Source organism: Hydrogenophaga sp., from assembly GCF_026125785.1.
GTDB lineage: Bacteria > Pseudomonadota > Gammaproteobacteria > Burkholderiales > Burkholderiaceae_C > Hydrogenophaga.
Genome location: NZ_JAHCKL010000002.1, coordinates 113,120 through 169,269, shown reverse-complemented (window position 1 = coordinate 169,269; position 56,150 = coordinate 113,120). Strand labels below are relative to the sequence as shown.

Here is a 56,150-nt window from a genome sequence, read left to right as displayed (position 1 = left end):
GAGCACCGTACCGAAGTCCAGGCCCTTGTCGCGCATTTCGGACAGGATGAAGTTCGTGGTGCCGTTGATGATCCCCGCGATCCACTGGATGCGGTTGGCGGTGAGTCCCTCACGCAGGGCCTTGATGATCGGAATGCCGCCAGCGACCGCCGCCTCGAACGCCACCATGACGCCCTTGGCGGACGCCGCCGCAAAGATCTCGGTACCGTGCACCGCCAGCAGCGCCTTGTTGGCGGTCACCACGTGCTTGCCGGCCGCGATCGCCTCCATCACCAGCGTACGGGCGATACCGTAACCGCCAATGAGCTCGATCACGATGTCGATATCCGGATTCGCAATGACCTCACGGGCGTCCTTCACCACCTTGACGCCGGCACCCACCACGGACTGGGCGCGCGCGGTGTCGAGGTCGGCCACCATGGTGATCTCGATGCCACGGCCGGCGCGGCGGCGAATCTCTTCCTGGTTGCGTTTGAGCACGTTGAACGTGCCGCTGCCCACGGTGCCAATGCCCAGCAGGCCTACTTGGATCGGTTTCATGTCGGTCTTGGTTGGAAAACGGAAACTTCGTCAGCCTGCGGCCCCATGGCGCTTGCGCCAGCTCTCGAGGAACTTGGCCACGCGGCCAATGGCCTCGCGCAGATCGTCCTCGTGCGGCAGGAACACGATGCGGAAATGCTGGTTGTCGGGGTAATTGAAGCCCGAACCCTGCACCAGCATCACCCGCGTCTCCTGCAGCAGCTCCAGGAACATCTGCTGGTCGTCCTCGACGGGGTACATCTTCGGGTCCAGGCGGGGAAACATGTACAGCGCCGCAGCCGGCTTGTTGCAGGTCACGCCAGGAATCGCGGTGATGAGCTCATAGGCCAGGTCACGCTGGCGGCGCAGACGCCCACCCTCGCACACCAGGTCGTTGATGCTCTGGTACCCCCCGAGCGCGGTCTGGATCGCCCATTGGCCAGGCACGTTGGCGCACAGCCGCATGTTCGAGAGCATGTTCAGGCCCTCGATATAGTCACGGGCAGGCTTCTTGTCACCCGAGACGACCAGCCAGCCGGCGCGGTAACCGCAGGACCGGTAACTCTTGGACAGGGAATTGAACGTCAGCGTGAGCACATCCTCCGACAGGCTGGCGATCGCGGTGTGCTTCGCGTCGTCGTACACCACCTTGTCGTACACCTCGTCGGCCAGGATCACGAGCCCATGCTCGCGGGCGATCTGCACGATGGCCTGCAGCAGTTCGGTGGAATAGAGTGCGCCGGTGGGGTTGTTCGGATTGATGACCACGATGCCTTTGGTGGCCGGTGTGATCTTGCGGCGGATGTCGTCCAGATCCGGCATCCAGCCGTTGGACTCGTCGCACATGTAGTGCACCGGCGTACCGCCCGAAAGGCTCACCGCCGCGGTCCACAGCGGATAGTCGGGCGCCGGCAGCAGCAGCTCGTCGCCGTCGTCCAGCAGGGCATTGGTCGCCATGACGATGAGCTCGCTCGCGCCATTGCCCAGGTAGATGTCGTCCAGCGTCACGCCCTTGACACCCTGCTTCTGCGTTTCGTGCATCACCGCCTTGCGCGCGGCAAAGATGCCCTTGCTGTCCGAGTAACCTGCCGAATTCGGCAGGTTGCGGATCATGTCCTGCTGAATCTCTTCCGGGGCGTCGAAGCCGAACACCGCCAGATTGCCAATGTTGAGCTTGATGATCTTGTGACCCTCTTCCTCCATCTGGCGCGCCGCATCCATGATGGGTCCACGGATGTCGTAGCAGACGTTGGCTAGCTTGGCGGATTTCTTGATGGTCTTCACAGTCCCTCCCGGAGGGGGTCAAAGGGTCATGGGGCGGCCAGAGCCGCGGTCACTGGCGACGAGGGGTATATTTCCCGCCTGCGTCAGGGAAAACCTGCCATTTGACCACAGTTCCAAGGCCTATCAGCCCGGCTGCTGCCCCATGAAACTTCACGCTGACAAGCCAGACAGCCAGACCATCACCGCCTACGGCCCAGGCTGGGTGGCCGTCAATGGCCAGCGGCATGCCAACAGCCTGCTGCTCAGCAGCGGCGGCCCCCTGCTGGCCTGGGACTGCGACCGCTTCGAGGCCTTGACCGCCGCCCACTTCGAGAAACTGGCCACGCTGGGAGACGAAACGCCGGAGCTGGTGGTCTTTGGCAGCGGGCAACGTCTGCGCTTCGTGCGCCCGGCGTTGCTGCAGAGCCTGATGGCTCGGCGTATCGGCGTGGAAACCATGGACACGGCCGCCGCCTGCCGCACATTCAACATCCTGGCCGGCGAAGGCCGACGGGTGGTAGCGGCGCTGCTGATTGAGTCCTGAGACGCCCGGGACAGGGCCCCGGACGGGCCATACCGTTCAGGGTAAAATAGACCCTTGTTTCCCTCTCCCACGTCCTGCATCCTGCCACAGGGTGCCCCGCGGGACGACCGGGAAGCCAACGCATCACCACCAACTTACGTCAGGGGTCCACGCAGTTATGGCCGTCGTTGTCAACAAACCCATTCCCGAATTCGAATCCCTGGCCACCGGCGGCGTCAAGGTCAGCAACCAGTCGCACCTGGGCCAGACGGTCGTGCTGTACTTCTACCCCAAGGACAACACCCCCGGCTGCACCACCGAGGCCATGCAGTTCCGCGACAAGTACCGGGACTTCGTCAAGGCTGGCGCCCAGGTCTTCGGCGTTTCTCGCGACAACATGAAGTCGCACGAGGACTTCAAGACCAAGCTGGAACTGCCGTTCGAGCTCATTGCCGACACGGAAGAAAAGATGTGCCACATGTTCGGCGTCGTGAAGAACAAGATCATGTACGGCAAGAAGGTCAAGGGCATCGAGCGCAGCACCTTCCTCATTGGCCCGGACGGCGTGCTGAAGCAGGAGTGGCGTGGCCTGAAGGTGCCAGGCCACGTGGAAGAAGTGCTCAAGGCGGTCAAGGCCCTCAAGAAGGCCGCCTGAGCGCCTTTGTCAACCGCCGGTGTCACGACCTCGGTGCGCCAGCGTGCAATGTCACCTGAGTCATGCATAATGAATTCATGACGATGACGGCAAGCCACTGCGCTCCGCCCCTTTCTGCCCGACGTTCCCGCAGCCCTCGAAGCCGCCCGGTCTCCCTGGCGGCTTTTTGCTTTTCGGCCCTTCGCTGATCCAGCCCTCATGCCCCTGCCGCCCGCCCCCACCAAACGCGCCGCCCTCCTCGCTCCCGACGCCTACACCCTCAAAGCCGCCGAAGAGTCGCTCGACTTCGCCGCTGCCCTGGAACCCGCACCCAGGCCTGTCGACGCGGCGCCCCCCGCCCGGCAATCGCCCCCGGCACGCCAACCTGCACGGGGACGCAAGACCGAGGCCACAACCGCTCCGCCACCAGTGGCCTTGGCTCCGGCGCCTCCGACACGCGAGGAGCCCACGGTCGCGAAGGCCCCCAACCGCAAGCCGGCGGAATCCACGCCCTCCGCGGCACCTGCTCAAGCGACCCCGGTGGCGAGTGTGCGCCGGCGCGGCACAGGTCGGTCCGCCGCCACGGGGCCAACGCGCCTGTTCGTGCTCGACACCAACGTGTTGCTGCACGACCCGACCAGCCTGTTCCGCTTCGAGGAACACGACATCTTCCTGCCGATGATCGTGCTGGAGGAACTGGACGGCCACAAGAAAGGCATGACCGAGGTTGCGCGCAATGGCCGCCAGACCAGCCGCACGCTGGACGCCCTCGTGGCCCAGCAAGGGGGCGACATGGCCAGGGGCCTCAAGCTCTCGGCCACCGGCCACCAGTCGGCGCGCGGCCTGCTGTTCTTCCAAACCGAACCGTTGAGCGACAACCTGCCCTCCAGCCTGCCGCAGGGCAAGGCGGACAACCAGATCCTTGGCGTGGTACATGCGCTGCGCGAACGGCATCCGCAGCGCGAGGTGATCCTGGTTTCCAAGGACATCAACATGCGCGTCAAGGCCCGCGCGCTGGGTCTGGCGGCCGAGGACTACCAGAACGACAAGACGCTGGACGACGGTGAGCTGCTCTACTCGGGGGCGCTCGCTCTGCCACAGGATTTCTGGACCCGCCAGAGCAAGACCATCGAAAGCTGGCAAAGCGGCAGCCACACCTTCTACCGCGTGAGCGGGCCGACGGTGGGCCAGTTCCACATCAACCAGTTTGTCTACTTCGAGGCTCCGGGTGAGCCCTCGCTGTATGCACGGGTGACCGAGATCCGTGACAAGACGGCGGTGCTCAAGACACTCAAGGACTACACGCACCTCAAGAACGCAGTCTGGGGTGTGACCAGCCGCAACCGCGAGCAGAACTTCGCGCTCAACCTCCTGATGGACCCGGAGGTGGACTTCGTCACGCTGGCCGGCACTGCCGGCACCGGCAAGACGCTGATGGCGTTGGCCAGTGGCCTCACCCAAGTCCTCGATGACCGCCGCTACACCGAGATCATCATGACCCGCGCCACCGTGAGCGTGGGCGAGGACATCGGCTTCCTGCCCGGCACCGAGGAAGAGAAGATGGGCCCCTGGATGGGTGCGCTGGACGACAACCTGGAGTTCCTGGCCAAGGGCGACGGAGGCAATGCGGGCGAATGGGGCCGTGCCGCCACCAACGAGCTCATCCGCAGCCGCATCAAGGTCAAGAGCATGAACTTCATGCGGGGGCGCACGTTCATGAACCGTTACGTGATCATCGACGAAGCGCAGAACCTCACCCCCAAGCAGATGAAGACCCTGATCACCCGTGCCGGCCCCGGCACCAAGATCATCTGCATGGGCAATCTGGCGCAGATCGACACGCCCTACCTCACCGAGGGCTCCTCGGGATTGACGTATGCGGTGGACCGTTTCAAAGGCTGGCCACATGGTGGCCACATCACGCTGGCACGCGGCGAGCGCTCTCGCCTGGCCGATTTCGCCAGCGAGGTGTTGTAGGGTCGAGCGTCCAGCGTGCGGTGTGGAGCGAGAAGAAGCGCTCAGTACCGCACACCGGCGCTTTCAGAAATCACCGCCGCCCGCCAGGCTTTCGAATCGGGTGAGCATGTTCAGGAAGGCCAGCTTGACCGTGCCGGTGGGGCCGTTACGCTGTTTGCCGATGATGATCTCCGCAACACCCGGCTCCTTGCAGGCGTCCTTGGTGTAGTACTCATCGCGGTAGATGAACATGATGATGTCCGCATCCTGCTCGATGGCGCCGGACTCGCGCAGATCGCTCATCATGGGACGCTTGTCGGTGCGGGTCTCCACGCTGCGGTTGAGCTGCGACAGCGCGATCACGGGGCACTGCAACTCCTTGGCCAACATCTTCAGGCCCCGCGAGATCTCTCCCAGTTCGGAAGCGCGGTTCTCGCCATCGCTGCTGCTGCCGCTCATGAGCTGCAGGTAATCCACCACGATCAACCCCAGCTTGCCACACTGGCGAGAAAGGCGCCGCGCATTGGCCCGCAGCACGCTGGGTGTAAGACCTGGCGTCTCATCGATGTGCAGAGAAACGTTGCGCAGCTTCTCGATCGCCTCGGTCAGCCGCGGCCATTCGTCGTCGGTGAGCTTGCCGTTGCGCAGGTGAGATTGGTTGATGCGGCCAATCGAGCCGACGATACGCACCGCCAGCTGAGAGGCCCCCATTTCCATGGAGAACACGGCCACGGGCAGGCCTTCATTGAGGGCCACATGTTCTGCAATATTGATCGCAAAGGCGGTCTTGCCCATGGATGGGCGCGCGGCCAGCACGATCAGGTCTCCGCCCTGCAGGCCTGAGGTCATGCGGTCAAGGTCGACGAAACCCGTGGGTACGCCGGTGATGTCATTCGGGTTGTCGGCCATCTCCTGCACGCGGTCAAGCAGGTCGACCACCAACTTGTCCATGCCCTGGAAGCCTTCCTTCATGCGGGAGCCCTCTTCCCCGATGTTGAAAATCTTCTGCTCGGCCTCGTCCAGGATCTTGTCGACCGCACGCCCTTGAGGGTTGAACGCCGAGGTGGCGATCTCATCGCTGGCCGCGACCAGCTTGCGCAGGATGGCACGCTCGCGCACGATCTCCGCATAACGGCGGATGTTGGCTGCACTGGGCACGTACTGCGCCAGGGAGTTCAAGTAGGCCAGTCCCCCCGCTTCGTCGGCCTTGCCCAGGCTCTGGAGATGCTCGAACACCGTCACCACGTCCGCCGGTTTGCTGGCATTGACCAGTGCCGCAATGGCGGAGTACGTCAGGCGGTGCTCGTAGCGGTAGAAATCGGAGTCGTTGACCAAGTCGGCGACGCGGTCCCAGGCACCGTTGTCGAGCAGCAGCCCACCCAGCACGCTGGATTCCGCTTCGATGGAGTGCGGTGGTACGCGCAACTGGGCCAGTTGCGGATCCGCGATCGCGCCGGCCTCATCGAATCCGGGGTCGAAGGACGAAAAGGAGGTGGGAAAAGAAGCAGACATGGGCGAAGCAGCGGTGGCGTTCTATCGTACCCCCAGGGGTCCGACAAGTCATGGGATAAGCCTGTGGACAAGCGGTGGACGTCCCGTGCACATCGGAGGACAAGTCCGCCCCGGTTGCACGCAGAAAGAAAAAAGCCGCTGCCTGAAGGCAGCGGCTTTGGGCCGCGGACGGCTTGCCGGGTTCAGGCGGTTTCGCCGAGCACCGAAACAGCGAGGTCCACCGTCACGTCGGTATGCAGGTGCACGCTGACCGTGTAGTCGCCCACGTTCTTGAGCGGACCATTGGGCATGCGCACTTGCGCCTTGGCGACCTTGAAGCCTTGCTTGTTCAGCTCATCGGCCACGTCGTGGTTGGTGACGGAGCCGAACAGGCGGCCGTCCACGCCGGCCTTCTGCGTCAGCTTGATGGACGCGGCGCCCAGCTTCTCGCCCAGGGCCTGGGCTTCGGCGTGCTTGGCCGCGGCGACCTTTTCCAGTTCGGCACGGCGGGCCTCGAACTCGGCGATGGCGCTCTGGGTGGCGCGACGGGCACGGCCGGTGGGAATCAGGAAGTTGCGGGCGTAGCCGTCCTTGACCTTGACCACGTCGCCCAGGGCGCCGAGGTTGATCACTTTGTCGAGCAGGATGATTTGCATGTCAGGCTCTCTTTCAGACGCGGTGCTGGTCGCTGTACGGCAGCATGGCCAGGAAGCGGGCGCGCTTGATCGCGGTGTTGACCTGGCGCTGGTAGAACGCGCGGGTACCGGTCAGGCGGGCGGGAATGATCTTGCCGTTCTCGGCGACGAAGTCACGCAGGACGTCGATGTCCTTGTAGTCCACTTCTTCGACGTTGGCGACGGTGAAACGGCAGAAGCGCTTGCGCTTGAAGAGCAGCGACTGGGTATTGCGCTTGGGGCGCTTGTCTTTGTTGAAACGCTTGGGTGCAGCCATGATGGGCCTTCCTATGTCTTGCTGAAATCCTGGATGTGGAACACCACGCCCTTGCCGTTGCGCGCATTCGTCAGAAAGCCGTGAAACTCACAGACCGCTTCAAGTCCCTGGCGGGACAGGATCTCAGCCTGCGCACCGAAGGCAATGGCCCTCAGTTGCACTTTCACTTGCCGCGGGGTATCCATTTCGACGATCTGTGACTCGTGTTCAAGCACGAGGTTGACGGCCGGGATGCCTGCCGGTGTGTACCGCAGGCTCTGGACCTGCACCACGACGGCCGACAACTGGAACTGGTTCACCCGCTGACGATGGGCGCCGCGAACTTAGGCGGCCTGTTCCTGCGAAGCGTGCTGGGCGGGCTGCTGGAGCTTGCGGGCTTCCTCGCGCTCGACCGAACGCATCATGGCCGACGGTGCGGTGTCGGCCTTCTTGCGCTGCACGGTGAGATGACGCAGAACGGCGTCGTTGAACTTGAAGGCATGCTCCAGTTCACCCATCACGGCCTGGTCGGCCTCGATGTTGACGCACAGGTAGTGGGCCTTGGACAGCTTGTTGATCTGGTAAGCCAGCTGACGACGGCCCCAGTCTTCAACACGGTGGATCTTGCCGCCGCCGGCGGTGATCATGCCCTTGTAGCGCTCCAGCATGGCTGGAACCTGTTCGCTTTGATCCGGATGGATCAGCAAAACGATCTCATAGTGACGCATGGACTCTCCTTGTGGATGACCGGCCGGGGCAAAAATAGCCCTGGCCAGGGATGAAAGCTGCCCCTGGCGTCAACACAGGGTGCAGCAAGGCAAGCCCGCGATTCTAGCAAAAAACCCGGCCAGTCAGCAAACTGGCCGGGTTCCGGCTGGGAAGTCAGGGGGCACAGCCCCCGGGCATCAAGCCATCTTCAGGTTGGGGTAACGCACGTGCTCCACCAGGTCCTGGATCTTCTTGCTGGGGGCCGGCGTGACCAGGCTCACCAGGATGATCACGGCAAAACCCACCGGCACGCCGAAGACGCCCGCCGAGATGGGCTGGATGCCCCACCAGAGCTCGATCGGCGAAGTCACGCCAAAGATGCCGCGCAGCCAGGGCTGGGTGGTCACCATGTAGTAGAACGTCACGCCGAGGCCAGCGATCATGCCCAGCGAGGCGGCGATGCCGGTTGCACGCTTCCAGAAGATGCCGAGCACCAGCGCCGGGAAGAACGCCGCCGCCGCGAACGAGAACGCCGCAGACACCAGGAACAGGATGTCCGCCGGTTTCTGCGCCGCCACGTAGGCCGCGGCCAGCGCCACCACCAGCAGCAGGACCTTGGAAATGGTCACGCGGCGGGCGGTCGAGGCGTTGGGATCGATCATCTTGTAGTACAGGTCGTGCGACAGCGCGTTGGCGATGGTCAGCAGCAGACCGTCGGCGGTGGACAGCGCGGCGGCCAGGCCACCGGCAGCAACCAGGCCGGAGACCACGTACGGGAGACCACCGATTTCCGGGGTTGCCAGCACGATGATGTCGCCACCGATGGTCATCTCGTTGAGCTGCAGGAGGCCATCTTTGTTGATGTCGGTGATGGACAGCAGACTCGGATCCACCTTGTTCCACGACGCCACCCAGGCCGGCATCTGGTCGAACGGCGTGCCCACCAGAACGTGGAACACCTCGTACTTGACCAGTACCGCCAGGGCAGGCGCCGTGAAGTACAACAAAAAGATGAAGAACAGCGACCAGGTCACCGACTGCCGCGCCTCCCTCACGCTGGGCACGGTGTAGTACCGCATCAGGATGTGCGGCAGCGCGGCGGTACCCACCATCAGACAGAAGATCAGCGCCAGGAAGTTGCGGCGCGAGGTGTCGTAGGTCTCCACGGCCTTGGCATCGCCCTTGGGATCACCGGCGTACTGTTGCGCGTGCGGCGGCATGCCGTTGAGCGGCCGGGCCTTGGCGTCTGCCCCGGCCTTGGCACGGGTCCAGGCGGCGGTGGCGGCGGCAGCGTCCTTGGGCAGGTCGGCGACAGCCTTCTCGGCCGCGGCAATTTCTGCCGTGGGCGCGTTGGCAGAGCGGAGCTGGGCCAGCTTGCCTTCGGCTGCCGCCTTGTCGGCGGCCAGCGCAGCAGCCGGGTCCTTCAGCTTCTCGGCCAGTGCGGCAGAGCGCTGCTTGAAGATCTCACGGACCTCAAGTTCCTTGGGGTCGTTGGCCAGGAGTTTTTCCTTGGCCGTGACCTTCTCGAGCTGCACGCCGTAGATGGCCTGCGGCACGGGCACGCTGGTCTGCTTCACCGACAGCCACACCACCGGGATCATGTAGGCCACGATTAGGATGATGTACTGCGCCACCTGCGTCCAGGTGACGGCGCGCATGCCGCCCAGGAACGAGCAGACCAGGATGCCGCCCAGACCCAGGAAAATCCCGAGCTCGAAGGCCACGCCGGTCAGACGCGAGGTGATCAGGCCCACGCCATAGATCTGCGCCACCACGTAGGTGAAGGAGCAGAGAATGGCCGCGCAGATGCCCAGGAAGCGCGGCAGGTTGCCGCCGTAGCGCTCGCCCAGGAAGTCGGGAATGGTGAACTGCCCGAACTTGCGAAGGTAAGGTGCGAGGAACAGCGCCACCAGGCAGTAGCCCCCGGTCCAGCCCATGATGAAAGCCAGACCGCTGTAGCCGGTCAGGTACAGCGTACCGGCCATGCCGATGAAGGACGCGGCCGACATCCAGTCCGCGCCCGTGGCCATGCCGTTATAGACCGCCGGCACACGCCGACCCGCCACGTAGTACTCGGCGGCGTCGGTGGTGCGGCTCATGATGCCGATGCCGGCGTACAGCCCGATGGTGGCGAGCAGGAAGATGAAGCCGATCCACTCGCGCGACAGGCCCAACTGCTCCAGGATGGCCAGCGCCACCACGAAGATGAAGAAGCCGCCTGTGTACCAGGTGTAGACCTTGTTGAGCTGGGCCTTGAAGGCCCGGTTGGCTTCGCCGGAGCTGACACCGGCCTTGGTTTCGAATATGCCTGCCATGGTGTCAGTCCTCGTTCTCTTCGACACCGTGTTCGATGTCGAGCTTGTTCATGTACCAGGCGTAGTACCCGATGATCAGGCAGTACACCACCAGGGCGCCCTGGGCTCCCACCCAGAAGCTGAACGGCCAGCCAAAGAAGTTGAAGCTCAGCTCGCGGGCGTAGTAGCCCACGACGAACGTCACCACGAACCAGATCACGAGCAATATGGCCGTGATGTTGAGGTTCTTGCGCCAGTATCGGCGGTGCTTGTCAGTCAGTTCCATGCGATCGACCTCCATCAACAAAACCCTCTCGGGCACGTCACGGACACTGCCCTGTCCCCCAGGCAGCCTGCAACCGGTCCGCGTTTTTCGGTGAAGGGCTGGCGCCCATCACCCCTTTTCTTGCTGCACGGCGGCAGCGCGCCACTCAGGCCTGGGCTTGCCCCAGGCCGGTCTCGCGCTCCAGCTGTGCAGCCACTTTGGGCTCGAACCTGCGCAGGTGGCGAATGATCTTCGCCGCCTCCTCGGGCTCTTGCCGGTCGACATGAACCCTGGCCAGCTGGTACCAGCCGTAGGGGCTCATGGGTTGCAGTTCGGTGTTCTTGCGCAGGGCGACGACGGCGTCGTCGAACCGATGCTGGCGGATCAGGCTCAGGGCCAGTCCGTACCAGGCGCGGTCCAGCTTGGGATCGATGTCGGTGGCGCGCCGGAAGGCGGCTTCGGCCTGACTGAGTTCGCCCATTTCCTCGCAGAGAAAACCCAGGTTGAACCAGGCGGCAGCCTGGTCGGGCGTGAGCGTCACCAGATGCTGCAGGGTCTTCAGCGCGCCGGCCTTGTCACCCTGCTCGGCCAGCAGATGCGCGCGCGTGGCCCATGCGTACAGGTCGGTGGTGTCGCGAGCCAGATGCCCTTCTATGCGGGCCAGCGCCTGCGCGCGCTGCCCCAGCAGCAGCATGGCCCGAACTTGCCAGCGCAGGTACCACCGGTTCAGGGAAGTCTTCATTTGCACAACTCCATGCCAATCTGCAGACAGTGACTCACCTTCCAGGCCGTCACGGCGAACCACGCAAGCGCCAGCAGCAGGAAGGCCACCAGCGGCAGGTGCCGCTCCAGCACCACCTTGCGCGGCGTCACCAGGCGCGCGACCTGCACGAAAGGCCGGCCGATCATCTGAAGCACCTGGTAGAAGACGTTCTGGTCCCGGCGCTGTCCCGCCAGCAAACCCAGCACCCACTGACCCAGCAAGGCCAGCAGAGCGATTTCGGCGATGAGCTTGAGAGCAGAAATGAACAGCAACATGGGAGGTGGTCCAGGGTCTGCGGCCATTCTTGGTCCGGAACTTACCGACTTCTTACAAACGGACGCATGCAGGTCTTGAGGCAGGTCAAACCCTGTGAGGGAAAACCCGGAAAACCAGCCTGCGCGCCCGTGTAGGATGACCAAAGTACTCGTTCGCATAGACGATGTGTTCGTCATCCGCTCATGGACGCCCATTCCCCAGACGCCCCCGGAGCCTTGCCGCCCACCACCGCCAGCGATCCCGCGCTGGGGCTGATGAACACGCCCATACATGCCTTGTTGCGGCGCGATCCGGTGACCCTGCCACCTCAGGCCAGCATCCGGGAGGCCGCGCAGCGCATGCGGGAGCAGCGCGTCTCCTCGGTCATCATCGTTGAACAGGGCCTGCTGTTTGGCCTGGTGACGGACCGCGATCTGCGCAACCGCGTACTGGCAGCGGGGCTGGATCCGGAGCGGCCCATCGCCGACATTGCCACCCTGGCCCCCTTCTCTGTGGACATGCACAGCCCGGCCCTCGAGGCCATGCTGCTCATGACGCGTCACAACATCCATCACGTCCCTGTACTGGATGGGCAACGCATCGCGGGCATGGTCACCGCCAACGACCTGAACGAGCCGAACAACACGTCCGCGATCTACCTGGCGGGCAACATCCATCGCCAGACCAGCGTGGAAGGCCTGCGCCAGGCCAGCGGCCCCGTACGGAGGCTGCTGCAGAGCCTGGTGGACGCAGACGCTTCGGCTCTGGCCACCGGCCACATCGTCACCACGATCACCGACGCCCTCACCATCCGCCTCCTGCAACTGGGCGAGGCCAGGCTGGGGCCCGCGCCGGTGGCATACGCCTGGGTGGCCGCGGGTTCACAGGCGCGTTGCGAGCAGACCGCCAAGACCGACCAGGACAACTGCATGGTGCTGGACGACGCCTACGACGAAGCACGGCACGGCGACTACTTCCGGCAACTGGCGGCTTTTGTGTGCGATGGCCTGAACGCCTGCGGCTACGTCTATTGCCCCGGCGACATGATGGCGAGCAACCCGGCGTGGCGGCTGCCGCTGGCGCAGTGGGCGGCACTCTTCGCCAGTTGGACCAACGAACCCGAGCCCACGGCCCTCATGTTGACCTGCGTCTTCTTCGACATGCGGTGCGTACACGGGCAGGCCACGCTGCTGCAGCGGTTGCGCACGCAAGTGCTGGCCCGCTCGCGTGGCAACACCCTGCTGCTGGCGCATCTCGTGGCCAATGCATTGGGGCGGCGCCCGCCGCTGGGCTGGTTTGGCCGGCTGCAGACGGCGCGCACCGGCGAGCACAAAGGCACCATCGACCTCAAGCTCCATGGCATTGCGCCCATCGTCGATATCGCGCGCATCCATGCCCTGGCCATCGGCGATGCCGCCATAGGCAGCCATGAGCGGCTGCAGGCCACAGGCGAGGGGGCGGTGCTGAGCGAGCAGGACACGCGCGACCTGCGCGACGCACTCGAGTTCCTGGCCACGCTGCGCATACGCCATCAGGCGCGGCTCATGGCCGAGGGCCAGGCTCCCGACAACCACCTGGACCCGCGCGCGCACTCCAACTTCGAGCGCACCCAGCTGCGTGATGCCTTGCGCGTGGTCCGCGACGTTCAGGACCTGCTGGAGCAGCGCTTCGGTGGCGGACGGCTGTGAGCTTGCGCCTCAGTACCTGAGGCGCGCGTAGTAGCTCTGCTGCGCCGCTTCGCGCGCCTGGCCAAGCGTGACGATGCCGCGCTCGGCCAGCAGGGGAACCAGCTTGATGAAGATCTCCGCGGTCACCATGGCGTCGCCCATCGCCGTGTGGCGGCCAATGACCGGCACGTCGAAGCGTTCGGCAATGGCTTCGAGGCGGTGGGATGCCTGGTTGGGATGGATCACGGCGGAGAGCAACAGCGTGTCCAGCACCGGTTGTTCAAACACCACGCCGGTCGCCTTCTCCTTGAGCTGCAGGAAGCGCATGTCGAAGGCGGCGTTGTGCGCCACCAGCACGGTGTCCTGGGCGAAGGCGTGAAAGGCCGGCAACACCTTTTCGATGCTGGGTTGCCCCATCACCATGTCCTGGGTGATGCCATGAATGGGAATGGAGGCGGCCGAGATCGCCCGCTGCGGATCGACCAGTTGCTCGAAACACTCCTGGTGCAGCAGCTTGCCATTGACGATGCGCGTGGCGCCGATCTGGATGATCTCGTCCCCTTGCGCCGGGTCCAGCCCCGTGGTCTCGGTGTCGAACACGGTATAGACCAGGTCGGACAGCCGACGTTCGTCCAGCGAGCGGGTCTGTTCGGTCGTCCTGAAGAGGTCAAAGTCGTAGTACTCGGGCCGGCTCTCCCCCCGGACCAGACTGGGAGCGGGCAGGCGCTCGCGCGGTTCGGCCATGGGCAGCAACAGCCGGAAGAAGGCCTGGTGCCGCGTGCGCTCGCGCTCGAACCAGAAGGCCCCGCCATGACGTTCGATCACATCACGTACCGTCAGCGGCGTGGCTTCGCCCCCCACGCGCATGGCGTCCATTTCCCAGCTCATCACGGTCTCGGTGCTCATGGCCTGCCCCGACCAGACCAGATCCAGGTGCGCCTTGCCCGGACTGCCGCTCGCGGGCGCGAGGCGAAGCTGAACGAAGCGCACCTCGAACTCGTCGGCCAGGCGGCCCGACAGGTAGACCAGGGCCTGCAGCAGCGAGAAGCTCTCCACCCGCAGCCACAGCGCGGCATCAACCTCCAGCGTGCTCGCCTGCAGGCGGGTCACGGTCTCTATGCGGCGCATGGCGGCAGCAACCAGGTCCACGCCCAGCATGTCTTCCAGCGGCCAGCGCGTCATGAAGGCGCGCGCCGCGTCCGCCTCCAGCGAAGCCACGCGCTGCGCCAGCGCGCGGGTTTCCTCGCGGATGACCCGTTGGAAGCGCTCCCGTGCGGCCGCATCGAGGTCCGGGTACTCCAGAACATCCAAGGCAGCCTGCATGTTGCCCAGCGCGGCACGGCTGCCTTCGGTCAGCGCATGCATCACCTGGTCCCGGGCCGACTCGGCTTCGAACGCGCGGGTGATGTTGTCCAGCATCAGGACGAACCCGCTCAGATCGGCACGGTCTGCCACCATGTCAACGGTGCTGGGCAAGCTCATGGCCTGCACCGTGCGCACCGGTGCCATCTGTACACGCAGCAACTGGCCGGCAGCAGTGGTGGTGACGAACTGTGCGGAAGGCTCCTCGACGCCGCGCAACATGCGCTGCTGGATGTTTTCCAGCGCGTGCGTGACCAGCTTGCGGTCAAACACCGTGTAAATGGAGCGGCCCAGTCCGATCAACTCCGCGCCACCGGCCACCGAAGGCGCCAGGGACAGCGCACGGAACTGCGCCCTTGCGCGCTGGTTGTAGAGCAGGATGCGTCCATCCAGGTTGCAGACCACGACACTCTGCGTGAGCTCCGCCATGAGAGCGGCCAGGCGGATGCGCTCCTGCTCGATGCTGCGGCTGCTCTCCAGCACCCGGGCGTCCATCTCGGTCTTAAGGCGCGAGCGCTGGGTCACGAGCTGGTTGATCACGTCGGCGAGCGCACGGATCTCAGATGGCCCTTGCGCGCCCAGCGGGCGCTCCACCTCAGACGCCGCCAGCACACGCGCCTCCTCGGCCAGGCGAGCCGCGGGCTCAGCGAAGTGGCGCAACAGCGCCCGCACGGCCATGGCCACCAACACCACGCCGGCCACCGTCACCACCGCCATCACCACCGCGGACTCCCGCCAGGCCTCCGCCAACAAGGGCGCGAGGCGCTGCCGCTGCACCTCCCGCAAGGCGGACCAGGCCATGAACAGCAGGAAGCCCAGCCAGGCCGCCACGCCCAGCACCGCGGCCGTCGTACCCAGCCAGAGCCGGCGCTCCTTCATGCCGAGGGCTCCAGCATCTCCCTGACCTTCTGCACCAGGTCGCGGGTCGAAAAAGGCTTGGTCATGTAGGCGTCGGCCCCCAGGGCCAGACCCTTGGCGACATCGGTATCTCTGCCCTTGGCCGTGAGCATCAGAATGCGCGTCGCCTGCAGGGCCTCGTTGTTGCGGACCTCGTGGCAGACATCGAACCCGGTCTTCACCGGCATCATCACATCCAGCAGCACCAGCGCAGGGCGCTCGCGCAGGATGGTGTCGATGGCCTCCTGGCCATCCCGCGCGAGCAGCACCTCGTAGCCCTCCCTCTTCATCAGGAACTCAAGCGAGATCAGGATGTTGGGCTCGTCATCGGCGATCAGGATCTTGGTGCTCACACGCGGTCTCCTCGTTCTTGTGCATCGTCCACCGGCCGGTGCGGCAGGAAAAACCCGAACGTGGCACCGGCTCCCGGGGTGGAGCGCAGCCACATGCGACCGCCGAAATGCGCCACGATCTGCCGACTGATCGGCAGGCCCAGGCCAGTGCCGCCAGGGCGGTAATGGGCGTCGCCCTGCACCTGCCGGAACTTTTCGAACACCATGGCCTGCTGATCCTGGGCAATGCCGGGACCATTGTCCTGCACTTCCACCGACACCCCCTGCCCGTCCTCTCTCAGGCTGAGCACCACCCTCCCGGTGCCACGCGGCGCGTACTTCGCTGCGTTGGACAGCAGGTTGAGCACCACCTGGGTGAGGCGGTCGGCATCGGCGCGGATGGGCCGCACCCGTTCCGGCAGGTCCAGGACCAGCGTCACGCCGGCTTCGCGGCAAGTTTCCACCATGGTGCGCGCCGCCTGTTCCAGCAGTTCTCGCAGGTCCAGCGTGGTGTTGTGCCACTCCGCGTGACCGGACTCGATCTTGGCCATGTCCAGCACCTGGTTCACCAGCCGGCTCAGGCGTTCTGTTTCGGCCACGATGATGCCAACGAATTGCTGACGCTGCACGGTCTCCATGTTCTCATCGTCGCGCATGAGTTCCGCCAGCGCCCTGATCGACGTCAAAGGTGTGCGCAATTCGTGGGTGACGGAAGACATGAAGTCGTCCTTGAGCCGGTCCAGGCTCTTGAGCTGTTCATTGGCTTCCCGCAACTCCTCCGTGGCGCGCTCCAGCGAACGCGATTTGTCTTCCAGGGCATGCGAGTAGGCACGCAACTGCGAGGCCTCGTCCAGTATGCGCATGACGTCGTCCAGATCCAGCGTCTCCTCTTCCACCACCGAGGCCACCATCACGCGCGCCGAGGCGCTGCCGATGGCGCCGGCCAGCTGGGTTTCCACGAAGTGCACCAGGCGCGCATCCGCCGGGATCTGGTCGATGTGGCCGGCGCCCACGCGCCGGGCATAGCCCGCGAACAGGCGCTGCGCCGCATCCGGCCCGAGGAAGCGCCCCACCAGCGGCAACAGGGCCGAGACCTGGGCCTTGCCCTGCCAGAACACCGGCCGGGCCTCCGGCGCACGGTGAAACACATCGACAAACAGCAGCGCCTGGCTGGTCTCGCGTGCGCTCGGCGGACGCCACAGCGAGACGCCCACGTAGCCCACCAGGTTGGCCAGCAGGCTCCAGAACAGCGAGTGGGTGATGTTGTCCAACCCGGTCAACCCCAGAAACGCCTCGGGCCGGAGCCAGGCCTGGCCCCAAGGGCCCTGGTACAGAAAGGCGTCCGGCAGCCAGCCCGACTTGGCCAGGGACGGCAGCATCAGCGTGTACGTCCAGAAGGCAAAGCCCAGCAACAGTCCTGTGAATGCGCCACCCTGCGTGCCGCCCTTCCAGTACATGCCGCCCAGCGTGGCCGGCGCGAACTGCGCCACCGCGGCAAAACTGATCAGGCCGATGCTCACCAGCGCATAGGCCTCGCCCGCGAGGTAGAAGTACAGATAGCCAAGCAGCAGGATGCCCAGGATGGACAGGCGGCGGATGGTCAGCAAGAGGGAGGTGAGGTCGCTGCTGGCCCGCACGCCGAAACGCCGCATGCGCAGAAGCAGCGGCATCACCAGATCGTTGCAGACCATGGTCGATACGGCGATCGCCTCCACGATGACCATGCCGGTCGCCGCGGACAGCCCGCCCACGAAGGCGAACAACGCCAGGGCGTGCTGCCCCTGGGACAGCGGCAGCGACAGCACGAAGGTCTCGGGATTCATCGCACCGGAACCGAAATGCAGCAGGCCGCCCAAGGCAATGGGCAGCACGAAGAGGTTGATGAGCAAGAGGTAGAGCGGAAAGGCCCAGACCGCGCGCCGCAGATGCCGCTCGTCCACGTTCTCCACCACCATCATCTGGAACTGGCGCGGCAGAAACACCACCGACAGCATGGCCAGCAGGGTATGGCCAAACCACTGCGCGTACACATGGGGCTGGCCATCGCCAAACTGCATCAGGGGACGCAGCTCCGCCACCGTCTGCGCCTGGGCGAACAACGCCGCGGGACTGGCAAACAGACCGAATGCCACGAACAGGCCTACGGCCAGGAAAGCCACCAGCTTGATCACCGATTCGAAGGCGATGGCAGCCACCATGCCTTCATGGCGCTCCGTACTGTCCAGGTGCCGTGCGCCAAAGACAATGGTGAAGCCGGCCAACGCCAGCGCAACGTAGAAAGTGCCGTCGTTCCACCAATGCACTTCCTGCGACAGGAGTTGCCCTGGCGGCGAAGTCAGCACGGCGTAGCCACTAGCGATGGCCTTGAGCTGCAGGGCGATGTAGGGCACGATGCCCACCACCGTGATCAGCGTCACCATGCCTGCCAGCAGTGGGCTCTTGCCGTAGCGGCTGGCGATGAAGTCGGCGATGGAAGTGATGCGCCACGTCTTGGCGATGTGAACCATCTTGCGCACCACCATCCAGGCCAGCAGCATGGCCAGCGTGGGACCCAGGTAGGTGGGCAGAAACCAGACACCCGAGGTGGCGGCCCGGCCCACACTGCCGAAGTAGGTCCATGCGGTGCAATACACCGCCAGCGACAGCGCGTAGATCCAGGGACTGGCAATGACCGAGCGGCCCTGGGTGGCGCGCGTGTCGGCCCAATGCGCTACCGCGAACAGCAGCAGCAGGTAGGCGAACGAAACGCCAACGACCAGGGGCGCAGGAAGCATGGCGTGGCCTCAATCGACAGCGTCGGCGTCTGTATCGCGCTCCACCACCCAGGCCAGCGCCGCGATCAACAGACCCCAGATCACGAACAGGGCCAAAGGAAAGAGCGGCAGCCCCCAGACCTGCACATCGTGGTCCCACAGCGCAAGCAGCGGAAAGCTGAGCAAGGCCCAGCCAGCGAAAAACAGAGCCACCAGGCGCTGGGCGGCAAGACCTTGGAACATGCGGGTCTCCTCTTGCGGCGAGGTCGGCGCAGCCGCCTGCCTGCGGCCGATTGTGCACGACCTCGCCCCGCGAACCGCCGAAAAAAAACGGCGGGGCTGGGCCCCGCCGTCCATCAGGCCTTCACAGGCCGTAGCTTCAACCGCCCGTGGAAGCCAGCAGTTGCCAAGTGTCCACCACCGAGTCCGGGTTGAGCGAGATGGAGCTGATGCCTTCGTCACGCAGCCACTGGGCGAAGTCCGGGTGGTCGCTCGGCCCCTGGCCGCAAATGCCAACGTACTTGCCCTCGGCCTTGCAGGCACCGATGGCCATGGACAGCATGGCCTTGACCGCCGGGTCGCGCTCATCGAAGTCGTGCGCCAGCAGTTCGAGTCCGGAATCCCGGTCCAGGCCCAGCGTGAGCTGCGTCAGGTCGTTGGAGCCGATGGAGAAGCCGTCAAAGAACTTCAGGAACTCGCGCGCCAGCACGGCATTGCTGGGAATCTCGCACATCATGATGACCTTGAGGTCGTTCTCGCCACGGCGCAGTCCTCGATCGGCCAGCAACTGCGTGACCCGCTCGGCCTGGGCCAGCGTGCGCACGAAAGGCACCATCACCTGCACGTTGGTCAACCCCATGTCCTCGCGCACGCGTTTGAGCGCCTCGCATTCCATGGCGAACGCCTCGCGGAAATCCTCGCTCACGTACCGCGCGGCCCCGCGGAAACCCAGCATCGGATTCTCTTCCTCCGGTTCGTAGCGGCTGCCGCCGACGAGCTTGCGGTATTCGTTGCTCTTGAAGTCCGACAGACGCACGATGACGGGCTTGGGCCAGAAAGCCGCGGCGATGGTAGCCACGCCCTCGGCAACCTTGTCCACGTAGAACGCACGGGGCGACGCATGGCCACGCGCCACGGACTCCACAGCCTTCTTCAGATCGGCATCGACGCTGGGGTAATCCAGGATCGCTTTGGGATGCACGCCGATGTTGTTGTTGATGATGAACTCCAGGCGCGCCAGACCCACGCCGCCGTTGGGCACCTGGGCAAAGTCGAAAGCCAGTTGCGGGTTGCCCACGTTCATCATGATCTTCACGTCGATCGCGGGCATCTCGCCGCGCTGCACCTCGGTGATCTCGGTCTCCAGCAGGCCGTCGTAGATGTTGCCGGTGTCGCCCTCGGCGCAGCTCACGGTGACCAGCGTCCCGTCCTTGAGGCTCTCGGTCGCGTCGCCGCAGCCCACCACTGCCGGAATGCCGAGCTCGCGCGCAATGATCGCCGCGTGGCAGGTGCGGCCGCCGCGGTTGGTGACGATGGCACTGGCACGCTTCATCACCGGCTCCCAGTTGGGGTCGGTCATGTCGGTCACCAACACGTCGCCCGGCTGCACCTTGTCCATCTCGCCGATGCTGTGCACCAGGCGCACCGGCCCCGTGCCCACTTTCTGGCCGATGGCGCGGCCGCTGGCCAACACCGCGCCCTTGCCCTTGAGCTTGTACCGCACCTCGGTCTTGCCTGCACTCTGGCTCTTCACCGTCTCCGGCCGCGCCTGCAGGATGTAGAGCTGGCCGTCGGCGCCGTCCTTGCCCCACTCGATGTCCATGGGCCGGCCATAGTGCTGCTCGATCACCAGGGCGTACTTCGCCAGTTGCTCCACATCGGCCTCGGTCAGGCTGTAGCGGTTGCGCTGCTCCACGGGCACGTCCACCGTCTTGACCAGCTTGCCGGTCTCGGCTTTTTCCTGCGGGGAACTGAACACCATCTGGATCAGCTTGGACCCCAGGTTGCGGCGGATCACGGCCCGCTTGCCGGCCTTGAGCATGGGCTTGTGGACATAGAACTCGTCCGGATTCACGGCGCCCTGCACCACCGTTTCACCCAGGCCATAGCTGGAGGTGATGAAAACCACATCTTCGAAACCGCTCTCGGTGTCGATGGTGAACATCACACCGGCGGCCCCCAGGTCGGAGCGCACCATGCGCTGCACACCGGCAGACAGCGCCACATCGGCATGGGCGAAGCCCTTGTGCACGCGGTAGCTGATGGCGCGGTCGTTGTACAGGGAGGCAAACACCTCCTTCATCTTGTGCAGCACATCCTCGATGCCGACCACGTTGAGAAAGGTCTCCTGCTGCCCCGCAAAAGACGCGTCGGGCAGGTCCTCGGCAGTGGCCGAAGAACGCACGGCAAAGGACGCCTTGTCGTTACCCGCGCTGAGCGTGACAAAAGCCTCACGAATGGCTTTTTCGAGATCGGCGGGGAACGGCTGGGCCTCGACCCAGCCCCGGATCTCGGCACCGGCTGCGGCCAGGGCGCGGACATCCTCGGTGTCCAGCGCGGACAGACGCGCGTTGATGCGCTCGGTCAACCCGCCGTGCCGCAGGAATTCGCGGAAGGCATGGGCCGTGGTGGCAAAGCCGGTGGGCACTTTCACGCCCGAGGGCAACTGCGAAATCATCTCGCCGAGGCTGGCGTTCTTGCCGCCGACCGCCTCGACATCGCTCATTCTCAGTTTCTCGAACGGAACGACCAGATCGGTCGCGCCAAACAGGTTGGACATGGGAAGCTCCTAAGGTTGAAAAACCGGGGGAGTCCCTGCCAATCGCAAGACCTGTGGTTCTGTTGTGGGTCAGGCACCGGGCAGGAACGCAGAAACAGGTGTCTCGGCGCTTGAATCCATAATGCCCCGAAACACGACACTCAGTATTGTAAGGACGCGCCCTTCATGCCCAACAGAACGGTCTTCTTCATCTCAGACGGCACCGGCATCACCGCCGAAACCTTCGGCAACGCCCTTCTGGCCCAGTTCGAGATCACGGTGCGACGCGTGCGCCTGCCCTTCCTGGACAGCGTGGACAAGGCCCATCAGGCGGTGCGGCAGATCAACCACACGGCCGAGCTGGAAGGTCGGCGCCCTCTGGTCTTCACCACGGTGGTGAACATGGACGTGCTGGACGTCTTCAAGTCGCATTGCAAAGGCATGATGCTGGACATGTTCGGCACCTTCGTGGAACCCATGGAGAACGAACTCGGCATCAAGTCGAACCACCGCGTCGGGCGTTTCTCGGACGCCTCCAAGAGCCAGGCCTACCACGACCGCATCGAGGCCATCAATTTTTCGCTGGCTCACGACGATGGGCAAAGCCACAAGGACCTGGAGGGCTCGGACGTCATCCTGGTGGGGGTGAGCCGCAGCGGCAAGACGCCCACCTCTCTGTACCTGGCCATGCAGTACGGCCTGAAAGCGTCGAACTACCCGCTGATCCCAGAGGACTTCGAACGGCGCAAGCTGCCCCCCGCGTTGGTGCCCCACCGCAAGAAAATCTTCGGCCTGACGATCGCGCCCGAGCGCCTGAGCGAGATCCGCAACGAGCGCCGTCCCAACTCACGCTATGCGCAGCTGGATAACTGCCGCATGGAGGTGGCGGAAGCCGAGGCGATGATGCGCCGCGAAGGCATTCGATGGCTGTCGACAACCACGAAGTCGATCGAGGAGATCGCCACCACCATCCTGCAGGAGATCCGACCGGAGCGGCTGGAGTACTGAGCCGCGTTGCAGAGGGCGATCGTCTTCGCAGCGACATTCCTGACGCCGGTTTAAGAGCCCGGTCAGTTTTGCGTCAGTCCGAGGTCAGTGGGCCGTAAGAGCCCGCGCCTACGCTCCATGCCACCGAAACAACCATGGAGACAGGCATGGACGACGAACTCGCTCAACGCATTGCGAGCAATCCCTACTACCAGCAACTGAAGACACGGCGCTCGCGATTTGGCTGGTGGCTCACCGCTGCCATGATGGTCGTCTACTACGGCTTCATCCTGCTGGTGGCCTTCGACAAGTCCCTGCTGGCCCAGCGCCTGGGCAGCGGCGTGATGACGCTGGGCATCCCGATCGGCTTTGGGGTGATCGTGTTCACCATCGTGATCACGGCGTTCTACGTCAGACGCGCCAACAGCGAATTCGACGATCTCTCCCAGGCCATCAACAAGGCGGTGCTGAAATGAACATCATGTCCCGCAACACCGTGCGCAGGATGCTGACGCTGCTGAGCCTGTCTGCCGTTTCCATGGCGGTCTGGGCCGCAGGTGCCGACCTGGGGCAGGCGCAGAAACAACCCACCAACTGGACGGCGATCGGCATGTTTGCCCTGTTCGTGCTGGCCACGCTCTACATCACCAAATGGGCTGCCGCGAAAACGCGCTCGGCGTCCGACTTCTACACCGCCGGTGGTGGCATCACCGGATTCCAGAACGGCTTGGCGATCGCGGGCGACTACATGTCCGCGGCCTCTTTCCTCGGCATCTCCGCGGCGGTGATGGCCAGCGGCTTCGATGGTCTGATCTACTCCATCGGGTTCCTGGTGGGTTGGCCGGTCATCACCTTCCTGATGGCCGAGCGGTTGCGCAACCTGGGCAAATTCACCTTTGCCGACGTGGCGGCATTCCGCTTCAACCAGAAGCCCATCCGCATCTTCGCCGCATCGGGCACGCTGGTGGTGGTGGCGTTCTACCTGATCGCGCAGATGGTGGGCGCGGGCCAGTTGATCAAACTGCTGTTCGGCCTGGAGTACTGGATCGCCGTGGTCATCGTGGGCGCGCTGATGATGGTCTACGTGCTTTTCGGCGGCATGACGGCCACCACCTGGGTGCAGATCATCAAGGCCTGCCTGCTGCTGGGTGGCGCCTCCTTCATGGCGCTGTCCGTGCTGTGGCACTTCGGCTTCAGCCCCGAAGCCATGTTCGCCGGCGCGGTCAAGATCAAGGAGGACCTGGCGCTCAAGGATGGCAAGACCGCCGAAGCGGCCGCCACGCTGGGGCAATCCATCATGGGCCCTGGCAACTTCGTGAAGGACCCGATCTCGGCGATCAGCTTCGGCATGGCCCTGATGTTCGGCACCGCAGGTCTGCCGCACATCCTCATGCGCTTCTTCACCGTGCCCAGCGCCAAGGAAGCGCGCAAGTCCGTGATGTGGGCGACCGGCTGGATCGGCTATTTCTATCTGCTGACCTTCATCATCGGCTTTGGTGCCATCACCTTCGTGCTGACCAACCCCGAGTTCCTGGATGCCAAGGGCGGCCTGCTGGGCGGCAGCAACATGGCAGCGGTGCATCTGGCCAACGCCGTGGGCGGCAACGTGTTCCTGGGCTTCATCTCCGCCGTGGCCTTCGCGACCATTCTGGCTGTGGTGGCGGGTCTCACGCTGTCGGGCGCATCGGCCGTTTCTCATGACCTGTACGCGACCGTGATCAAGCAGGGCAAGGCCGACAGCGCCTCCGAGCTGCGCGTCTCCAAGCTCACGACGATCGCGCTGGGCCTGGTGGCCGTGGTGCTGGGCATCGCCTTTGAGAAGCAGAACATCGCCTTCATGGTGTCGCTGGCCTTCGCCATCGCGGCTTCCGCCAACTTCCCTGTGCTGTTCATGAGCGTGCTGTGGAAAGACTGCACGACCCGCGGCGCGGTGATCGGGGGCTTTCTCGGGCTGGTCTCCTCGGTCGCGCTGACCATCGTGTCGCCGTCTGTCTGGGAAGCGACCCTGGGCAACCCCAAGGGATCGGCTCTGTTTCCCTACACCTCGCCGGCCTTGTTCTCCATGACCATCGGGTTTGTCGGCATCTGGTTGTTCTCGGTGCTGGACCGCAGCCGCCGCGCGGGCATTGACCGCGCAGGCTTCCTTGCACAACAGGTTCGCTCGGAGACCGGCATCGGCGCAGCTGGCGCATCCGGTCACTGATGCCGTCTCTCGCCCCCGGTGCCAACCGGGGGCGAAGCCTCAGGCCGGCACGGCCTGAGGTGTCTCGTTCGCCACCAGCGGCTGGCGAATCAGGTGGTCAAAGGCACTCAGGGCAGCCTTCGACCCTTCTCCTGCCGCGATCACGATCTGCTTGTAAGGCACCGTCGTGCAGTCACCGGCGGCAAACACGCCCGGCAGATTCGTGTGTCCTTTGGCATCCACCACAATCTCGCCGAAGCGGCTCAGTTCGACCGTCCCCTTGAGCCATTCGGTATTGGGCACCAGACCGATCTGCACGAACACGCCTTCGAGTTCCACATGGCGCGTCTCGCCGCTCACGCGGTCCTTGAAGGACAGGCCATTGACCTTGCCGTCCGCTCCCGTGATCTCGGTGGTCTGCGCGTTGATGTGGATGTCCACGTTGGGCAGGCTCTTGAGCTTGCTCACCAGCACGGCATCGGCCTTGAGCGCATCAGCGAATTCGATCAGCGTCACATGCTGCACGATGCCGGCCAGGTCGATAGCGGCTTCCACACCCGAGTTGCCTCCCCCGATCACCGCCACGCGCTTGCCCTTGAACAGCGGGCCATCGCAGTGCGGGCAGTAAGCCACGCCCTTGTTGCGGTACTCGGCTTCGCCGGGCACGTTCACGTTGCGCCAGCGGGCACCGGTGGACAGGATCACGCTGCGCGCGCGCAGCGTGGCACCGTTGGCCATCTGCACCTGCACCAACTCGCCGGGGCCGGTTGCGGGCACCAGCTTCTCGGCCCGCTGCAGGTTCATGATGTCCACGTCGTAGTGGCGCACCTGCGCCTCCAGAGCTGCCGCGAACTTCGGGCCATCGGTCTCGAGCACGCTGATGTAGTTCTCGATCGCCATTGTGTCGTTGACCTGGCCGCCGAACCGCTCGGCCGCCACGCCCACGCGGATGCCCTTGCGGGCGGCGTACACCGCCGCTGCCGCACCCGCTGGGCCGCCACCGACGATCAGCACGTCAAAGGCGTCTTTGGCATTGAGTTTCTCGGCCTCGCGCTGATCGGCATTCACATCCAGCTTGGCCACGATCTCCTCCAGCGTCATGCGGCCGGAGCCGAACACCTCACCATTGAGAAAGACCATGGGCACGGCCATCACCTGGCGCTGCTCCACTTCCTGCTGGAAGTGCACGCCGTCGATGACCACCGCCTTCACGGCGGCAGGATTGCGGATCGCCATCAGCGAGATCGCCTGCACCACGTCCGGGCAGTTGTGGCAGGACAGGCTCATGTACACCTCGAAGCGGAAATCGCCCCGAAGCCCATCGATGGCATCGAGCGTGGCCTGCTCCACCTTGGGAGGATGTCCACCGGTCCACAGCAAAGCGAGCACCAGCGAAGTGAACTCATGGCCCAGCGGTATCGCGGCAAAGCGCACGCCGGTCGACTCGCCTTCCCGGGCGATGAGAAAGGACGGCTTGCGCGCGTCATTGCCGCTCTCGTCAAAGGTCACCTTGTCCGAGAGGCCTGCGATCTCCTGGAGCAACTCGCGCAGTTCCTGCGAGCCCTGGCTGTCGTCCAGCGAGGCGATCAGTCGAATCGGCTGACGCAGCATCTCCAGATACCCCTGGAGCTGGGTCTTCATGGTGGTGTCAAGCATGGGAACTCCTTGGTTGAGCGTTCGATGTTCAGCGCTTTGCGAGGAGCGCTGGGCGCGATGCGCCCAACGCTCAACGCAAAACCCTCAACGGGGATCAGATCTTGCCAACCAGTTCCAGCGACGGAGCGATGGTCTTGGCGCCTTCCTGCCACTTGGCCGGGCAGACCTGGCCAGGGTTCTTGGCCACGAACTGGGCGGCCTTGAGCTTGCGCAGGGTTTCCTTGACGTCGCGGGCAATCGCGTTGTCATGGATCTCGGCGGTCTTGATCACGCCTTCGGGGTTGATGATGAAGGTGCCGCGCAGCGCCAGGCCTTCTTCCTCGATGTGCACGCCAAAAGCACGCGTCAGTTGGTGCGTGGGGTCGCCCACCAGCGGGAACTTGGCCTTGCCCACGGCGGGGGAGGTTTCATGCCACACCTTGTGCGAGAAGTGGGTGTCGGTGGTGACGATGTACACCTCGGCGCCCAGCTTCTGGAACTCGGCGTAGTTGTCGGCGGCATCTTCCACTTCGGTCGGGCAGTTGAAGGTGAAGGCTGCGGGCATGAAGATCAGGACCGACCACTCGCCGCGCAGGCTCGCATCGGACACCGGCACGAACTTGCCGTTGTGGAAGGCGGTGGTGGAAAAGGGCTGAACGGTCGTGTTGATGAGGGACATGGTCTTTCCTTGTGGAGTTGAGAAAAAAGCGCCTTGAGAGGAAGGCGACGGAAGAATCATAGCTCAAAACTATCAATAGTTTGAATTGATAGTTACTATGGATGTCATAGATTTTGTTGCTCCGCAGCATTGAGACTGAGTCTCTCGCGCCACAGCAGTTGCATGTCTTTTGCTATGAGTTTTTACATATTAATGCGAATTGTTCTTGTTTGATTTATGATCAAGAGCTCCAGCCAGCCATGACGCGCGACGCGTTGCAGCCAGCCGAAAACCGCCCTCCCCTCGTTGCAACCATGTCCCAGCGGAAACACCGTCAGCGCCCCGCGCGCACCTCTTCCCCTCTTCAACCGGCCTCCCAGGCCACCCTGCTTCCCTTGGGCGCGATGCTGCTCGCCGGTTCGGTCGGCGCCATGGCACAGACGGCCCCCACGACCGCCACGGTGACACTGCCAACAGTGGAAGTGACCGAGTCGGCCGAGGTGCCCCAGACCAAGAACGAGCTGCGCACGACCAATACCCGCATCGGCAAAGGCACGCAGGCACTGCGCGACATTCCGCAGTCCGTGACGGTGATGACCGAGCGCCTGCTGGACGACCGCAACCTCGATGACTTCCGCGAGGTGCTTCGCACCACCGCTGGCGTGACCTTCCAGGCCGGCGAGACCGGTGAAGAAGACGTGCGCCTGCGCGGCTTCTCCCTCCAGCAGTCGGGCGACATCTACACCGACGGCATCCGCGACGGCGCGCTCTACGAACGCGACACGTTCAACAACGACCGTGTCGAGGTGCTCAAGGGCTCGGCCTCGATGTTGTTCGGCAAGGGATCCACCGGCGGTGTGGTCAACCAGGTGAGCAAGCAGCCGTACCTGCTGGACCAGCACGAGGTCGACTACACCTTTGGCACGGGCAAGGAGCACCGCCTGACCGGCGACTTCAACTTCATGCTGAGCGAAGACTCGGCTTTCCGCCTCAACGCGATGGTGCACACCGCCGACAACTACGGCGCCAAGCTGAACAAGCGCGGCATCGCCCCCACCTACCGCTGGGGCATCGGCACGCGCAACGAGTTCTCGATCGGCTTCTACCACCTCGAATCCGAGAGCAAGCCGACCTACAACCACCCCTGGTTCCTAAGCAACGGCGTCATCGTGCCGACGCTGCCTGCGCGCAACTACTACGGTCTGGCCAGCGACCACCTGGATACCTCGGCCGACTACGCCACCTTCAGCCACACCTACCGTTTCGACCGCCAGAGCTCCCTGACCACCCGGGTGCGCCATGGTCGCTATGAGCGCGACCTCTGGGCCAGCGTGATCGGTTTCCGCCCGGCGGCGGAGCAACCCGGCGGCGTCGCCGCGTCCATCAACACACTCGGCCCCAACACCGTCCTGGGCCGCACCGCCAAAGGTCGCGTCGGCATCAGCGACACCACGCAGATCCAAAGCGACTACGTCAACAGCTTCGAGGCGCTGGGCAAGAAGCACGACCTGATCGCGGGGGTGGACATCTACCAGGAAGACGCCAAGCGGGCCAACAACTTCCCCGGAGGCAACAGCGGCCTCACCACCCTGGTCGGCACGCCCAACGACGGTGACTCGCGCGCCGATACGCGTGGCGCACCGCCTTTCAACACCTTTGATGCGCGCAACCTGGGTCTGTACATCCAGGACACCGTGTCGCTGACGTCCGAGTTCAAGCTCATCGGCGGCCTGCGCCACGACAACTTCAAGGCGTCGTACGTGACCAACGCGGGCGTGGCCAACAGCGTCTCGGCCAGCCTCTGGAGCCCGCGCGTGGGTGCGCTCTTCCAACCGGACGAGAACACCTCCTACTACATCTCCTACGGCACCTCGTTCAATACCTCGGGCGACACCTACCAGTTCACCCCAGGCGCACCGAACACCAAAGACGCCAACACCCCGCCCGAGAAAAGCCGCAATCTGGAGATCGGCAGCAAGTTCGAACTGTTCGAGAAGCGCGCCTCACTGGGTGCCGCGTTCTTCTATTCGGAGAAGTACAACGAACGCAACACCGACCCGGACACCGCGTCCACGCAACAGTTGCTGTCGGGCAAGCGCCACGCCGCTGGCATGGAGTTCAACCTCGCCGGCCGTATCACGCCGAAGTGGGAGATCTTCTACAACCACACCTGGATCCCCAACGCGAAGATCGACAAGAGCAATGTCGCGCTCAACAACGCAGGCACCGGCGCGCAGGTGCAGGGTGACCGCCCAGGCCTCACGCCCAAGCACAGCGCCAGCCTCTGGACGACCTACCTGGTCACGCCCAAACTGCGCATTGGCGGCGGCCTGAACTACCGCGGCAAGCAGAATCCGGAAGGTGCGCGCCATGTCACGGCAGACAGCTTCACCACGGTCGATGCGATGGCGGAGTACACGCTGACGGATTCCACCGTCATCAAGCTCAACGTCACCAACCTGACCAACGAGCTGTACGCCGACTCGCTGTACCGCGGCTTCTACGTACCGGGTGCCGCACGCAGCATCCAGGTTTCGCTCAAGAAAATGTTCTGATCCCGGCCAGCCCGCACGCCACGCCATCATGCTTCTGCACCTCAGGAACATCCTCGATCCACAGCAACTCCAGACCGCCCGCTCCCTGCTGGGCGACCAGGCACCATGGATCGATGGTCGCAGCAGTGCGGGCAGCCAGGCTCAGACACAGAAGAACAACGAACAGCTTGCCCAGGACAGCGAACACGCGCGCCAGTTGCGCGAGCTGGTCCTGGGTGCCGTCCAGAAGGACCCGCTGTTCTTTTCCGCGGCCTTGCCGCGCAAGATATTCAACCCGCTGTTCAACCGCTACAGCGGGACCACCAACACCTACGGCGCCCACGTCGATGGCGCCGTGCTGCATTCCAAGGCCCCACAGCAATGGGTGCGCAGCGACATCTCCTGCACCCTGTTCCTGAGCGACCCCGCCGACTACGACGGCGGAGACCTCGTGGTGCAGGACAGCTTCGGCGAGCGACGCATCAAGCTACCGGCGGGCGACATGGTGATCTACCCAGGCACCAGCGTGCACCGCGTAGAACCCGTCACCCGCGGAGCACGCGTGGCCAGCTTCTTCTGGATCGAGAGCATGGTGCGCAGCGAACAGCACCGGCGCCTGCTGTTCGACCTCGACATGAACCTGCTCGCCTTGCGCCAGCGCCTGGGCGAAACACCCGAAACCACGGCCTTGACCGGCACCTACCACAACCTCCTGCGGCTGTGGGCCGATACATGAAACCGGCTTCCCCGCCACCAGCGTACTCGACGCTGCCTGAAGGCCTGGTCAGTCTCGCCGACCACGAACGGCACGCCGAGCGCCAATTGGACCGTGCGGTGCGTGCCTACCTGTTTGGTGGAGCGGCCGACGAAATCACCCTGCGCGCCAATCAGACCGCGTGGCAGCAGATAGAGCTGCTTCCACGCGTGCTGCGTCCGCTGGCCGGTGGCCATACGCGCGTGCCATTGCTTGGCCGGGAATGGGCACACCCCATTCTGGTTGCGCCCACCGCCTACCAGCGGCTCGTGCACCCCCATGGCGAGCAGGCAACGGCCCTGGCGGCGTCCGCCCTGGGCGCCGGTCTGGTGCTGAGCACACAGGCATCGACACGCCTGGAGGACGTGGCCAGGATCTACCTGCCAGAACCCTCACGGGGACCGTTGTGGTTCCAGCTCTACCTCCAGCCAGACCGGGGCTTTGTGCGTGAACTGGTCCAGCGTGCCGAGACCGCGGGCTTCGAGGCCCTGGTCCTCACCGTTGACGCGCCGGTGCAAGGCGCCCGGGACCAGGAGCGACGCGCCCAGTTCAGCCTGCCGGCAGACATCTCGGCCGTCAATCTCGCCGGACTGACCCTGCCGGCCGGACCACCTCTGCAGGCGGGTCAGAGCGCCCTGTTCGACGGCCTGATGTGCCACGCCCCAACCTGGGATGACATCGGCTGGTTGCGCTCGATCACCCGGTTGCCCGTGCTGCTCAAAGGCCTTGTGCATCCGGACGACGCCCGGCAGGCCATCGATGCAGGAGCCCAAGGCCTGATCGTCTCCAACCACGGCGGCCGCACGCTGGACACCATGCCCGCCACCGCCCGGCTTCTGCCGGCCGTTGTGAGCGCCACGCGAGGCGAGGTGCCGGTGCTCGTCGATGGCGGCATCCGCCGTGGCACCGACGTGCTCAAGGCCATGGCTTTGGGCGCTTCGGCCGTCATGGTGGGCAGGCCCGTGCTGCATGGCCTGGCCAATGCCGGCGCCACCGGTGTGGCCCACGTCCTGCGTCTGCTGAGGGACGAACTGGAAATCGCCATGGCCCTGACCGGTTGCCGCACGCTCGACCAGGCCGCGAACGTGATCGCCAGAGATTGAAATCCGCGCCAGAAGAGAAACTTCACGCGATTCTTTCGTCAATTAAGTAAATGCGAAGAATTCTCGTTTAGAATAAGAACTCCACCGCCCGACCATGAAAGGACCACTGACCATGACAGGACTCCTGATGCTGGGCAGCAGTTTGATGCTGCTGCTGGTCGCGCTGTGGTGGGTCCTGCGTTCCTGACACAACACCACCGCTACACTCATGCTCCCCCTCAGCGCCAGCGCTGCGCCGCCTCTCTCGCCCATGCAGCACGCAGACTCCCCTCGCGTGAACCGCCGCATCGCTATCGTGGCCTCGGTGGTGGGCTTTCACGTCCTGGCGCTCTGGGCCCTGCAGTCCGGCTTGCTCCGTCGCGCGGTCGAGCTGGTGATTCCGGTCCAGGTGATGGCCGAGCTGATCGAGCCCCCGCAGCCCAAGGTCGAGCCCGTGCCGCCAGCGCCACCCGTGGCCAAGCCCGAGCCGCCCAAACCGCGGCCCAAGCCGGTCGCGCCTCCGCAACCTCAGCCCGTGGCCGCGCCCACGCCCGAACCTTCACCGCTGGCCCCCGTGGTACCACCCAGCCCTCCGGCGCCACCTGCGCCCCCGGAGCCCATCGTGGCCGCGGCGCCGCCCGCTCCACCGGCACCGCCCGCCCCGCCGCGCATCGAGTTGCCGTCCACCAATGCCGCCTACCTCAGCAACCCCAGTCCTCCCTACCCGCCGCTGTCCAAGCGGCTGGGCGAACAGGGCACGGTAACCCTCAATGTCTTCGTGCAAGCCGATGGCTCACCCTCCCAGGCCAACATCCTCAAGTCCAGTGGCTACGAGCGGCTAGACGAGGTGGCGCAGCAGACCGTGATGCGTTGGCGCTTCGTGCCCGGCAAGCGTGCCGGCGTGCCGGAAGCCATGTGGGTCACCGTGCCCATCCGCTTCAACATCAAGCCATCCTGATTTCACCGATCTTCCTCTTCTATCCGGAGCAATCTTTCCATGGAACCGCAACTCGCATCATCGGGCTTGGCCCACGTCTGGACCCAAGGCGACTGGGTCACCCGATCGGTCGCCATCGTGCTGCTGATCATGTCGCTCTCGACCTGGGTCATCATCCTGTGGAAGGCTCTGGACCAGCGCGCGCAGCGCGCCCAGGCCAAAGGCGTCGAAGGCTTCTGGCACAGCGCCGATTTCGCCGAAGGCCTGGACAAGCTTGGCGCCGCCGAAGGCAACCCCTTCCGCTCGCTCGCGCTGGAAGGCCGTGAATCGACCCGCCACATCCTGCACAAGGACACCCACGCCGGCACGCCGCCGCAGCGGCAGTTGCACGACAGCCTGGATGTCAGCGACTGGGTGGAGCGCGCCTTGCGCAAGAGCGTCGACGACTTCACCGCACGCGCGCAGAGCGGCCTCTCCGTGCTGGCGTCGGTGGCGTCCACCGCTCCTTTCGTCGGCCTGTTCGGCACCGTCTGGGGCATCTACCACGCGCTGCTGGGCATCGGGGCCGCCGGTCAGGTCAGCATTGACCAGGTGGCCGGCCCCATCGGCGAAGCCCTGATCATGACCGCGCTGGGCCTGCTCGTCGCCATTCCCGCCGTGCTGGGCTACAACGCCCTGGTCCGTGGCAACAAAGGCGTCCTGCACCAGCTCAACCGGTTCGCGCACGACCTGCACGCCTACTTTGTGACCGGAGCCCGCGTCACAACCACCGGCGAGGGCAAGGTTCTCTCCATGAAGAAAGCCTGACAGGACAACCCACCATGGCCATCGGAACCGCCCAGGACAGCGACGAGATGATGAGCGAGATCAACATGATCCCGTTCATCGACGTGATGCTCGTGCTGTTGATCATCTTCATCATCACCGTGCCCGTCATCAAGCACGCCGTCAACATCGAGCTCCCTCAGGCCAGTGTGGAGAAGGTGCAGGACAAACCGGAAAACATCCGGCTGGCCGTCGATGCGGAAGGCCACTATTTCTGGAACGACCAGCGCGTGGAGGACACCGAGTACGCCAACCGGTTGCAAGCCGCCGCCGCGCAGGACCCGCAACCTGAACTGCACATCCGTGGCGACAAAGCCGTGCGCTATGAGCGCGTGGCCCTCGCCATGGCGGCCGCACAGCGCGCCGGCGTGCGCAAGATCGGCTTCATCACCGAACCGGTAGCACCATGAACCAGACACCACCGATTCCCCCGCAGTCCGAGCGCCCGTCGCAGGACACAACGGCCACGCCAGCAACGAGCGCCACCGCCGACACGCCCGTGTTGGCCAGTGCGACGCTGCTGCGCGGCCAGAAATCGGTGGCCATTGACCACAACGGCCTGCTCTACCGCCTGCAGGCCACTCGCCAGGGCAAGTTGATCCTCACCAAATAGCCCGAAGCGCAGCCTCGTCATCTCATCGTGGGGCGACCCTGGGGATCTCACTTTCCCCAGGCGTCGTTTTTAGCCAGCCAAGAGATCCGTATCTCAGTAGCCAGGCATTTTTTCAGCCCGCCCAGACAGACAGGCATGTCATTTTCATCGTGGGGCGACCCGGGGTTTTTCACTTTCCCCGAGCGTCGTTTTCAGCCAGCCAGGAAGCGGTTTACGCTTCGGTAGCCAGGCCGCTTTTTACCACACGCAGGCTCACAGGCCGATGGCCGCCAGCCCTGCCCGCGCGATCTGAGCGTCCTCACTGGACTTCACGCCGCTCACACCGATCGCACCCACGCACTGACCGTCCTTGACGATGGGCACGCCGCCTTCCAGCATGCCCTCCAGCAGCGGCGCGCTCAGGAACGACACCCGGCCTTGGTTGATCATGTCCTCGTAGATCTTGCTCTCGCGGCGACCCAACGCGGCGGTGATGGCCTTGGCCGGTGCAATGTGCGCGGAGATCGGGGCGACGCCATCCAGGCGCTGCAACCAGAGCAGGTGCCCCCCATCGTCGGCGATGGCGATGGTGACGGCCCATTGGTTCTTCAGGGCTTCGGCCTCGGCGGCAGCGGCAATGAGCTTGACATCGGCCGACTCGAGAACGGGCTTGTTTTTCATGAACTTGGTCCTATTTGAGAGGTCAGAAGGAACTGCAATACGGGATCCGGGTCATCCAGGGTATGCAGTGCGAACGATAACGCGCCGATTGGCTGCCATGCGGTCACAACTGACCATACCAAAAAAGCGCCAACGCACCGACTGTCGCCTCGGAGACCCGACACCCTACAATGCACTTTCCCCGGTCGTTCGGCATGTCGCCGAACGGTCACCGGCCCGTGTCAGATGATGAAGGAGATCACCACCATGACCGACCACGTACAGACCAGCGGCCGCTTTGGCACCGCCGTGTCCTCCGATGTACAACGCAACCGAGTTCTGCGCAACACCTACTGGCTGCTGGCCCTGTCCATGCTGCCCACAGTGCTGGGCGCCTGGATCGGCGTGCAGACGGGCATCACCGCCAGCCTCACCGGAGGCCTGGGCCTGATCGTCTTCCTGGGCGGCGCATTCGGCTTCATGTTCGCAATCGAGAAGACCAAGAACTCGGCAGCCGGCGTCCCCGTGCTGCTGGCTTTCACATTCTTCATGGGCCTGATGCTCTCGCGCCTGTTGGCTGCGGTGCTGGGGTTCTCCAACGGCGCCAGCCTGATCATGACCGCATTCGGCGGCACCGCCGTGGTGTTCTTCGTCATGGCCAACCTCTCCACCGTGATCAAGCGCGACCTCTCGGGCATGGGCAAGTGGCTGTTCGTGGGCGCGCTCGCCATCATGATCGGTGCCATCATCAACGTCTTCGTGGGCAGCACCGCCGGCATGGCCGTGATCGCTACCCTGGCCATCGTGGTCTTCAGCCTCTACCTGCTGTTCGACCTCAAGCGCATCATCGATGGCGGCGAAACCAACTACATCAGCGCCACCCTGGGCCTGTACCTGAGCCTGTTCAACGTCTTCCAGAGCCTGCTGATGCTGCTGGGCCTGTTTGGCGGCGATCGCGACTGAGCGAGGTACTGCGCTCCCATGAAAAAAGGACCCTCGGGTCCTTTTTTCGTTACATGTAAGGCATGGGGTGGCGATGCGCGGGGGGCGGTACCACCGGTGCGCCAGGAGCCCCTGCCACGGCCCCTGCAGACGCTGCAGCGCGCTGCGCATGTGCGGCAAGAACATCTCGGTAGTGCGGCACCCCGCCCGCCGCTGCTGGCGCTGCGCCTGGATCTGCCCCGAGCCCGCCCCCAGCGACCCCATGGGCCATGCCACCGGGAATGGGCGCCTCCATGCGGCCCTGGGGGCCGGGAGTCGCGCCTGGCGGCAGCGCGGCTTCCTTTGCCCCGCCTTCGGGGCCGCGTTCTGCTTCCTTTGTGCTCTTCTCTTTCTCTGCGGTGGCATCGGTCGCAGGCTTGGCACCTTGCTGCTTGGTGTTCAGATACGCCGAGCCAGCTTTTTGGGCTACCCGGGCGGCGCCACCCAGCAGCAAGGCCAAGCCCACGGGCCATGCCACAGCCATGAGCGCCAAGCCAGCGACCATCACCAGCACACCGCGCGACTGCAGCGCGCGAGCGGCAATGGGCCAGAACCCGGCGCCTTTGTTCTTGTCTTCCTCCGGCGCCGCTGCTGCGGGTGCTGCGGCTGTTTTCTCCGGGGAGGGTGCTGGATCGGTCACCGGGGCAGCAGCGCCGTGCGGCATGGGCGGCCTGCCTGCCGGCACAGCGGCAGGCCCCGGAGCGGGGCCGCCCGCGCCAGGGTGCGGCATCGGGTCCAAGGGTTGATTCGGCAGCATGGAGAACTCCTGTTCTTGTGTCGCCCCGTGTGGCGACCACGGCCAATCTAGGCATTTGCCGCCGCCATAGGAAAAAAGTTCCCAAACCACAGCAGCGCCACACGAAATCACTTTCCGGCCGGAACGGTGACGCACGGGAAGATCGGGTGAAAAAGTACCGGGCTCGGCGTCAAGTTCGCCGACAAAGCGCCGAAACAAGGCAGGCACCCACCCACCACATCCATGCGACGCACTGCCCTCACCCTCTGTCTTGCCGGCGCAGCCACTTTGCTGAGTGGCTGCGACGCGCTGGGCATCGAGACGGCGACCACGGTCAATGCCCGCAAGGAGGCCGAGGGCAAGGCCATCGGCAGCGCCTGCCGGCACGCGGTGCGCAGCATAGAGGACTGTTTTGGCGGCAACCCCCGGGCGTCCAAGGCGGCGGTCTTCGCCGGCTGGAAGGAAATGGACGAGTACATGCGGGAGAACTCGATCGTGGGCATGCCCACGCAGCCGGAGCCGGCTGCCGCTGAGCCTGCGCCAACGGGCGGCAAGGCGGCGAAGTCTTCCGCGTCCTGACCCGTACTCAGGCGTCTCGCTGCGGCGCCGATGCCTGTCCCTGTTCGAACACCGCCATGCTTTCCACATGCGCTGTGTGCGCAAACATGTTGACCACCCCAGCGGCCACGCAGCGGTATCCCGCCTGATGCACCAACAGGCCGGCGTCACGCGCCAGTGTGGCCGGGTTGCAACTCACGTAGACGATGCGTTGCGGCGGTGTCCAGTCGCCACGCAGTGCCGGGTCCTGGTACAGATCGGCCAAGGCCTTGGCCAATGCAAACGCGCCCTCGCGCGGCGGATCCACCAGCCATTTCTGCGCCACGCCGTCGGCCACCAGTTGTGCGGGCGTCATCTCGAACAGGTTGCGCGCGGCAAACGCCGTGGGCGCCAACGAGCGCTTGCGCTGGTTGAGCGCCAGGTTTTCGCGCGACCGCGCGACCAGGGCCTCGCTGCCCTCGATGCCCAGCACTTCGCCGGCCGTGGTCGCGATCGGCAGCGTGAAGTTACCGAGGCCGCAGAACCAGTCGATCACGCGTTCGTCCGCGCGGGCTGCGAGCAAGCGCAGCGCGCGCGCAACCAGCACGCGGTTGATGAAAGGATTGACCTGGGTGAAGTCCGTCGGCTTGAACGGCATCGTGATGCCAAACTCGGGCAGGCTGTAGGACAGCTCTTCGCCACCAGCATCGAGCCGCTTCACCGTGTCCGGCCCCTTGGGCTGCAGCCACCATTGCACGCCGTGCCGCTGGGCAAATCCGCGCAGGCGCGCCAGGTCGTCCTCGCTCAGCGGTTCCAAGTGGCGCAGCACCAGCGCGGTCACGCTGTCGCCGCAGGCCAGCTCGATCTGGGGACAGGTTTCGCGGGCATCCATCTCGAAGATCAGTGCACGCAACGGCACCAGCAGGGCGCTCACATGCTCGGGCAGTACCGGGCAAACGCGCATGTCGGCCACATAGCGGCTCTTGCGTTCGTGAAAACCGATCAGCACCTCACCCTTCTTGTGCACGTAGCGCACCGACAGGCGCGCGCGGTAGCGGTATCCCCATGCGGGTCCCTCGATCGGGCGAAGCAAGGTTTCGGCCTTGACTTTGCCCAGATGCCAGAGGTTGTCTTCCAGCACACGCTGCTTGATGGCCACCTGGGCGGACGCTTGGAGGTGCTGCATCTTGCAACCACCACAGGCACCTGCGTGCAAGCCGAAATGCGGGCAGCCAGGCCGCACGCGCTGCGAGGACTCTCTGTGCACCGCCGTCACGGTGCCCGCCTCCCACTGGTTCTTCTTGCGATGCACGCTCACGCTGACGTGCTCGAAGGGCAGCGCCCCTTCGATGAAGACAACCTTGCCGTCGGGACGGTGGGCAATGCCCTGGGCTTCGATGTCGAGCGATTCGACAGCCAGCCAGCCTTCAGGCAATGCACAGGCTGGCGACGGGCTGTCGGGGGGAAGGATGGTGTTGTCGAGGGAGGCGGAAACGGTCATCCGCCGATTGTCTCAGGCTCAGACCCAGGCCTTGAGGTACTCGTCCCAGTGCGGCTCATCGGGCGCCAGATGTCCGAGGGTGGCCTTGACCATGGCGACCTCCTGCTCGTACTCGGCCTCGGTGAATCCGCCGCGCATCTTCTGGAAGCGGCAGTAGACCAGGTAGGTGTTCATCACGTCGGTCTCGCAGTACCGGCGGATCTCCTCGGTCTGGCCCGCGAGGTACTGCGCATACACCTGGGAGCCGTCCATGCCGAGCTTGCCCGGGAAACCGCACAGTTTGGCCATGGCGTCCAGCGGCGCGTTGTTCTTGGGCGAGTACATGGCCAGCAGGTCCATCAGGTCCAGGTGGCGCATGTGGTAGCGGCTGATGTAGTTGTTCCACTTGAATTCGCGGTCGTCTTCGCCCAGGTCCCAGTACTTGCCGGCTTCCACGCCATGGCGCAGCCCTCGGTAGTGCAGGACCGGCAGGTCGAAGCCGCCACCGTTCCAGCTCACCAGTTGAGGAGTGTGCTTCTCGATCGCGTGGAAAAAGGTCTGGATCACCTTGCCTTCGCTGCGGCCGTCACGGTCGACGAAGGAATGCACACGCAAGCCCTCGGCGTTTCGGAAGACGCAGCTGATGACCAGCACGCGCTGCAGGTGCAGCGGCATGAAATCGCTCTGGCCCTTTTCCTTGCGCTCTTCCAGCCACTGCGCATGGACCTGTTCGTCGCTCAGGTCGGCTCCCGCGCCGCGCAAGGCGCGCAGCCCTGCCACGTCGGGGATCGACTCAATGTCAAAGACGAGGACGGGCCAGGGCATGCCGATTGAACCTTGCGGGTTGCGCGCAGGACGGGAATTTCACGCTGAACGCTGACCGCCCATGCTCCTCACCGCTTGGGCAGATGGCCCATGGGGTCCACGGGTTTGCCGAGTCGGCGGACTTCGAAGTGCAGTTTCACGCGATCGGTATCGCTGCTGCCCATTTCCGCGATCTTCTGGCCTTGGCGCACGGCCTGGTCCTCGCGCACCAGCAGCGCCTGGTTGTGGGCGTAGGCGGTGAGGTAGGTGTTGTTGTGCTTCAGGATGATCAGGTTGCCATAGCCGCGCAGTCCCGCGCCGGCATAGACCACACGGCCGTCAGCCGCCGCCACGACCGGATCCCCGATCTTGCCGGCGATCGAGATGCCCTTGTTGTTGGTCTCGTCGAAGGGTGTGATCACCTGGCCCTGCGCGGGCCAGATGAAGGTGATCTCATCGGCGCCGGCAGATGACTGCGGCGCGGGAGCGGGCGGAATGGGTGCGGGAGCGCTGGGCTCGGTCAGCGGACGCGCGGTCACGCCCGAACCGGCGATGGGGCTGGTGGCAGGACCGGAAGGCACCGTGGCAGGGGCCGGCGCGGCCACCGCAGCGGCAGGCGGCAGCACCCGCAGGACCTGGCCCACCTCCAGCGCATTCGGATTGGAAAGGCTGTTCCAGGATTGGATATCGCGCCAGTTCTGACCATGGTCCAGCGCAATGCGGAACAGCGTGTCACCCGCCTTCACCGTGTAGAAGCCGGGCTTGCCCGCGTTTTCTGCGCCCGGCAACGGTGCCGCAGGCGCCACCTCGGTGCTGCGCGCCATGCCACGGTCTTCCACCGGAGCGGGGCCCGAGACGCGTCGCGTGGAACACCCGGCCGTCAGCAGCACCGCGGCCAGCACGGTCATGACCGCGGCACTCTGCCAGGCCGGTCGTCCCGTCTTACGGGACAGCCCCGACCACTGGAAAACATGCTCGCTCATGAAAACTCCCACTGTGGCAAGAGGTCCGCGCGGCACACGCCACGCCGGTCTCTGCCTGTCCAAAAAAACGCGGCGCCGCCAAGGGCCGGCACCCGCTCATGCAACGCCCGATTTTAGAGGCACAAAAAGTACCGCCTCGAGCTCGGTGCGCACCACCCCCCTGGGCGTCTTTTCCACCACCACCAGGTTCTGGCGGCCCGCGCCGGTGACGGCGGGAGCCACCAGCCTCCCCCCTACCGCCAATTGGTCGATCCAGGCGTCGGGGATGTTCTCTCCGCCCGCTGCGGCGATGATGCCGGCATACGGCGCGCCGCGTGCATAGCCCAGCATGCCATCGCCAAACAGCAGGTGCACGTTCGACAACCTGAACCAGCGGAGGTTCTCGCGCGCCTTCTCGTGCAGCCCCTTGAGTCGCTCGATGCTGTAGACCTCGCGAGCGACATGGCTGAGGACTGCGGCCTGGTAGCCGCAGCCGGTGCCGATCTCCAGCACACGACCCAACCGCCCTTCATGCCCCTGGCACAACAGCTCGATCATGCGCGCCACCACGCCAGGCTTGGAGATCGTCTGTCCCAGCCCGATCGGCAGGCTGGTGTCCTCGTACGCCTGGTTCACGAGCGCCGAGTCGACGAAACGGTGGCGCTCCACGGCACGCATGGCCGCCAGAACACCGGGATGGCTGACGCCCTGGGCTTCGATCTTCCGGACCAGGGCTGCGCGCACCGCAAGAGAATCCATGCCGAGCCCACTGGGCGCCTGGGGTTTCGGCGCAGAACGCGCGATCGGTGCGGCGGCGCTGGCGCGCGAGGCCGGCGCCAGGTCCAGCCGCGCGGGAAAACCTGGTCGCGCGCGCGGGGAGGAGGATGGCAACTGGGAAGCCCGGGCCGGCTGCGTCGGCGGGTTTGCCCGCTTCACCGCGAGGTCTCCCGTGCATGTCCCTCGGCGACCGGTACCGCAGGCGCGGACAGGCTGGCTGCCATGGGCACCCAGTACGGCAGGCGCTCGTGGTCGGTCAGGTCCACCTGAAGCGGTGTGATGGTGGCAAAGCCTTGCAAAGTGGCGTGGAAGTCGGTGCCATCGGCATCGTCCTTGGCTTTGCCGGCGCCTCCTATCCAATACATGGTCTCGCCACGCGGATTGGTCTGCGCGATCACGCGCTCCGCCGCATGCCGCCGGCCCAGCCGCGCCACCTTGAAGCCACGCAATTCCTCCAGCGGCCGGCTGGGAATGTTCACATTGAGCAGCCAGGGGTCGCTGCGCGAACCGGTGTCCTGCAGCGAAGGCAGCAACTGGGCCACCAGCTTCGTGGCCATGTGCGCGGCGGCGTCCAGATGCGTCCAGCCCTTCTCCGTCAGGGAAAAGGCGATAGCCGGAATGCCGAACAGGTACCCTTCCATGGCCGCGCCGACGGTGCCCGAATAGATGGTGTCGTCGCCCATGTTGGCGCCATTGTTGATGCCGGAGACCACGAGGTCAGGCCGGTAGCCCAGCAGGCCCGTGAGCGCGATGTGCACGCAGTCCGCCGGCGTGCCGTTCACGTAGCGGAATCCGTTGTGGGCGGTGTTCACGTACAGCGGGGAATGCAGCGACAGCGCGTTGGACTTGGCGCTGTTGTTGTGCTCGGGAGCCACCACCTCCACGTCGGCCAATCCCTTCAGGGCGTCATGCAAGGCCACGATGCCGGGTGCCTGGTACCCGTCGTCATTGGAGATGAGGATTTTCATGGCGGAGATTTTAGGGAAGGTCGCAAGGAAGGTCGCGCCCGGGACATCGCCAGGGCTTTTCCTCTGCGTCCGCGCAGGTGCGCTGCCTATGATGAAACGCCTCTACATCCGTCACATCACGAGGAGATGCCATGCAAGCCTGGCTGTGTGAGAACCCCGTTGGCGTGGAAGCGCTGACCTGGAAAGAACTGCCGACACCCGAGCCCAAGGCAGGTGAGGTGCTGATCGAGATCCAGGCAGCCAGCCTGAATTTTCCCGATCTGCTGATCGTGCAGAACAAATACCAGCACAAACCACCGCTGCCTTTCGTGCCTGGGGCCGAGTACGCCGGCGTGGTGCGCAGCCTGGGAGAAGGCGTGAAACACCTGCAGGTAGGCCAGGGTGTGGCGTGCTTTGGTGGCACCGGCGGTTTTGGCACACATGCGGTGGTGCCGGCCGCGGTCTGCATGCCGCTGCCCCCCGGCTTCCCGCCGGTGGATGCGGCGGCCTTCATCATGATCTATGCGACCTCCTGGCACGCCCTCATGGACCGGGGAGCGCTGCAGGCCGGCGAGACAGTGCTGGTGCTGGGCGCGGCCGGTGGCGTGGGCACGGCCGCGATCCAGATCGCCAAGGCCGCGGGGGCCCGCGTCATTGCGGCGGCTTCCAGCGATGAGAAATGCGAGCTTTGCCGGCAACTGGGCGCGGATGCAACGATCAACTACAGCGTGCACACGCCCAAGGAAGGCCTGCGCGACGCCATCAAGGCGCTGACCGACGGCAAGGGCCCCGACGTCATCTACGACCCGGTGGGTGGTGACTTCGCCGAGCCCGCCTTCCGTTCCATCGCCTGGCGCGGTCGCTACCTGGTGGTGGGCTTTGCCAGCGGGCCCATTCCCAGCCTGCCGCTGAACCTCACCCTGCTCAAGGGCGCCAGCATCGTCGGCGTGTTCTGGGGCGATTTTGCACGCCGGGAGCCCAAGGCCAGCGCGCAGGCGCTGCAGACGCTGGCGGCGATGTACGCCAAAGGCCAGATCAAGCCCGTGATCGACCAGACCCTGCCCATGCGGGAGCTCCCCAGGGCGTTCGAGATCATGGGTTCGCGCGCGGTGCGCGGCAAACTGGTGCTGGTGAACTGAACTCAGATCAGCGTGCGCAGCGTGCGCGCGGCCTCCTTGAGCACGGGCAGCAGGCGCGCCACCGCGTCGCCCGAGTTCTCCTGGTTGATCGGCATGGTGATGCTGATGGCGCCTTGCACCACGTTGTTGCGGTCGAACAGCGGCACCGCGACGCCCCGGTAGTTCAGCTCCATCTGCTGCTCCGACAAAGCCCAGCCTTGCCGGCGGAACCGCTGCAGTTCGCTGCGCAACTGCTCCTTGCTGGAGATGGTGTAGGGCGTGTAGGCGCGCAGCGTGCGCGGCGCCAGCCACGCGTCGGAAGCCTCCTCGCTCAGACCCGCCAGGAAAGCCATGCCCGCGGCCGTGACCTGGGCCTGCACGCGCGAGCCCAGCATGTAGCCGGTGTTCATGAGCCGGTGCGCACCGCTGCGTGCAATGTAGACCGTGTCGTCGCCATCCAGCACCGCCAGGTAGGCGATCTCCTGCGTGCCCGCCGCGATACTCTGCAGAAAGGGTTGCGCCAGGCGGGGCAGCCGGGCCGACTCCAGGTAGGCGTGCCCCAGACGCAGGATGCGCGGCGTCAGCCAGAAGAGCTTGCCATCGGTGTTCACGTAGCCCAGGTGCGCCAGCGTGGCCAGGTAGCGCCGTGCGGCGGTGCGGGTGATGCCGCAGCGTGTCCCCGCCTGGCTGGCGGTCAGACGGGGATGCTGGTCGTCGAAGGCCTCGATGACCGCAAGCCCCCGCTCCAGACCGGCGATCCAGTCGCGGCGTTCCAGGGGATGCGGTGTCACAGGTGCAGGGGGTGTCGGCATGGCAGGCTCGGTTTGATGTCTAGGGATAACCCGTATATTGATCGATCATCGATTGCGAATGTCCGATTGTCGACCGTTTTTGGGACTGCCTGCTTGGGCTCAACCCTGAGCTGGCCCTAAAGTCCGACCGTTGTCCTTACCCCAGAGAGTGTCCTCATGAGCGATCTCCTTCTCAGCACCAGTGCTGGCCGCGAACCCCTGCAGGCGTCCTTCAGCGACGCCGCCAACCCGCTGGGCCTGGATGGCGTCGAGTTCATCGAGTACGTGACCAGCAAGCCTCAGGCCCTGGGGCAGGTGCTGGAGATGATGGGCTTTCGCCCGGTCGGGCGCCACCGTTCGCGCGAGGTGCTGCTGTACCGCCAGGGGGAACTCAACATCGTGGTCAATGCGCACCCCACGGACGCCCGCAGCGGCGGTGGCCATGGCGGTGAGGTGCCTTTCATTTCCGCGATCGCGCTGCGCGTGCGCGACGCGCGAGCGGCCTACCACTATGTGCTCGAACGCGGTGCCTGGTCGGTGCCCACGCACGCGGAGGTGATGGAACTCAACATCCCGGCCATCCACGGCGCGGGCAACAGCCGCATCTACTTTGTCGACCGGTACAAGGAGTTTTCGATCTACGACGTGGATTTCGTGCCCATCCCCTCGGTGGACCAGCGGCCACCGGCCACCGCCGGCCTGCACTTCTTCGGCGTCGTGCAGTACATCGGACCCGAACGCAGCAACGACTGGATCGAGTTCTACAACGAGCTTTTCGGCACCGAGCTCATCCCGGATGACCAACGCTTCGGCATCATGCCCAAGGGCACGCTGCTGCGCACACCGGCGCTGGACCCCGCAAAGCGCTTCATGCTGCAACTCATCGAACCGGAGATCAACGTGGTCGATGCCGACGAGCGCCTGCAGCGCATCGGCCTGGGGGTTCCCGACGTGCTGGCGGCGGTCAACGCCTTGCGCGCACTGGGTGTGGAGTTCGTCGAAACCGCCGCCGCGCACACCGAGCAGCGCGGCGCCATCACCAAGACCTACCTCGGGTCGGTGGTGTTTGAACTGGTTCACAGCGAAAAGGCCTGAGCGGTGATGCACGCACGCGACACGAGCGAAGCCATCGGCGGCTTCGGCATGGACACCATCACCCTGGCGGGACCGCTGGAGGCCAAGCTGGCCGCCATGAAAGCCGCAGGCTTCTCGCAAGTCATGCTCAAGGCCAACGACCTGGTCGGCCACCCGGGCGGGCTGCAGGCCGCCGTGCAGGCGGTGAAAGACAGCGGCCTGCGCGGCACCGGCTTCCAGGTGCTGCGCGACTTCGAGGGCCTGTCGGGGCATCTGCACCACTACAAGATGGACATCGCCAAGAGCATGCTGGAGATGTGCGCCGCGCTGGACTGCCGCGTGCTGCTGGCCTGCTCGTCCACGTCGGTGCACGCCTCGCAAGACATCGACCACATTGCGCGCGACCTGCGCAAGCTGGCGATGCTGGCCATCCCGCTGGGCATACGGATCGCCTATGAGGGCCTGTCCTGGGGCCGCACGGTCAATGAGTTCACCACCGCCTGGGACGTGGTGTGCCGCGCCGACTGCCCCAACCTGGGCCTGGGCCTGGATTCGTTCCACATCTTCGCGGCCAAGACGCCGCTGGAGGAGATCGACTACCTCGATCCGGACAAGATCTTCCTGGTCCAGCTCGCGGATTTCATGTGGCAGGAAACCCGCACTTTCGAAGAGCGCATGACCACCGCGCGCACCTTCCGCGTGTTCCCTGGCGAGGGCGTGCACAGCGAACAACTGGTGGACCTCGTGCTCAAGCTCGACCGCCTGGGCTACCGGGGCGACTACAGCTTCGAGGTCTTCAACGACGACTACCAGCAGATGCCGCTGCCCATGGTGGCCGAGCGCGCTCGGCGCTCGGCCCTGTGGCTGGCCGAGGACGTGCTGCGCCGCTCAGTGCCGCTGCCCAACCAGATGCGCCTGAAGCTGGGCGTTGGCTGAGCGCCTCAGCCGTGCCGCATGCGCACGCCCAGGCCTCCGCACAGTGCGATGAGCACGATGCCAGCGATGGACCAGGCATCGGGCGCGTAGCCAAAGGCCAGCCAGCCCAGCAGCGTGGCAAAACAGACCTGCGCGTACATGTAGGGCGTCAACCGAGAGGCCGGCGCACGGTGGTAAGCCTGGATCAGCAGGTAGTGGCCGAGTGAGCCGAACACCCCGATCAACGCCGCCAGCACCCACAGCTTCCAGTCCGCCAGAGCGGCCCAGGTCCAGGGCAGCAGCAGCGAACTGATGACCAGCCCGGTCAGGCCGGTGTAGAAATGGGTGGTGCCAGGGTCTTCGGTGCGCACCATGCGGCTGGTCACGATCTGGTAGACCGCGTTGATCATCACCAGCCCCAGCGGCAGCAACAAGGCTCCCTGGAACTGCCCTCCCCGCGGGCGGATCACCACCAGCGCGCCGATCAAGCCGCCCGCCACCAGCCACCAGGTCATGGGCGTGATGCGCTCGCGCAGCAGCGGCGCGGCCAGCACGGTGATGATGAGCGGCACCAGCATCAGGATGGCGGTGAACTCCGCCACCGGCACATGGCGCAGGCTCATGTAGGCGACCGCGCTGGAGCACAGCATGAGCGAGCCACGCAGGACCTGCCAACCCGGCGCACGGGTGCGCAACATGGCCGGGCCTTGCCGCCGCCAGAGCAGCAGCGGCGTCATGACCGCCTGCACCAGGAAACGCAGCCAGACCGCCATGAACACCGGGACCATGGGCCCCACGTACTGCGAAATGGTGTCCAGCAAGGCAAAGCACAGCATGGCCAGCACCGCCAGCGCGATGCCTTGCGCGGCGTGCGGAAATCTCGGGTCGTACAAGGGGGCCTTGCTGGGAATGCGGTCAGTCGCTCAGACGGGCCACCGACCGCAGCACCTCGGCCGTGGTGGTGGGAAACCCGAAGTATTCCAGATAGGCGGGAATCTGTTCGAACAGCATGTCGGTACCCACTTGAACCGCACAACCACGGTCCCGGGCCGCCGACAGAAAGGCGGTCATCTCGGTGCGCATCACCACCTCGCCGACGAAGGTGCGCGCGGCCAGGCGAGACACATCCAGCGGCAGCGGATCGCCTTCGTTCATGCCCAGCGGCGTGGCATTGACCACCAGGTCCATGCCGGCAGGATCGTTGGACCCCAGGCGCAGTTCGACCGCCGGAAAGTGCTGGCGCAAGCGCTGAGCCAGCGCCTCGGCCGAGGCCCTGTTGACGTCGTGCAGCGCCAGCATGCCCACGCCGGCCGCCGCCAGGGAGGCGGCAATCGCGCTGCCCACGCCACCACTGCCCACCACCAGCACCTTGGCGCCAGCCAGCACCAGGCCCTTGCGGCGCACGCCGCGCACGAAGCCCTCGCCGTCGAACATGTCGCCGACCAGGCGACCGTCTTCGGTGCGCTTGACGGCATTGCAGGCACCGGCCACCCGGGCCGTGGCCGTCACCTCGTCCAGCAGGCCCATGGTCACCACCTTGTGCGGCATGGTGATGAGCGCGCCCCGGATATTCGTGAGGGTGAAGACCGAACGCAGGAACGCCGGGTAGTCGGGCGTGCGGCAACCCATGGGCACCACCACCGCGTTGACGCCGATGTGCTCGAAATAGGGGTTGTAGATGAGCGGCGACTTGAAGGTGTGCGTCGGGTAACCGATGTGGGCAAGGATGTCCGTGTGGCCGTTGATCATGGTGTCAGCGCTGAAGAGATGGAAGGTCTTGCGCGCAACTGTAGGAGCAGCGGCCAGCGGTCAGGCCCTGATGGCACCACGCCGGGAGCGATGTTCGGTCGAATCCGTTCGATGATCGACCGAACATCGGGAAAACCCGTATTCGCTCAGGCTGTGGCGTCGAAGAAGCGTGCGGGCATCACGGCCAAAGGCTGCGCCACACGGGGCTGGAAAGCCATCTGATCCAGGATGTCGCGCTGCAGGTCGATGCCGGGTGCGATCTCGAACAGTTCCACGCCGTCTGGCGTCAGCCGGAAGCTGCCACGCTCGGTAAGGTAGAGCACCTCCTGTCCACGCACCAGCCCCTGCGGGCCGCTGAAGGTGATCTGGTCGACCTTGTTCACCAGCTTCTTCACGCTGCCCTGCTGCAGCACCCGCATCTGGCCATCGCCGGTCTGCAGCTTCACGCCCTTGGCCGCCAGCGTGCCACAGAACACCACCTTGCGCGCGTTCTGCGCGATGTCGATGAAGCCCCCCGGCCCTACCGTGACGCCACCCAGGCGCGAGACGTTGACACTGCCCTCCTCGTCGAACTCGCCAAACCCCAGGAAGGCCACGTCCAGCCCGCCACCGCCATAGAAGTCGAACTGGGTGGCCGCGTCCAGCATCGCGGTGGCGTTGCGCGCGTAGCCAAACAGCACACCGTCCATCAGCGTGCCGCCATAGGTGCCGTGCTCGATGGTCTGGTAGATGCGGTGTTGCTCATCGCGCGCGGCAATCAGCTTGGCCACCGCATCGGGCACGCCCACGCCGTAGTTGATGACGGGACGCGCCTTGCCGGTGTTGAAGAGTTCCTCGGCGGCGCGCCGGGCCACGGCCTGGCGCTCGCTGAAAGCCTCCTGCGCCGCGGCCACTTCGCGCGCATGGTCCTCGGCCTCGCTGCGCGCGCGCGCTTCGCCGGTCAGCTCGCCGCTGAAGGCGGGATCAAACGGGATGTCGTAGCTGGTCTGCTGCGCGGGGTCGACCACGATGGCGTCCACCCAGGCAGAAGGAATGCGCACTTCGCGCGCCTTGAGCGAACCGCGCGGCAGGCGTTCCTTGACCTGCACGATCACCTTGCCACCGCTGTTGCGTGCGGCCAGCGCCAGCGACTGCGCGTCCAGGTTGGCGGCCTCGTGCTCGAAGCTGATGTTGCCGTCCTCGTCGGCCGCGCTCGCGCGCACGATGGCCACGTGGATGGGAAAGGGTTTGTAGCGCAGGTACTCTCGGCCGTCGATGGCGATGACCTCGGCCAAGTCGTCGCGCGCGGCATCGTTCATGCGTCCGCCGCCGTGGCGCGGGTCGCACACCGTGCCCAGGCCAACGTGCGAGATCAGCCCGGGCCGTCCGGCGCCGATCTCGCGCAGCAGTTGGCTGGAAACGCCGCCGGGCAGGATGTAGGCCTCGATCTTGTTGTCCAGCGCGAGCTGCTGCATGGCGGGTGACCAGACCCAGTGGCCGCCGATGACGCGGCGCACCAGGCCTTCGTGCGCGAAGCAGTTCATGCCCTTGGTCTTCTTGTCGCCAATGCCCAGTGCATGGACCACGGTCAGGTCGCGCGGCGTCTGCGTGGCCTTGAAGCGAGCCTGCACCGCCTCGAACACATGGGTGGCCTCCATCAGGCCGCCGCCGCCGCCCATGAGGCCGACGGTGTCACCGTCGCGAATGAGTTCGACCGCCTGCGCGGCCGTCACGAACTTGCTGTGCGTCATGGTGCTCACCGGTGGATGTCGAACAGCATGGCGCCCTTCTTGAGCGCGCTCTTGGCGATCACGCCGCGGTGGATCTCGCTGGTGCCGTCGAAGATGCGGTAGATGCGCGCATCGCGGTAGTAACGTTCGATGGGCAGCTCCTTGCAGAAGCCCATGCCACCGAAGACCTGCACCGCGCGGTCCACGACGCGGCCCAGCGTCTCGGCCGCGTGCACCTTGACCATGGCGATCTGCTCGCGTGCGTCCAAGCCCTGGTCCAGCATCCACGCAGCGTGATAGACCATCCAGCGTGCGGCATTGATCTCGATCACGCTGTCGGCCAGCATTTGCTGGATCATCTGGAACTCGCCGATGCGGGTCTTGAACTGCTGGCGCTCGTTGGCGTAGGCCAGCATCTTCTCGCACACGTGCGAAGCCTTGCCCACCGCGCGCGCGCCCACCTGGGCCAGGCGGACCACATTGAGCGCGCCCATGGCGAGCTTGAAGCCCTGGCCTTGCTCGCCCAGCAGCGCGGCGTTCTCCAGCGGCACGTTGTCGAAGAACAGTTCCAGGTGCGGCGTACCGCGGATGCCCATCATGGCCTGGTCCTTGCCCACGGTGAAACCGGGCAGGCCCTTGTCGACCATGAACATCGAAATCTCTTTCTCGCCGGTCCTGGCCGAAACCAGGAAGAAGTCACTCCACTCGCCGTCGCTGATGAAGTGCTTGCTGCCGTTGAGCACCCAGCCGTTCTCGGTCTTGCGCGCATGGGTCTGGATGCCCGCCGCATCGGAGCCAGCGCCAGGCTCGGTGATGGCGATGGCGCAGGTGCGCTCGCCACGCACCGAAGGCGTGAGCCAGCGCTCGACCTGTTCGCCCTTGCAGTGCAGCAGCGGCTCGTACACATTGCCGAAGGCCCGGCGGATCAGGTAGTCGGTGGTGTGGCCGAACTGCTCTTCACACAGGATGCGGTCCAGGTTGGACAGTCCGGCACCGCCCAACTCGGCCGGCATGTTCAGGGCGTAGAGCCCGAGCGCCTTGGACTTCTCGTGCACCGCCTGCGCCTGGGCCTTGTCCAGACGGCCCTGGTTCTCCAGCGTGTCTTCCAGTGGTTGCAGCTCTTCGGCGATGAATCGACGCACGGTGTCGATCATCATCTTTTGTTCATCGTTGAGGGAAAAGTCCATGGTTCTCTTTCTGAGGCAAAAGGTCAGCGGGTGGCTTCGACAAAGGGACGGCTCGCCGCCAGGCACTGGGCAGCCCAGGCGTTGACGTCGGCCGTCTTCTCGCGTTCGAGGTTGATCACTTCCACGCTGATGGGCAGGTCTGCCGGCAAGGCCGCGAACAGGCCATGCAGGTCGATGGTGCCGTCGCCCGGCAACAGGCGTTCGCAACGCGCGGTGTGGATCAATTGCTCGTGGCTGAAGTGGGTGCCGGCCTGCGCGTCGCAGATCTGGGCGTAGTGCAGCAGCTCGCGCGGAATGGCGCGGATGTCGTCCAGCGTGGTGTGGGAGCGCCCGAAGTGCAGCGCATCCACCAGGATGCCTGCGTTGGCGGGCTGGCCGGCGTTGCGGATCACGCGCAGCGCGGCATTGGCGCTGGACACCGCGGTCCAGGGCATGAACTCCAGATCGGCCGTCATCCCATAAGGCTTCATCACCTCGCACAGGCGGGCATAGCTGTCGGTCAGACGCGCCTCGTCGGGATCGTCGCCGGCCACCAGGATCGCCTTGGCGTTCAGCGCGGCACCCGCGTCGTAGAGCGCATCCCAGGTGTGCGGATCAAAGCCTTCGTTGATGCGGATGATCTCCAGGTCGAAAACGCCCACGCCGGTGTCGCGCTGCACCGCCACGGTTTCGCGCAGAGCTTCGGCATCTCCCAGCAGATGCTGCTGCGGAGCCCCGGGGGCGTTGGGCCACAGACGCAAGCCCACATAGGCATAGCCCTGGGCAGCGCCTACGCGCAGGGCTTCGGCGGGCGTGCAACGGTGAGCCCCGAGATAGGCGAGTGAATAGATTCGTGTCATGGGTTGCTGTGGTGGTAGAAGTCAGGGGGCATAGATCGGCCGGCGCCCCGCTGGGGCATCGGCGCCGCCGGTCTCTGCAGTGAGGTTGAAGAAAGGTGATGCACCGCTGATGGCGGCGAGCTGAGCGGCAACCGACAAGAGCTCGGGACCGAACTCCTGCATGCGCTGCGGCGTGAATCGCACGGTCGGGCCGGCGATGGTGATGACGCCCATGGCCGCCTGCCCGGCGAAGCGCACCGGTGCCGAGATGGCCGACAGGCCCAGCCCGTAGGTGTCCACCGTCAGGCTGTAGCCGCGTTCACGCGTCGCCCGGACGGCCTCCATCACAGCCTGCAGCGAGGTCGGCGCGTCGGGGCCGAAATCTTCAGGTGCGCCCAGGCCTTGCCGAGCCAACAAAGCCAGCGCCACGTCATCGCTCAAGGTGGACAGCCAAGCCCAGCCCGACGAGGAACACGAGAGCTGGGCATCGATGCCCATGTCGGGGTCGTACCGCAGGCCCTGGCGCGCTCCTTGCGCGCGCGCCACCCAGGTCAGGCGTTCGCCATCGACCACGGAAAGCCTCACCAGCTCACCGGAAGCTTCGGCCAACTGGTTGAGCAGTGGCTGGGCCACATCCACAATGCCACTCTGGCTCAGGTAGGACAGGCCCATGCTCACCAGCCGCGTGGTCAGCATGTAGTCGCCACGCCCCCGTGCCTGGCGCACATAGCCCAGCCGCACCAGGTCGGCCAGCAGCCGGTGGGCGGCGCTGCGGGGCATGCCCAGCCGGTCGGCCAGCACAGCCAACTCCATGCCTTCTCCGTACCGCGACAGCAGTTCCAGAATGCCCAGGGTCCGTTCGAGTACGCCACTCATGGGCGAGCAGTCTATCTATTTTCAGAACAAAATTCAATAGTTGAACCGAATTCCAGTTTTAATTAAGATCGCCGCCACTTCAACCTCGGCCTACGCCAGCAGCCATGCTCGACCATCTCAACGGCGCCACCCGCATCCACTACATCGTCGGCGATCCGATCGCCCAGGTGAAATCCCCTTCCGACGTCACACGCGCATTGGTCGCCCAAGGCCGCAATGCGCTGGTGGTCCCGGCCCATGTCGCACCCGCCCAGTTGCGGGCCTGGGTGGCAGGCGTCTCGCTGGCACAGAACGTGGACAGCATCATCGTCACCGTGCCCCACAAGTTCGCCTGTTTCGACCTCTGCTCCTCCACCACGGAACACGCGGCCTTCCTGCGCGCCGTCAACACCATGCGCCGCGGCCCCGACGGCGGCTGGCATGGCGACATGGGCGACGGGCCAGGCATGCTGCGAGCGCTGCAGGACAAGGGCTACGAGCCCAAAGGCAAGTCCGCCCTGCTGGCGGGCGCGGGCGGCGCCGGATCCGCCATCGCGCACTCACTGGCGCTGGCTGGCGTGAGCCGCTTGGCCATCCACGACACCGATGCCCAGCGCCGGCAGGCGCTGGTGGAACGGCTGGCCGCGCTGGGCCTGTGCCCGGTCACGCACGGCAGTGCCGATCCGACCGGGTTCGACCTTGTGGTCAACGCCACCACCGCGGGCATGCAGGCTGACGACCCCTACCCCATCGACGTGACGCGCCTGCAGCCGGGCACCATGGCGGCCTGCGCCATCACCGCGCCACCGGTTTCTCCTTTCCTGGTGGCGGCACGCGAGCGCGGCTGCGCCAGCGTCACTGGCGGTGAGATGTTCGGGCGCGTCAAGGAGCTCATCGTCGAATTCCTCCTGGGCCGTTGAGACAGAACTCAGTATTAACCCTAGTTACAACCGATAAACGATCAAATTCGATCGATTATCGATCGGCAAGTGTTCGTCCGCCATGGACCGTCGAATAGGCAGCTTCTACATTGGCAACCACTCGCGACACATCCACTTCACCCGCCCCGAAGCCCTGATGAAGGGCTTGATCACCAAGGAGACAACACCATGCTGAAACAACGACGCCAATTCATGGGCGCGGCCGCCGCAGCGCTGGCCGCCGCCACCCTGGGCACCCCGGCCCTCGCCCAGAACTACCCCGAGCGCGACGTGACCGCCATCATTCAATGGGGCGCCGGAGGCGGCACCGACGTGGCGATGCGCGGCTACGCGCCGTATGCGGAGGAAGCCCTGGGCCGCAAGATCGTGCTGCAGAACCGCCCCGGCGCGGCCGGCGCCATCGGCGCCAACTTCGTCCTCCAGCAGCCGGCCGACGGCTACACGCTGCTCATGGGCGCCGAACCGCAGGCGCTGTTCCGCGTGATGGGCATGGCGGACTTTGACTACGACCGCTTCTATCCCATCAACATCGCGGCCATCGCGAACACCATCTTTGTGGTCACGCGTCCGGACTCGCCCTTCAACACCATGCAAGACCTGCTCAGCCATGTGCAGGCCAACCCCAAGAAGCTCAAGCAGTACATGGCTGGCCAGGGCACGACGCCTTTCACCGTGAACACCATGGTGAGCAGCCTGACCAAGTTCGAAACCATCCCCGTACCTTTCGATGGCGACGGCCCTGCCATCGCTGCCCTGCAAGGCGGCCACATCGACTTCGGCTTCATCGCATCGGGAGCGGTGATCGAACACGTGCGCGCCGGCCGCCTCAAGGCTCTGGGCGTGCTGGACAACAAGCCCTACCAAGGCATTCCGCCCATGACCGACGCACCGTCGCTGCGCGGCCTGCCCAAGTACCTGCCATGGGGCCCCTGGTACGGCGTGTTCGTGCGCAAGGAAACCCCCGAGCCCGTAAAGGCGCGTCTGGTGGCCGCCTTCAAGAAGGCCGGGGACAACCCGCAGTACCGCAAACTGATGGAAGGCCGGGGCACCACCATGCTCAACATCGGCGGCGCCGAGGCCGAGGCCTTTATCCGCAAATGGCAGTCGACCACCGCATGGCTGTACCAGGGTGCCGGCACCGCCAAGGTCGATCCGGCCACGCTGGGCATTCCCAAGCCCTGAGCAGCGCCCGGCCATTCATGCCGGGAGCGGCCCGGACCTTCTGGCAGGTCCGGGCTGTCATCCGCACCCTTCTAGGAGATCCGCGATGCATACCAGCCACCCGCGACTGGCGGGCGAACTCACCTTCATGATTCTGCTGGTCCTGGCCAGCCTGTTCCTGCTCTGGACGGCTTACCACATCTCCAGCTTCGACTCGCTGGCCGCACCGGGCAGCTTCCCCACCGTGTGCGCCCTCGCCATGGCGGTCACCGGCATCATCAATCTGGTGACCACCGCCCGCGCCCGCCTGCAGCTGGACAACGGCGAGAGCGTGGGGCAACAGTTCGCGCGCAAGGTCACGCCACTGCAGCTCGTGCTGTTCACCGTGCTCATCGTGCTCTACATGCTGGGCATGGAAGTCGTGGGTTTCCTGGTGGCTTCCTACCTCTTCCTGGTCGCCTCCATGTTTCTGCTCGGCAGCCGCCGCGTGGTGCTCAACCTGCTGGTCAGCCTTCTGGTGCTGGCCGCCATCTTCGTCGTCTTCCGCACCGCCTTCTCGGTGGTGCTGCCCGCCGGCAGCCTGGTCGGCCCCTACCTACCGGAGTTGCTGAAATGATGGAAGCCCTCGGTTATTTCCTGATGTCCTGGCTGGACGTCAAATTGCTGCTGCTCACCGCGCTGGGCACCTTCGCCGGCATCTACATCGGCGCCATCCCGGGCCTGTCCGTCACCATGGCGGTGTCCATCCTGATTTCCTTCACCTTCAAGTGGGAAGTCAACCAGGCGCTGGCGCTCATCTCAGGCATCTTCCTGGGGGGCGTGTACGGCGGTTCGCGCAGCGCCATCCTGCTCAACATCCCCGGCGCGCCAGCGGCCATCGCCACCGGTCTGGATGGCTACCCGCTGGCCAAGCGTGGCGAAGCCGGCCAGGCCATCGGGCTGACCACCGTGGTGTCGGTCTATGGCGGCTTCATCGGCATCCTGGCGCTGGCCCTGGCCGCACCCGCCGTGTCTGAACTGGCGCTCAAGTTCGGGCCGCGCGAATATCTGCTGCTGGCCATCTGGGGCATTCTGTTGGTCGGCAGCCTGTCAGGGGAATCGCTCTCCAAGGGCATCTTTGCCGGCGCCCTGGGCGCGCTGATATCGTGCGTGGGCCTGGACCCCATGACCGGCGAGCAGCGCCTGACCTTCGGTAACCTGCAGATGTCGGCCGGCATTTCCTACGTAGCGGCCATGATCGGCTTCTTCGGCGTCTCCGAGGTCATTGCACAACTGCACACCCTCAAGGCCGCGGTGGTGAAGCAGAACGTCAGCAAGATCATCCCGTCCTGGGCCCTGGTGCGCAAACACCTGCCGCTGGCCACGCGCACCTCGGGCATTGGCGTGGTGGTCGGCGCCTTGCCCGGCGCGGGTGGTGACATCGCCGCACTGATGGCCTACGACCACGCCAAGCGCACGGTGAAGAATCCTTCACGCCCCTTCGGCGAAGGTGCCTACGAAGGCCTGGTGGCCCCGGAATCGGCCAACAACGCGGCCGTGGGCGGCGCCTACGTGCCCATGCTCACGCTGGGCATCCCGGGTGACGCCGTCACCGCCGTGATCATCGGCGCCTTGTACATCCATGGCCTCAAGCCCGGCCCCATGCTGATGATCGAGACGCCGCACCTGTTCTGGTTCATCGTGGGCTCGCTCACGCTGGCCAACATCTTCCTGCTGATCTTCGGGCTCTCCGGGATCAAGCTCTTCGCCAAGATCGTGGAGACGCCCAAACCGGTGCTGCTGCCCCTGATCCTGGTGCTCTCGGCCGTGGGCGCCTACGCCATCAACAACAACCCGGTGGACGTCTACTGGATGCTTGGCTTCGGCGTGCTGGGCTATTTCCTGAAGATGTACGGTTTCCAGGTCGGTCCCGTGGTGCTGGGCATGATCCTCGGACCGCTGATGGACCGCAGCTACCGCCAGGCCATGATCGCCACCGGCGAGGACGTCGGCGTGTTCTTCACCGAGTTCTTCACCACGCCGCTGTCGGCCATCATCCTGGCTGCGCTGGTCTTCACCCTGGTCAGCCAGACCGGCTGGTACAAGCGCCTGCGCCACAAGGCCTGAGCCCCCTGGGCCGGCCCGGTCCCGGATCGTTTCTAATTGGCGGTTGGCGCGCACCCAGGACAACGGGGGCGCGGCCAGACACGAAGAACGATACCGGGACCCGCCCCACTGGGGCGACAGCACGCATTTGCCACGTCAATCGAACCGACCGGACCTGATCCGCCTGCTGGCCGAACCAGGTGCCGACGCAGACGCCCACACCACCGAGGAGGTCGCGCAACGCCTGAGCGAATGGCTTGGCGTGCCCGATGCCATCCGCCTGCATGCCGCCCACCAGACCCGTGCG

General features: G+C 65.2%; 54 protein-coding genes and 1 pseudogene (2 of these 55 running past the window's edge). 24 read left to right on the top strand and 31 right to left on the bottom strand.

Translation table 11 applies throughout. From position 1 onward, the window contains the following. Positions 1-540 carry the beginning of a homoserine dehydrogenase gene (locus tag KIT53_RS03015; protein ID WP_297747422.1) on the bottom strand. 783 nt of this gene lie to the left of the window's left edge, so the window shows 540 of its 1,323 coding nt (coding positions 1-540); it begins with the start codon at positions 538-540; its stop codon lies off the left edge, out of view. A gap of 30 nt (positions 541-570) precedes the next feature. After that, a complete protein-coding gene (locus KIT53_RS03010; protein ID WP_297747419.1) occupies positions 571-1,803 on the bottom strand; it encodes a pyridoxal phosphate-dependent aminotransferase in 1,233 nt (410 codons plus the stop codon). Between the two features lie 142 nt (positions 1,804-1,945). On the opposite strand from KIT53_RS03010, the gene KIT53_RS03005 reads away from it, so the two are divergent. The 3 genes from KIT53_RS03005 to KIT53_RS02995 all read left to right on the top strand — a co-directional run bounded on the left by KIT53_RS03005 (position 1,946) and on the right by KIT53_RS02995 (position 4,916). Continuing rightward, on the top strand, positions 1,946-2,326 hold the full coding sequence (locus tag KIT53_RS03005) for an Mth938-like domain-containing protein (RefSeq protein ID WP_297747416.1): 381 nt from the start codon (positions 1,946-1,948) through the stop codon (positions 2,324-2,326). 157 nt (positions 2,327-2,483) lie between these two features. Continuing rightward, complete coding sequence (locus KIT53_RS03000; protein ID WP_297747413.1) at positions 2,484-2,960, top strand: peroxiredoxin; 477 nt, start codon at positions 2,484-2,486, stop codon at positions 2,958-2,960. A gap of 198 nt (positions 2,961-3,158) precedes the next feature. Continuing rightward, positions 3,159-4,916, top strand: coding sequence for a PhoH family protein (locus KIT53_RS02995; protein WP_297747410.1), 1,758 nt, complete (start codon positions 3,159-3,161; stop codon positions 4,914-4,916). Between the two features lie 63 nt (positions 4,917-4,979). On the opposite strand, the gene dnaB is transcribed toward KIT53_RS02995, so the two are convergent. The 9 genes from dnaB to KIT53_RS02950 form a co-directional block, all read right to left on the bottom strand. Further along, entirely contained in the window at positions 4,980-6,407 is a 1,428-nt protein-coding gene (gene dnaB, locus KIT53_RS02990) for a replicative DNA helicase (RefSeq protein WP_297747407.1), read from the bottom strand. Positions 6,408-6,589: 182 nt separating this feature from the next. Beyond that, complete coding sequence (gene rplI, locus KIT53_RS02985) at positions 6,590-7,042, bottom strand: 50S ribosomal protein L9 (protein WP_297747404.1); 453 nt, start codon at positions 7,040-7,042, stop codon at positions 6,590-6,592. A 13-nt stretch (positions 7,043-7,055) separates the two neighbouring features. Then, the gene (gene rpsR, locus KIT53_RS02980; protein ID WP_297747401.1) at positions 7,056-7,337 is read right to left on the bottom strand and encodes a 30S ribosomal protein S18; all 282 of its coding nucleotides are present in this window, start codon (positions 7,335-7,337) and stop codon (positions 7,056-7,058) included. An 11-nt stretch (positions 7,338-7,348) separates the two neighbouring features. After that, complete coding sequence (gene priB / locus KIT53_RS02975; RefSeq protein ID WP_297747398.1) at positions 7,349-7,636, bottom strand: primosomal replication protein N; 288 nt, start codon at positions 7,634-7,636, stop codon at positions 7,349-7,351. Positions 7,637-7,660: 24 nt separating this feature from the next. Then, positions 7,661-8,044: a 30S ribosomal protein S6 gene (rpsF, locus tag KIT53_RS02970; protein ID WP_297747393.1), complete on the bottom strand. Its 384-nt coding sequence runs from the start codon at positions 8,042-8,044 to the stop codon at positions 7,661-7,663. A 177-nt stretch (positions 8,045-8,221) separates the two neighbouring features. Next, entirely contained in the window at positions 8,222-10,339 is a 2,118-nt protein-coding gene (locus KIT53_RS02965) for a sodium:solute symporter family protein (RefSeq protein WP_297747391.1), read from the bottom strand. Positions 10,340-10,343: 4 nt separating this feature from the next. Beyond that, positions 10,344-10,604 (bottom strand): DUF4212 domain-containing protein, encoded by a 261-nt coding sequence (locus KIT53_RS02960; protein WP_297747388.1) that lies wholly within the window; start codon positions 10,602-10,604, stop codon positions 10,344-10,346. Between the two features lie 145 nt (positions 10,605-10,749). Further along, complete coding sequence (locus tag KIT53_RS02955) at positions 10,750-11,325, bottom strand: tetratricopeptide repeat protein (RefSeq protein ID WP_297747385.1); 576 nt, start codon at positions 11,323-11,325, stop codon at positions 10,750-10,752. Further along, positions 11,322-11,621 carry a hypothetical protein gene (locus KIT53_RS02950; protein WP_297747382.1) on the bottom strand — a complete coding sequence of 100 codons (300 nt, stop codon included), beginning with the start codon at positions 11,619-11,621 and terminating at the stop codon, positions 11,322-11,324. The genes KIT53_RS02955 and KIT53_RS02950 overlap by 4 nt, the downstream gene beginning before the upstream one ends. A 183-nt stretch (positions 11,622-11,804) precedes the next feature. On the opposite strand from KIT53_RS02950, the gene KIT53_RS02945 reads away from it, so the two are divergent. After that, a complete protein-coding gene (locus KIT53_RS02945) occupies positions 11,805-13,289 on the top strand; it encodes a DUF294 nucleotidyltransferase-like domain-containing protein (RefSeq protein WP_297747379.1) in 1,485 nt (494 codons plus the stop codon). Positions 13,290-13,298: 9 nt separating this feature from the next. Here KIT53_RS02945 and KIT53_RS02940 read toward each other — a convergent pair whose 3' ends face one another. The 5 genes from KIT53_RS02940 to ppsA form a co-directional block, all read right to left on the bottom strand. Then, a complete protein-coding gene (locus KIT53_RS02940; protein ID WP_297747376.1) occupies positions 13,299-15,509 on the bottom strand; it encodes an exonuclease domain-containing protein in 2,211 nt (736 codons plus the stop codon). Beyond that, positions 15,506-15,880 (bottom strand): response regulator, encoded by a 375-nt coding sequence (locus KIT53_RS02935; protein WP_297747373.1) that lies wholly within the window; start codon positions 15,878-15,880, stop codon positions 15,506-15,508. Before KIT53_RS02935 ends, KIT53_RS02940 begins: the two co-directional genes overlap by 4 nt. Next, positions 15,877-18,633, bottom strand: a complete 2,757-nt coding sequence (locus KIT53_RS02930) for a sensor histidine kinase (protein WP_297747370.1) — start codon at positions 18,631-18,633, stop codon at positions 15,877-15,879. Before KIT53_RS02930 ends, KIT53_RS02935 begins: the two co-directional genes overlap by 4 nt. 9 nt (positions 18,634-18,642) lie before the next feature. Then, the gene (locus KIT53_RS02925) at positions 18,643-18,855 is read right to left on the bottom strand and encodes a hypothetical protein (protein WP_297747367.1); all 213 of its coding nucleotides are present in this window, start codon (positions 18,853-18,855) and stop codon (positions 18,643-18,645) included. Positions 18,856-18,991: 136 nt separating this feature from the next. Further along, complete coding sequence (gene ppsA, locus KIT53_RS02920; RefSeq protein WP_297747364.1) at positions 18,992-21,391, bottom strand: phosphoenolpyruvate synthase; 2,400 nt, start codon at positions 21,389-21,391, stop codon at positions 18,992-18,994. A gap of 165 nt (positions 21,392-21,556) precedes the next feature. Between ppsA and KIT53_RS02915 the strand changes: the two genes are divergently transcribed. From KIT53_RS02915 to KIT53_RS02905, 3 genes are all read left to right on the top strand, one after another. Continuing rightward, complete coding sequence (locus tag KIT53_RS02915; RefSeq protein WP_297747361.1) at positions 21,557-22,378, top strand: pyruvate, water dikinase regulatory protein; 822 nt, start codon at positions 21,557-21,559, stop codon at positions 22,376-22,378. A 146-nt stretch (positions 22,379-22,524) separates the two neighbouring features. Next, complete coding sequence (locus KIT53_RS02910; protein ID WP_297747358.1) at positions 22,525-22,833, top strand: DUF485 domain-containing protein; 309 nt, start codon at positions 22,525-22,527, stop codon at positions 22,831-22,833. Further along, the gene (locus KIT53_RS02905; protein WP_297747355.1) at positions 22,830-24,560 is read left to right on the top strand and encodes a cation acetate symporter; all 1,731 of its coding nucleotides are present in this window, start codon (positions 22,830-22,832) and stop codon (positions 24,558-24,560) included. The genes KIT53_RS02910 and KIT53_RS02905 overlap by 4 nt, the downstream gene beginning before the upstream one ends. Before the next feature lie 39 nt (positions 24,561-24,599). Here KIT53_RS02905 and ahpF read toward each other — a convergent pair whose 3' ends face one another. Beyond that, positions 24,600-26,195 (bottom strand): alkyl hydroperoxide reductase subunit F, encoded by a 1,596-nt coding sequence (gene ahpF, locus KIT53_RS02900; RefSeq protein ID WP_297747352.1) that lies wholly within the window; start codon positions 26,193-26,195, stop codon positions 24,600-24,602. Between the two features lie 94 nt (positions 26,196-26,289). Next, a complete protein-coding gene (gene ahpC, locus KIT53_RS02895; RefSeq protein ID WP_297747349.1) occupies positions 26,290-26,853 on the bottom strand; it encodes an alkyl hydroperoxide reductase subunit C in 564 nt (187 codons plus the stop codon). A gap of 293 nt (positions 26,854-27,146) precedes the next feature. Here ahpC and KIT53_RS02890 point away from each other — a divergent pair, with 293 nt between their 5' ends. The 7 genes and pseudogenes from KIT53_RS02890 to hemP all read left to right on the top strand — a co-directional run. Next, on the top strand, positions 27,147-29,387 hold the full coding sequence (locus tag KIT53_RS02890; protein WP_297747346.1) for a TonB-dependent siderophore receptor: 2,241 nt from the start codon (positions 27,147-27,149) through the stop codon (positions 29,385-29,387). Between the two features lie 28 nt (positions 29,388-29,415). Beyond that, the gene (locus KIT53_RS02885) at positions 29,416-30,102 is read left to right on the top strand and encodes a Fe2+-dependent dioxygenase (protein WP_297747344.1); all 687 of its coding nucleotides are present in this window, start codon (positions 29,416-29,418) and stop codon (positions 30,100-30,102) included. Then, positions 30,099-31,223: an alpha-hydroxy acid oxidase gene (locus KIT53_RS02880; RefSeq protein WP_297747341.1), complete on the top strand. Its 1,125-nt coding sequence runs from the start codon at positions 30,099-30,101 to the stop codon at positions 31,221-31,223. Before KIT53_RS02885 ends, KIT53_RS02880 begins: the two co-directional genes overlap by 4 nt. A 274-nt stretch (positions 31,224-31,497) precedes the next feature. Beyond that, positions 31,498-32,160 (top strand): energy transducer TonB, encoded by a 663-nt coding sequence (locus KIT53_RS02875; protein ID WP_366521888.1) that lies wholly within the window; start codon positions 31,498-31,500, stop codon positions 32,158-32,160. A gap of 39 nt (positions 32,161-32,199) precedes the next feature. Continuing rightward, entirely contained in the window at positions 32,200-32,946 is a 747-nt protein-coding gene (locus KIT53_RS02870) for a MotA/TolQ/ExbB proton channel family protein (protein ID WP_297747335.1), read from the top strand. A 14-nt stretch (positions 32,947-32,960) separates the two neighbouring features. Beyond that, complete coding sequence (locus KIT53_RS02865; RefSeq protein ID WP_297747332.1) at positions 32,961-33,374, top strand: biopolymer transporter ExbD; 414 nt, start codon at positions 32,961-32,963, stop codon at positions 33,372-33,374. Between the two features lie 92 nt (positions 33,375-33,466). Further along, positions 33,467-33,577 (top strand): annotated as a pseudogene (gene hemP / locus KIT53_RS20255) (hemin uptake protein HemP); the annotation flags it as partial. A gap of 252 nt (positions 33,578-33,829) precedes the next feature. On the opposite strand, the gene KIT53_RS02855 reads toward hemP, so the two are convergent. Next, a complete protein-coding gene (locus KIT53_RS02855) occupies positions 33,830-34,237 on the bottom strand; it encodes a heme-binding protein (protein ID WP_297747326.1) in 408 nt (135 codons plus the stop codon). A 246-nt stretch (positions 34,238-34,483) separates the two neighbouring features. Between KIT53_RS02855 and KIT53_RS02850 the strand changes: the two genes are divergently transcribed. Further along, complete coding sequence (locus KIT53_RS02850) at positions 34,484-35,179, top strand: Bax inhibitor-1 family protein (RefSeq protein WP_297747323.1); 696 nt, start codon at positions 34,484-34,486, stop codon at positions 35,177-35,179. 997 nt (positions 35,180-36,176) lie between these two features. After that, positions 36,177-36,512, top strand: a complete 336-nt coding sequence (locus tag KIT53_RS02845; protein WP_297747320.1) for a hypothetical protein — start codon at positions 36,177-36,179, stop codon at positions 36,510-36,512. A 7-nt stretch (positions 36,513-36,519) separates the two neighbouring features. Here KIT53_RS02845 and rlmD read toward each other — a convergent pair whose 3' ends face one another. The 5 genes from rlmD to surE form a co-directional block, all read right to left on the bottom strand. Beyond that, positions 36,520-37,971: a 23S rRNA (uracil(1939)-C(5))-methyltransferase RlmD gene (rlmD, locus tag KIT53_RS02840; protein WP_297747317.1), complete on the bottom strand. Its 1,452-nt coding sequence runs from the start codon at positions 37,969-37,971 to the stop codon at positions 36,520-36,522. 18 nt (positions 37,972-37,989) lie between these two features. Continuing rightward, positions 37,990-38,775, bottom strand: a complete 786-nt coding sequence (locus KIT53_RS02835) for a 3'-5' exonuclease (protein WP_297747314.1) — start codon at positions 38,773-38,775, stop codon at positions 37,990-37,992. Between the two features lie 68 nt (positions 38,776-38,843). Then, a complete protein-coding gene (locus tag KIT53_RS02830; protein WP_297747974.1) occupies positions 38,844-39,662 on the bottom strand; it encodes a peptidoglycan DD-metalloendopeptidase family protein in 819 nt (272 codons plus the stop codon). 171 nt (positions 39,663-39,833) lie between these two features. Next, a complete protein-coding gene (locus tag KIT53_RS02825) occupies positions 39,834-40,607 on the bottom strand; it encodes a protein-L-isoaspartate(D-aspartate) O-methyltransferase (RefSeq protein WP_297747972.1) in 774 nt (257 codons plus the stop codon). 41 nt (positions 40,608-40,648) lie between these two features. Continuing rightward, a complete protein-coding gene (gene surE, locus KIT53_RS02820; RefSeq protein ID WP_297747311.1) occupies positions 40,649-41,461 on the bottom strand; it encodes a 5'/3'-nucleotidase SurE in 813 nt (270 codons plus the stop codon). 131 nt (positions 41,462-41,592) lie between these two features. Here surE and KIT53_RS02815 point away from each other — a divergent pair, with 131 nt between their 5' ends. Beyond that, positions 41,593-42,579: an NADPH:quinone oxidoreductase family protein gene (locus KIT53_RS02815; protein ID WP_297747307.1), complete on the top strand. Its 987-nt coding sequence runs from the start codon at positions 41,593-41,595 to the stop codon at positions 42,577-42,579. A gap of 2 nt (positions 42,580-42,581) precedes the next feature. On the opposite strand, the gene KIT53_RS02810 is transcribed toward KIT53_RS02815, so the two are convergent. Beyond that, positions 42,582-43,370: an IclR family transcriptional regulator C-terminal domain-containing protein gene (locus KIT53_RS02810; RefSeq protein ID WP_297747304.1), complete on the bottom strand. Its 789-nt coding sequence runs from the start codon at positions 43,368-43,370 to the stop codon at positions 42,582-42,584. A gap of 156 nt (positions 43,371-43,526) precedes the next feature. On the opposite strand from KIT53_RS02810, the gene KIT53_RS02805 reads away from it, so the two are divergent. Together KIT53_RS02805 and KIT53_RS02800 are read left to right on the top strand one after the other, a co-directional pair. After that, the gene (locus KIT53_RS02805; RefSeq protein ID WP_297747302.1) at positions 43,527-44,444 is read left to right on the top strand and encodes a 4-hydroxyphenylpyruvate dioxygenase; all 918 of its coding nucleotides are present in this window, start codon (positions 43,527-43,529) and stop codon (positions 44,442-44,444) included. A gap of 6 nt (positions 44,445-44,450) precedes the next feature. Beyond that, positions 44,451-45,359, top strand: a complete 909-nt coding sequence (locus tag KIT53_RS02800; RefSeq protein ID WP_297747299.1) for a sugar phosphate isomerase/epimerase family protein — start codon at positions 44,451-44,453, stop codon at positions 45,357-45,359. Between the two features lie 5 nt (positions 45,360-45,364). Here the strand turns inward: KIT53_RS02800 and KIT53_RS02795 are convergent, their stop codons facing one another. The 6 genes from KIT53_RS02795 to KIT53_RS02770 form a co-directional block, all read right to left on the bottom strand. After that, a complete protein-coding gene (locus KIT53_RS02795) occupies positions 45,365-46,231 on the bottom strand; it encodes a DMT family transporter (RefSeq protein WP_297747296.1) in 867 nt (288 codons plus the stop codon). A 22-nt stretch (positions 46,232-46,253) separates the two neighbouring features. Continuing rightward, the gene (locus KIT53_RS02790; protein WP_297747293.1) at positions 46,254-47,087 is read right to left on the bottom strand and encodes a shikimate dehydrogenase; all 834 of its coding nucleotides are present in this window, start codon (positions 47,085-47,087) and stop codon (positions 46,254-46,256) included. A 146-nt stretch (positions 47,088-47,233) separates the two neighbouring features. Continuing rightward, positions 47,234-48,817, bottom strand: coding sequence for a CoA-transferase (locus KIT53_RS02785; RefSeq protein WP_297747290.1), 1,584 nt, complete (start codon positions 48,815-48,817; stop codon positions 47,234-47,236). A gap of 5 nt (positions 48,818-48,822) precedes the next feature. Continuing rightward, a complete protein-coding gene (locus KIT53_RS02780; RefSeq protein WP_297747287.1) occupies positions 48,823-49,983 on the bottom strand; it encodes an acyl-CoA dehydrogenase family protein in 1,161 nt (386 codons plus the stop codon). Positions 49,984-50,006: 23 nt separating this feature from the next. Beyond that, positions 50,007-50,822, bottom strand: a complete 816-nt coding sequence (locus KIT53_RS02775; protein ID WP_297747285.1) for a TIM barrel protein — start codon at positions 50,820-50,822, stop codon at positions 50,007-50,009. A gap of 21 nt (positions 50,823-50,843) precedes the next feature. Beyond that, a complete protein-coding gene (locus KIT53_RS02770) occupies positions 50,844-51,677 on the bottom strand; it encodes an IclR family transcriptional regulator (protein WP_297747282.1) in 834 nt (277 codons plus the stop codon). Positions 51,678-51,781: 104 nt separating this feature from the next. Between KIT53_RS02770 and KIT53_RS02765 the strand changes: the two genes are divergently transcribed. The 5 genes from KIT53_RS02765 to KIT53_RS02745 all read left to right on the top strand — a co-directional run. Continuing rightward, a complete protein-coding gene (locus tag KIT53_RS02765; protein ID WP_297747279.1) occupies positions 51,782-52,576 on the top strand; it encodes a shikimate dehydrogenase in 795 nt (264 codons plus the stop codon). Between the two features lie 189 nt (positions 52,577-52,765). After that, on the top strand, positions 52,766-53,779 hold the full coding sequence (locus tag KIT53_RS02760) for a tripartite tricarboxylate transporter substrate binding protein (RefSeq protein WP_297747276.1): 1,014 nt from the start codon (positions 52,766-52,768) through the stop codon (positions 53,777-53,779). Positions 53,780-53,864: 85 nt separating this feature from the next. Beyond that, the gene (locus tag KIT53_RS02755; RefSeq protein ID WP_297747273.1) at positions 53,865-54,374 is read left to right on the top strand and encodes a tripartite tricarboxylate transporter TctB family protein; all 510 of its coding nucleotides are present in this window, start codon (positions 53,865-53,867) and stop codon (positions 54,372-54,374) included. Continuing rightward, a complete protein-coding gene (locus KIT53_RS02750; protein ID WP_297747270.1) occupies positions 54,371-55,864 on the top strand; it encodes a tripartite tricarboxylate transporter permease in 1,494 nt (497 codons plus the stop codon). The genes KIT53_RS02755 and KIT53_RS02750 overlap by 4 nt, the downstream gene beginning before the upstream one ends. Before the next feature lie 127 nt (positions 55,865-55,991). Then, positions 55,992-56,150 carry the 5' portion of a DUF3348 family protein gene (locus tag KIT53_RS02745; RefSeq protein WP_297747267.1) on the top strand. The gene runs 531 nt beyond the window's last position, so 159 of the gene's 690 nt are visible here — the first part of the coding sequence; its start codon is at positions 55,992-55,994; the stop codon falls past the right edge of the window.

Bases quoted from the DNA above. Each gene is read 5' to 3' on its own strand.
- KIT53_RS03005 (WP_297747416.1), top strand. From the start codon at position 1,946: ATGAAACTTCACGCTGACAAGCCAGACAGCCAGACCATCACCGCCTAC.
- KIT53_RS03000 (WP_297747413.1), top strand. From the start codon at position 2,484: ATGGCCGTCGTTGTCAACAAACCCATTCCCGAATTCGAATCCCTGGCC.
- KIT53_RS02995 (WP_297747410.1), top strand. From the start codon at position 3,159: ATGCCCCTGCCGCCCGCCCCCACCAAACGCGCCGCCCTCCTCGCTCCC.
- dnaB (WP_297747407.1), bottom strand. From the start codon at position 6,407: ATGTCTGCTTCTTTTCCCACCTCCTTTTCGTCCTTCGACCCCGGATTC.
- rplI (WP_297747404.1), bottom strand. From the start codon at position 7,042: ATGCAAATCATCCTGCTCGACAAAGTGATCAACCTCGGCGCCCTGGGC.
- rpsR (WP_297747401.1), bottom strand. From the start codon at position 7,337: ATGGCTGCACCCAAGCGTTTCAACAAAGACAAGCGCCCCAAGCGCAAT.
- rpsF (WP_297747393.1), bottom strand. From the start codon at position 8,044: ATGCGTCACTATGAGATCGTTTTGCTGATCCATCCGGATCAAAGCGAA.
- KIT53_RS02965 (WP_297747391.1), bottom strand. From the start codon at position 10,339: ATGGCAGGCATATTCGAAACCAAGGCCGGTGTCAGCTCCGGCGAAGCC.
- KIT53_RS02960 (WP_297747388.1), bottom strand. From the start codon at position 10,604: ATGGAACTGACTGACAAGCACCGCCGATACTGGCGCAAGAACCTCAAC.
- KIT53_RS02955 (WP_297747385.1), bottom strand. From the start codon at position 11,325: ATGAAGACTTCCCTGAACCGGTGGTACCTGCGCTGGCAAGTTCGGGCC.
- KIT53_RS02950 (WP_297747382.1), bottom strand. From the start codon at position 11,621: ATGTTGCTGTTCATTTCTGCTCTCAAGCTCATCGCCGAAATCGCTCTG.
- KIT53_RS02945 (WP_297747379.1), top strand. From the start codon at position 11,805: ATGGACGCCCATTCCCCAGACGCCCCCGGAGCCTTGCCGCCCACCACC.
- KIT53_RS02940 (WP_297747376.1), bottom strand. From the start codon at position 15,509: ATGAAGGAGCGCCGGCTCTGGCTGGGTACGACGGCCGCGGTGCTGGGC.
- KIT53_RS02930 (WP_297747370.1), bottom strand. From the start codon at position 18,633: ATGCTTCCTGCGCCCCTGGTCGTTGGCGTTTCGTTCGCCTACCTGCTG.
- KIT53_RS02925 (WP_297747367.1), bottom strand. From the start codon at position 18,855: ATGTTCCAAGGTCTTGCCGCCCAGCGCCTGGTGGCTCTGTTTTTCGCT.
- ppsA (WP_297747364.1), bottom strand. From the start codon at position 21,391: ATGTCCAACCTGTTTGGCGCGACCGATCTGGTCGTTCCGTTCGAGAAA.
- KIT53_RS02915 (WP_297747361.1), top strand. From the start codon at position 21,557: ATGCCCAACAGAACGGTCTTCTTCATCTCAGACGGCACCGGCATCACC.
- KIT53_RS02910 (WP_297747358.1), top strand. From the start codon at position 22,525: ATGGACGACGAACTCGCTCAACGCATTGCGAGCAATCCCTACTACCAG.
- KIT53_RS02905 (WP_297747355.1), top strand. From the start codon at position 22,830: ATGAACATCATGTCCCGCAACACCGTGCGCAGGATGCTGACGCTGCTG.
- ahpF (WP_297747352.1), bottom strand. From the start codon at position 26,195: ATGCTTGACACCACCATGAAGACCCAGCTCCAGGGGTATCTGGAGATG.
- ahpC (WP_297747349.1), bottom strand. From the start codon at position 26,853: ATGTCCCTCATCAACACGACCGTTCAGCCCTTTTCCACCACCGCCTTC.
- KIT53_RS02890 (WP_297747346.1), top strand. From the start codon at position 27,147: ATGTCCCAGCGGAAACACCGTCAGCGCCCCGCGCGCACCTCTTCCCCT.
- KIT53_RS02885 (WP_297747344.1), top strand. From the start codon at position 29,416: ATGCTTCTGCACCTCAGGAACATCCTCGATCCACAGCAACTCCAGACC.
- KIT53_RS02880 (WP_297747341.1), top strand. From the start codon at position 30,099: ATGAAACCGGCTTCCCCGCCACCAGCGTACTCGACGCTGCCTGAAGGC.
- KIT53_RS02870 (WP_297747335.1), top strand. From the start codon at position 32,200: ATGGAACCGCAACTCGCATCATCGGGCTTGGCCCACGTCTGGACCCAA.
- KIT53_RS02865 (WP_297747332.1), top strand. From the start codon at position 32,961: ATGGCCATCGGAACCGCCCAGGACAGCGACGAGATGATGAGCGAGATC.
- KIT53_RS02855 (WP_297747326.1), bottom strand. From the start codon at position 34,237: ATGAAAAACAAGCCCGTTCTCGAGTCGGCCGATGTCAAGCTCATTGCC.
- KIT53_RS02850 (WP_297747323.1), top strand. From the start codon at position 34,484: ATGACCGACCACGTACAGACCAGCGGCCGCTTTGGCACCGCCGTGTCC.
- KIT53_RS02845 (WP_297747320.1), top strand. From the start codon at position 36,177: ATGCGACGCACTGCCCTCACCCTCTGTCTTGCCGGCGCAGCCACTTTG.
- rlmD (WP_297747317.1), bottom strand. From the start codon at position 37,971: ATGACCGTTTCCGCCTCCCTCGACAACACCATCCTTCCCCCCGACAGC.
- KIT53_RS02835 (WP_297747314.1), bottom strand. From the start codon at position 38,775: ATGCCCTGGCCCGTCCTCGTCTTTGACATTGAGTCGATCCCCGACGTG.
- KIT53_RS02830 (WP_297747974.1), bottom strand. From the start codon at position 39,662: ATGACCGTGCTGGCCGCGGTGCTGCTGACGGCCGGGTGTTCCACGCGA.
- surE (WP_297747311.1), bottom strand. From the start codon at position 41,461: ATGAAAATCCTCATCTCCAATGACGACGGGTACCAGGCACCCGGCATC.
- KIT53_RS02815 (WP_297747307.1), top strand. From the start codon at position 41,593: ATGCAAGCCTGGCTGTGTGAGAACCCCGTTGGCGTGGAAGCGCTGACC.
- KIT53_RS02810 (WP_297747304.1), bottom strand. From the start codon at position 43,370: ATGCCGACACCCCCTGCACCTGTGACACCGCATCCCCTGGAACGCCGC.
- KIT53_RS02805 (WP_297747302.1), top strand. From the start codon at position 43,527: ATGAGCGATCTCCTTCTCAGCACCAGTGCTGGCCGCGAACCCCTGCAG.
- KIT53_RS02800 (WP_297747299.1), top strand. From the start codon at position 44,451: ATGCACGCACGCGACACGAGCGAAGCCATCGGCGGCTTCGGCATGGAC.
- KIT53_RS02790 (WP_297747293.1), bottom strand. From the start codon at position 47,087: ATGATCAACGGCCACACGGACATCCTTGCCCACATCGGTTACCCGACG.
- KIT53_RS02785 (WP_297747290.1), bottom strand. From the start codon at position 48,817: ATGACGCACAGCAAGTTCGTGACGGCCGCGCAGGCGGTCGAACTCATT.
- KIT53_RS02780 (WP_297747287.1), bottom strand. From the start codon at position 49,983: ATGGACTTTTCCCTCAACGATGAACAAAAGATGATGATCGACACCGTG.
- KIT53_RS02775 (WP_297747285.1), bottom strand. From the start codon at position 50,822: ATGACACGAATCTATTCACTCGCCTATCTCGGGGCTCACCGTTGCACG.
- KIT53_RS02770 (WP_297747282.1), bottom strand. From the start codon at position 51,677: ATGAGTGGCGTACTCGAACGGACCCTGGGCATTCTGGAACTGCTGTCG.
- KIT53_RS02765 (WP_297747279.1), top strand. From the start codon at position 51,782: ATGCTCGACCATCTCAACGGCGCCACCCGCATCCACTACATCGTCGGC.
- KIT53_RS02760 (WP_297747276.1), top strand. From the start codon at position 52,766: ATGCTGAAACAACGACGCCAATTCATGGGCGCGGCCGCCGCAGCGCTG.
- KIT53_RS02755 (WP_297747273.1), top strand. From the start codon at position 53,865: ATGCATACCAGCCACCCGCGACTGGCGGGCGAACTCACCTTCATGATT.
- KIT53_RS02750 (WP_297747270.1), top strand. From the start codon at position 54,371: ATGATGGAAGCCCTCGGTTATTTCCTGATGTCCTGGCTGGACGTCAAA.